This window comes from Niabella aurantiaca DSM 17617, from assembly GCF_000374125.1.
In the GTDB taxonomy this organism is placed as follows: domain Bacteria; phylum Bacteroidota; class Bacteroidia; order Chitinophagales; family Chitinophagaceae; genus Niabella; species Niabella aurantiaca.
In genome coordinates, this window is record NZ_KB893648.1 from 115,343 (window position 1) to 173,013 (window position 57,671).

The window sequence follows — 57,671 nt, forward strand, 5'->3', positions numbered from 1 at the left end:
CCTGGCTCCGGTGGTCCTGGGCGCAGGCCTATGACGGTATCCGGCAGGCTTCGGTAATGCTCGCCAGCATGGGCGATGGCAGTACCTTCACAGAAAAAGAGGTGGCAGACTATAAAGCACAGGCGCGGTTCATACGGGCCTACCTGTACTGGCTCCTGCTGCGCAAATACGGCCCTGTACCCATTATGCCCGATAAAGGGGTAGACTATGATGCCGACTATGACGAGCTGTCCTACCCCCGTAACACCTACGATGAGGTGGCAACCTTTATCGCGGATGAAATGGCCCTTGCGGCAAAGGACCTCCCGCTAAAACGGGATAACCGCAACGTTGCCCGTCCTACGCGCGGTGCGGCACTGGCCACGCGCGCCAAAGCGCTGCTGTTTGCCGCCAGTCCGCTGGCAAACGGCAATACGGAAATGGCCGATTTTACCGATGATGAAGGCAGGGCTCTGATTGATCAGCAGTATAAGGAGGAAAAATGGGCAAAAGCGGCGGCCGCAGCGAAGGATGTTATGGACCTGAATGTGTACCGGCTGTACATCGCTGCCCCCAAGTTTAAAGGAACGGTTGACTATCCGGCCACTATCTTCCCTCCGTATAATCCCGAATACTCCGACAAGGACTTCCCGGATGGCTGGGCCAATGTGGATCCCTTTGAATCTTACCGGGCATTATTCAACGGAGACCTTTACGCTTCCGAAAACCCCGAAATGATTTTTACCCGGGGCGAGAACCAGACCGACGAAGATCATGGCGTCATTTCCCTGGCGAGGCACCAGATGCCTCAGATAGGGGGCGGCTACAACTGCCACGGCATTACCCTGAAGCAATGCGATGCCTATGCTATGAACGATGGCACGCCGTTTAACCGGCAGGAGATACGGAACAAATACGGCGCTGATATGTTCGTGCAGCCCGGCGAAGTGGACGATTTTAAACCGCTGCTGCCAAATGTATGGAAGGAATTCGCCAACCGCGAGCCGCGTTTTTATGCTTCGGTAGCATTTAGTGGTGCGCTCTGGACCATGTCCAGCGCCGTGAACAACGCCGAGTCGGTTACCAACCAGCAGATCTTTTATTATCGCGGCGAAAATGAAGGTATGATCAATGGGGACCGCTGGCTGCCCACCGGCATCGGCATGATGAAATACGTAAACCCCAAGGACAATGCCACCGGTAATGGCGGCAAAATTTTTCCCAAGGTGGAAATCACTATACGCTATGCAGACATCCTGCTCATGTATGCCGAGGCGCTCAACGAACTGGGTAGCGCTTACAGCATCCCCTCCTGGGATGGCAGCAGCACCCACGCCATATCCCGGAACATCGATGAAATGAAAAAAGCCGTTGGACAGGTGCGCATCCGTGCAGGCGTGCCCAACCATGATATGTCTGTGTACGGCAGCAAAGAAGAGCTGCGTAAAAAGATAAAACGTGAGCGCCAGATAGAGCTGCTGGGCGAAAACCAGCGTTACTATGACCTGCGGCGCTGGAAGGACGCTCCTGTAGAGGAGGCGGAGCAGATATACGGCTACAACGTGTTCATGACCCGGGACCGGGCCGCAGATTTTTATACACCGGTACGGGTGCCGCTTTTGCAGACCACATTTTCCAGAAAAATGTATTTCTGGCCCATTGACTGGGACGAACTGCAAAAAAACAGGCGCATGACCCAGGCGCCGGGCTGGCCTTCTTTTGATTAATTATAAAATGTTTGATTTATTATGAAAAGTTTACGCATATATGTCGCAATGGTAGCGCTGGGACTTGTTTTCAGCGCCTGCAACAATGAATGGGAAGGCGAGTTGTACACCCAGATGGTTTCGTTTAAAGCCCGGCTTGGCAGTGAGGGGGTTTCCGAGGTGTACCTCCGGTATAATAAGAACGGGGAAGTCGTATACAACCTGCCCCTTATAGTAAGCGGATCGCAACCCAGCCAGCAGGATCTGAATGTTAAAATAGAAGTGGACGATGATACGCTGAATATTTTTAACCGGGAAAAATATCAGTACCGCACCGATCTGTATTTTAAGCAGCTGCCCGGCCAGTTTTTTGAGTTGCCTTCACCTACCTGTTATATTCCCAGAGGCGCGCATACCGAAAACTATAAAATAAAGTTCAAGTTCAACAACCTGGACCTGGTAGAGCGCTGGGTGTTGCCCCTTACTATAAAGGACGATCCGGGATATATTTCCAATTACCGTAAAGGCTGGCGCAAAGCCTTGCTTTATGTAAAACCGTTCAACGATTATTCCGGCAATTACTCCTCCACCGCAATGAACGTATATCTTGACGGTGAGAACAAAAATCCGCTCGTGGCAAGTACGAGAACGGCATCGGTGGTAGATGAAAAATCCGTTTTTTTCTATGCGGGTGTATTTGAGGAAAAATCGGAAGCGAGGGGGGATTATAAAATTGTTATGGAGTTCCAGGAACCCACTACGGAGCCCAACGGCAATAAGGTTGGGGCATTGAATGTGTATGCACCCAACAGCGCCATCAATTTTGAAATGCTGGGTCAGCCTACCTATCAGATCCGGGAGGTGGTAGATGCCACCAAGAAATACCTGGTGACGCAATATTGCACGGTATATCTCAAATATAAATATGACGATATCAGCACCGTGCCCGGTACACCGATCCGGTACAGGGCCGAAGGCTCCATGACCATGGCGCGGCTGAAGAACACGCTGATACCGGATGAAGACCAGGCAATACAATGGTAATGTGCAGGGTCCCTTTGAAATAAAAATCAATAAAAACATACAAATGAAACGATCCATAGTAACTGTATGTATGCTCGGTTGTATATTACTAACAGGTGCCTGCAGGAAATCGCAGGAAGCGCCTTATTATGATCCGATACCCCAGAAGCCGGAAGAGCCCGAAGTGCCTAAAGATGAATGGTCGGATTTTACCCTGGATAGTACATTTAGCAATCCCGTTATGCCGGGTGGCCCGGACCCTTGGGTGGTGCAGAAAAACGGCATCTATTACTATACCTATACACAGGGCAGCAGGTTGGTGATCCTGGAAACTAAAAATTTATCCGAGCTGGCATCGGCGCGCAGGCATGATGTATGGACACCTCCTGCAGGGATGCCTTACTCCAAAAATATCTGGGCGCCCGAACTGCATGAGATCGATGGCAAATGGTATTTTTATTTTGCCGGTGACAACGGGCAAAACGCCAATCACCGCATGTACGTGCTGGAAAATACGTCGCCGACTCCCGTTGAAGGTACCTGGGAGTTTAAAGGAAAACTGGCAGACCCCACAGATATGTGGGCTATAGACGGTACCATACTCACGTACAACGGTCAGCGGTATATGATCTGGTCGGGAGGTAATGCCGGTGCGGCGCCGCAAAGTATTTATATTGCGGCAATGAGCAATCCCTGGACCATCTCCGGTGAGAAGGTAATGATCTCAACACCCAATTTCGCATGGGAAAAAAATGGCAACGCCATCAATGAGGGGCCGCAAGTGCTCATTAACCCACAGGGCCGCGTATACCTTTTATATTCGGGCAGCGGCTACTGGTCAGACGGCTATTGCCTTGGGATGCTGACGCTGCGGGATGGCGGCGACCCCATGAACCCGGGTGACTGGTCGAAGAAAGTGCACCCGGTTTTTTCTATGCGGTCGGAAAGCGGCGTGTTCGGACCCGGGCATAACGGCTTCTTCAAATCGCCCGACGGTAAAGAAGACTGGATCATCTATCATGCGCGCTCCGTTGCCAACCAGGGCGCTTCCGGAGGTCGCAGCCCGCGCATACAGCGTTTTACCTGGAACCCGGACGGGTCGCCAAATTTTGGCCTTCCTACAAGTATGACAACACCGCAAAAGCGGCCATCCGGCGAGCCTTGGCGGTATATCCATTCCAAGACGAAGTGGTCCATCGCCGGCGTCAGCTCGGAGGAGCCCGTTAACGGCCGCCTGGCGTCCGGAATTATTGACGACAACCTGGGTACCATCTGGATCACACGCTACTCCACACAGGCAACAGATTACCCCGATCACTGGGTTACGGTGGATATGGGAGCAACGGCTACTGTGGACGGATTTATCATTTCCCAGAAAGACGGGGACCGTAAAATAAAAGAACTGGAGATCTTCGTTAGCAATGATAATGCTACCTGGGAAAGCATGGGACTGTTCACGTTGAATGATGTCAACCTGCTGCGGCAATTCATCGATCTGCCGCAACGCAAGCAGTTCCGCTATTTTAAACTGGTGCCTAAGTCCGGCTATGACAGCCAGCGGCAGCCCGGGTTGGCGGAGGTATCTGTGTTCAGACTTAAGGATGAGTGATTGGAAGACGGAGACATATGAAAAGAAGAACTTTTTTAAAAGGCGCAGGATTGTTAGCGGGCGGTACCCTCATCGGTGACTCGGGTGTTTTTGGGGGCAATAGGAAGTCCGTTATAAAAGTGGGGATCATCGGTTGCGGCGACAGAGGCAGGGGAATGATGCACGTGATCCGGGAACTGAAGGATCAGTTCAGCATCACGGCAATATGTGATACACTTGATTTTCGATTGGAGAGCGCCCGTAAAATGCTAGGGACCGGTACTTTCCGTGCGTATAAAGATTACCGGAAACTGCTGGACGACAGCAATGTGGATGCGGTTGTGATCGCCGTGCCGCTTTATTTGCATTATCCGGTTGCTGCAGACAGCTTGCAGGCGGGCAAGCACCTGTACCTCGAAAAAACGATGACCTTTGATATACCACAGGCATTAAAGCTGGTGAAATTATCTGAACAGCGGCGGGGACAGGTGCTGCAGGTCGGGCACCAGTACCGCTATTCACCACTGTATTACAAGGTAAAGGAATTCATAGATAAAGGCTGGCTGGGCAAGGTAAACCAGGTAGACTGCCGGTGGGACCGGAACGGGAACTGGCGGCGGCCGGTGCCGGACCCGTCCCTGGAGCGCCGGATCAACTGGCGGATGTATAAAGCGTATTCAGGAGGATTGGTGGCCGAACTGCTGTCACACCAGATCGATTTTATCAATTGGATCTTCGATGCACACCCGACAGCCATTCAGGCAACGGGCGGTATTGATATTTTTAAAGACGGTCGCGAAACCTTTGACAATGTGCAGGTCATGTTCCGCTACCCGGAAGAAGGCATCATCGGTAATTTTGGAGCCACCTGCGGCAATGCTCATGACGGATACCTGTTTAAGATAAAGGGTACCAAAGGCACGATTTCCCTGTTGACTGACCGGGGTGTTTTTTTACCGGAGAAAAATACGGCTCCCGAAAATGAACTGATCGATGGGGTAACGGGGGCGTCAAAAATTGTATGGAGTAAAGAAGGGGGCGCTCCGATCCTGCCGGAGCCTACAAAGGACGGCACCTGGTATGCATTGATCGATTTTTACAAAGCGGTAAGGTCCGGGCGGCTGCCGGACTCCAATGTTTATACTGGGGCAAAAACAGCCATATGTGTTGATCTGGCGAACCAGGCCCTATACGGTCAGAAAGTAATGCATTGGAGCAAAGAAGCCAATGCGGTGTTGGCGGCACCCGTAAATCAGCAGAAATAAAAGCGTTTTTGCCGGAGCAATACAGTTTGATTCTTTCTTTATTGCTTTTATACAGATTTCGTTGTGAGAAACAGCGGTGGATGATTTGGAACGATTCGGCAAAAGGTTGAATAACGTATTTAGAAAATATTCTGTTGCTTTAGACCCCGGAAAGGCGGGCACCGGCAGCGGATCTGTAAGGCCCGCTGATGAACCGGCCACTTGCAATCACCTTACCCGCTGCTCCGGGTTCATTAAAATTTAAACAGGATTCATAAAAAACAGTATCATGTATAAAAAGCTATTTGTATCGCTGCTGGCGGTTTGCTCTTTTCAGTTTTTGTTCGCCCAGCAAAATCACCTGGCCGGCTTTCCAAAAAAGTTTGCGCCAAAAGAAGTGGGCAAACGCCTGGCCTATCATTTCGTGGACGGCAGGCATGAGCTCTATGCCGGAAAGTATATTCATTATGCGGAAGTCTGCTCCTGGAACGGAGCTCTGGACTATGCATTGAAAACAAAAGACCGGAAGCTCATGAGGCTCTTGCAAGACAAGTTCGAACCGTTCTTTACAAGGGAAAAAGTATTATTGCCGCCCATGAATCATGTGGATTACAATATGTTTGGCAGTCTTGCCTTAAAATTGTACCAGATAACTAAAGACGAGCGTTACCGGAAGATCGGCTTGGCCTACGCGGATGCACAGTGGACATTACCCGGCAATGCAAAGCGCCAGGAAAAAGACTGGGCGGATAAGGGGTACTCCTGGCAAACACGTATGTGGATCGACGATATGTATATGATCACTGTGGTGCAGAACGAAGCATATAAAGTAACCGGCGACCGTAAATATGTGGACCGGGCTGCAAAGGAAATGGTGCTTTATTTGGACGAATTGCAACGCCCCAACGGCCTTTTCTATCACGCTCCGGATGTGCCCTACTACTGGGGCAGGGGCGATGGCTGGATGGCTGTGGGCATGGCGGACCTGCTGCGCGACCTTCCGCAAGACCATCCAAACCGGCCGCGCATTATGGAAGGGTACCTGGCGATGATGAAAAGTCTGAAAAACTATCAGCGGCCCAATGGTATGTGGAACCAGCTGATCGATGAAGCGGATTTCTGGCCGGAAACCTCCGGAACAGCAATGTTCACCTACGCATTTATCAGGGGCGTTCAGCAGGGGTGGTTAGATGCTGCTGCATACGCTCCAGCAGCGCGGAAAGCATGGATGGCCATGGTTTCGTATATTGATGAACGGAATAACGTAACCGAGGTTTGCATCGGTACCGGCAAAAAGAATGACAAGCAGCATTATCATAACCGTCCGCGCAACGCAGGCGATCTTCACGGACAGGCGCCTTACCTGTGGTGTGCGGCCGCGCTTATGGATAAATAACCGAACCTAAAGGGGGATTTGCCAATGACATCAAAAGGATCATCATGAGGCGGTATGCTCATTATTGCTTTTTTTGAGATTTTATTGTCTCCGGTGTGTTCATGTGATGAAATGGAAAGATAGAAAAAGCCGCCGCAAGATTTTTAGAATAGAAGGGGCATTATCAAACGTTTTTTAGAAGATCTTTTCAACCCTTGATTCGCATAACTTGCAACGCGGGGGCTTTCCAACGGAGCTGTTTTAGCGGTTGAATGCCATTGGAAGATTGCAGCGGAAACTTTTAAAACGGTATGAAATATATTTTTATTTATTTGGCGCTCATCATCCCTGCATGGGTGCGGGCCAATCGTATTGATGTGGACATCTGCGTGTATGGTGGTACTTCGGCAGGTGTGATTGCTGCTTACACAGCGGCGCTTCATAAAAAAACAGTAGTGCTCATTGAGCCCGGACATCGGCTGGGAGGCTTGTCGTCCGGGGGACTGGGTTTTACGGACATCGGCAATAAATATGTGGTTACCGGCCTGGCCAGGGATTTTTACCGGCGCATCGGGAAACACTATGGAAGATTTGAGCAGTGGATATTTGAGCCCAAAGTGGCGCATGCTGTTTTTCTGGGCTACATAAAAAGAGCCGGGTGCCGGGTATTATACGGCAAACGGTTAAACCGCGTTGATAAAGCGGGAACGGTGATCCGGTCGGTCTTGCTGGAAAACTCCGATGGCTCTGCAGGCTCATTGCAGGTAAACGCCAGACAGTTTATTGATTGTTCTTATGAAGGAGACCTGATGGCGGGGGCCGGTGTAAGTTATACTACCGGGCGGGAATCCAATGACCGATATAAAGAAACGGTTAATGGCGTGCAGCTGAAAGAGAAGCACCAGTTCCCCGATGGGGTGGATCCCTATAAGATCCCGGGCAGGCCGGAGAGCGGGCTGCTATGGGGCATCAGCAATGAACCGTTGAAGGAAGCCGGCTCGGGAGACAAAAAGATACAGGCGTACAATTTCAGGATCTGCCTGAGTAACGACCCTGAAAACCGGCTGCCCATCGGGCGTCCTGTAAATTACGATTCGGCAAAATACGGGTTACTGCTGCGTTATCTTTCGGTGCGGCCGGTAAAGCAGCTTGGGCAGATCCTGAAGATGGACCGGATGCCGAACCGTAAAACCGATATCAACAACCAGGGCCCTTTTTCCACGGATATGATCGGGATGAATTACGATTACCCGGATGGCGATTATGCCACAAGGGAGCGCATCTTTCAAAAGCATGTCGGTTATACGAAGGGACTGCTGTATTTTATCGGCAATGATCCGCGCATGCCATTGCATTTGAGAAAACAAATGTTGCAGTGGGGATATCCAAAAGATGAATACCCGGAAACACAGCACTGGACCCCGCAATTGTATGTGCGTGAGGCAAGAAGAATGGAGGGCGCTTATGTAATGACGCAAGCCAATTGCCAGGCGAAAGAAGTGGTGGAAGACGGGATCGGGATGGCCGCTTATACCATGGATTCGCACAACACAGAAAGGATCGTAGTCAACGGCATGGTAAAGAACGAAGGCGATGTACAGCTAAAGGGTGTACAGCCATATCCTGTTTCTTACCGGGCGATCACGCCCAATAAGAAAGAGTGTACGAATCTGCTGGTTCCGGTTTGCCTGTCGGCCAGCCATATCGCCTATGGCTCCATACGTATGGAACCGGTGTTTATGGTGCTGGCGCAGTCGGCAGCAACGGCCGCTTCCATGGCAATTGACGAAAAAAGAAGTGTGCAGATCGTAAATGTCGGGGCGCTGCAGCAACAACTGCGAGCGGATCCGTTGGCTGATGGAAGCACTGCTGAGATCCTTATAGATGATGTGGATGCGCAGATCATTACCGGGCAATGGGAAAGAAAAGGTGCCGGAGGATATGGACCTTCTTTTCTATTGAATCGTACCGCACCGGCCGCCCGTGTCCGTTTTGAGCCGGACATCAAAAAGCCCGGCAGCTACGAGATCTATTTTTATTATCCGGGACTGCGCAATGCGTCGGATGTACTGCAAATTAAAGTATATGATGGAAAGCGTCCGGTATTGAAGACCATCCGGAGTGCAGAAGTAAAAGCAGCCGGCCAAACCTCAGGCGAATGGGTCGCGCTTGGGGAATATATATTGAATAAAGGGCGGAAAGCCTATGTTGAGCTGTCGAACCAAAATACGCACGGTGCTATTGCAGCAGATGCGGTATTGTTTGTGCCGGTGGACCAACGACAATAAATTTGTAGCAATGGATCATTCAAGAAGGTACTTTCTGGAAAAAGGGGTTGCCTGTGTTACCGGGCTTGTCGCCGGAACCTCCCTGGCGAAGGCAGGGCCACCGGAAGTAAAGAAGCTGGCAACAATCTGGCCGGCAAAGCTGCCTGCGCTCAACAGGGGTATCGGCGGAAACAATACCATGGCGCTTTCGGTATTTGATTGTATACGCTGCAATGGCCTTCCCACAGAACAGATCGTGTGCTTTGGAGACAGTATCACCAGGGGCGACGGATCGAATGACCGGGAAAGCTATCCCGGGTATCTGAATAAATTATTAACCACAGGCTGAGGTATCTGTGATCATTGCATTTATGATGTTTCAGCGTGTATCTGTTTTTATGTTAAGATCCAATCGGTTATTCTTTACGGTAATTGTTGCCCTGCAATGGCTGCAGGCAACTGCGCAGCAGGCCGGGCATGAAATGAACCCCTCTGCGGTGCGGTCCGTTTTTTTAAGTTCGGGACCTGCCTGGTATATGCAAAAAGCGAGTCAGGCTGCTTCCGGGGAAGTGGTCTCTTCTGTAGCGTATCAGCCGGATGGCTGGCTGCCGGCGATCGTGCCCGGAACGGTTTTGAACAGTTTGGTTCATAACAACGTATATCCGGACCCTTACTATGGAGATAATAACCGCCGCTCACGCCGCCTGATCCCGGATCTGCAGGAGGCCGGCAGGGAGTTTTATCATTACTGGTTCAGGACAACCTTTCGAGTTCCTCCTTCACTAAAGGGTAAGCGGTTATGGCTAAAGCTGCATGGAATCAACTACCGGGCGGCCATTTGGCTGAACGGGCAAAAGCTGGGCACGATGGCCGGCATGTTTGAGGCTGGGAATTTTGATATTACCAGTGTTGTAAACAGGACCGGCAACAACGTTTTGGCGGTGGATGTATTGCCGGTTGATGTTCCGGGCGACGTATATCGAAATAGTAAAAAAAGAACCGGGGCCGTCGGTGAAAATAATAATGGCGGCGACGGCACGATCGGTAAAAATGTAACCATGCTGATGTCGGTTGGATGGGATTTTACCGCACCGGACGGCATCCGCGACCGCAATACCGGCATCTGGAGGGATGTGGAGCTATACACTACCGGAAATGTGGTGTTGCAGGATCCTTTTGTACAAACCCGGCTACCTCTGCCGGATACCAGCTTTTCCCTGCAAACTGTGTCGGTGGAGGTGAAAAATACAACAGACACCCGGCAAAAAGGAACACTTACGGGGGTGATTGCGGGTACCAGCATCCGCTTTGGGACCGATGTGGAGCTGCAGTCGGGAGAGACCCGGCAGATCGTTTTTCGCCCGGATAATTATCCCCAGCTTAAAATGAAGCACCCTAAATTATGGTGGCCGCTTTATAAGGGAGATCAGCATCGGTACTCCCTGAAGTTGCAGTTCCGGCAGGGAAGGGAGGTGGCGCATGAGCTGACCACCCGTTTTGGTGTACGCCAGATCCGGACCGACCGGAATACGCCGGACCGGTCCCGCAGGTTTATAGTGAACGGACATCCGGTATTCATCAGGGGCACCAACTGGATACCGGAGGCCATGCTGCGCGGCTCAGCAGAAAGGACAAGGACCGAACTGCGCTATACAAAGCAATCCGGCTTTAACCTGCTGCGTCTCTGGGCCGGTGGAATAGCGGAGTCGGATGCGTTTTACCAGGCTTGTGATGAATTGGGGCTGCTGGTATGGAATGAATTCTGGATTACCGGTGATACCCGTTTTCCCCAGGACACGGCGCTGTATTTTCAAAATCTCCGGGCAACGGTCCGGCGCATCCGTTCGCATCCTTCGGTAGCCTACTATGTTGCCTCCAATGAGTCCAAAGAGCTTCCCGGAACAAAGGCCGTGATCCATGAACTGGATTCAACGATCGGCTACCAGGAGCAATCTGAATGTTGCGGCATACATGATGGCAGTCCCTATAAATATGAGAATCCCATGCAGTATTTTGAAAACACGGCGTCTCAGAGGGGCAGCCGCGTAGACGGGTTCAATCCCGAATACGGTACTCCCTGCCTGCCGCTGGTGGAATCATTGCGTCAAATGATGCCTGGGAAAGACCTTTGGCCCATCAACGATTCTGTATGGAATTACCTGGACGGCAACGGCTTTCACAATATGAATACCAAATACAGGGAAGCCGTGAGCCAGTTTGGAAGATCAGCCTCTATTGAAGAATATGCGCAAAAGGCACAACTGGTTGGGGCAATGAACTACCGGGCCATTTGTGAAGTATGGAATGCCAATAAATTTTACTGGGGCGACCGGTTCGCCTCCGGTTTCCTTTTCTGGTATCACAACAGCCCGTTACCACAAACGGCCAGCCGGATGTACGACTGGTACCTGCGTCCTACCGCCGCGCTTTATTATGCGCAGAACGGATTAGCCCCCTTGCACCCCCAGTTTGATTATTATAAGAATACGGTATCGGTGTATAATGATTACCGGAAGGCTTTTCCCGGTTATACGGTGGAAGCAAAATTATACGACTTTAACTCAACGCTGGTACGGGCCTGGTCAAAGCAAATCAATATTCCGGCCGACGGGTTGGTAAAAGATGCATTGAAGCTGGATTTTAATGACGCCCTCACACAGGTGCATTTTATTAAGCTGGTGCTCCGATCTTCTGCGGGAAAGGAAGTGGCCGAGGCCTTTTACTGGCGGTCGCGGGATACCTACAAAGGCGCCTGGACGATGACCGGTCCCGCTGTATCGGGTTTTTCAGACATAAACCGGCTTCCCCCGGCAACGCTGAGCGGCAAGGCAAAAAAAAGAGTGGTAAACGGGAAAATATTTCTGGATCTTCGTGTAAGAAATACATCCGGTAAGATCGCCTTCTTTACCCAGGTCCGGTTAATGGATAAGGATGGTGCCCTGTTGCCGGCAACGTTCTATTCTGATAATTTCTTTTCGCTGCTGGCGGGTGAAGAGCGGAACATCACAATAGAAGTAACAAAGGAGTTATGGAGCGGAGCAAAACGGTTCACGGTTGCTGCTTTGAACACCGGTGAAACAGAAGTGAAATTTTAGCGCATATGGAATGCCTGCGATGGGCGCTGATACGGGAGCATGTATGGGCATTCCATCCGGCAAATAAGGACCGCGCCGCTGAGGCGGACAAAACAAAGAACACACAAATGAATGGTATCGTTTTAAGGTTGCTGTTGGTTATCGTTGCGCTTCCCGTTGCCTTTTTTGCAACAGCGCAGCACCCGCTCCCGGATTGGGCCCTGGGTCCGTTTATACGGCCGGCCCATGTAAATCCTGTCCTTTCCCCGGATACGCAAAGCGTATTCCTCGATCCGATGAGTAAAAAAAAGCTGGCCTGGGAGGCCGGGGACGTGTTCAACCCGGCAGCGGCCGTAAAGAACGGGAAACTGTATGTGCTGTATCGTGCGGAAGACCAATCCGGGAAGGGGATCGGCAAGCGGACTTCCCGCCTGGGGATCGCAGAAAGCAGGGATGGTATTAAAATGAAGAGAGGGCCGGAACCGGTCTTTTATCCCGATGAAGATGCACAAAAGGAATATGAATGGCCGGGCGGCTGCGAGGATCCGCGCATTGCGGTTACGGAAGAGGGGCTGTATGTGCTATTCTATACGCAATGGAACCGCAAAGTAGCGCGCCTGGCAGTGGCCACTTCAAAAGATCTGAAAAACTGGACGAAACACGGCCCGGCGTTCCTGAAAGCGTATAACGGCCGGTTTAAAGACCTGTTCTGCAAATCGGCTTCCATCGTTACAAAAATAGAAAATGGCAAACAGGTAATTGTTAAGATAAAAGGAAAGTATATGATGTACTGGGGCGAACGGTTTATGAATATCGCCACCTCGGACGACCTGGTGAACTGGAAGCCCGCCGTGGATGAAAGCGGCAAACTGGAACTCGTAGTAAGGCCCCGGCGCGGGTATTTTGACAGTGACCTGACGGAGTGCGGACCTCCTGCAATTGTTACGGATAAAGGCATCCTGGTTTTGTACAATGGAAAAAATAAAGGAGGCGCCGGCAGGGATACCAACTACACGGCCAATACGTATGCGGCAGGGCAGGTATTGTTTGACCTGGATGACCCTGCCAGGGTCATCGGCCGCCTGGATCAACCTTTTTTTGTCCCTACCGAGCCTTTTGAAAAAAGCGGCCAGTACCCGGCGGGCACCGTCTTTATCGAAGGACTCGTTTATTTCAAAAGCAAATGGTTCCTGTACTACGGCTGCGCCGACAGCAGGGTGGGCGTAGCCATTTATGATCCCCGGGTTGATCAGTGACGCAATGCGAAAGGAGCTTATGCTTTTGGAAGAGAGTTGAAATATTCCGTAGGCGACATTTTAAAATGCTTCTGAAAGTTGCGGCTGAAAAGACTTTGTGAGCTATAGCCGACCATTTTTGAGATCTCGTATAACAGGAATTCTTTTTCAGCGATCAGGCTGGCTGCCTTTTTCAGACGGGTGATATCAATGAGTTCTTTGGGAGACAATGATGAAAGTGATTTGATCTTGCGATAAAGGGTGGTACGGCTCATGAACATATGCTCGGCAAGCATGTCGATGTCAATATTGGGCTCTTTAATATTGCTTTGGATGTATTCGTCCAGTTTTTTCAAAAAAGCCTCATCCGTCTTTGAATGTGCCATTACCCGTACATCCTCAAAGGGGGAGCTGGCAAAATGATCTTTTATTTTTCTCCGGTTCCTGAGCAGGTTGACGATCTGCACCTGCAATAATTCTGATGAAAAGGGCTTTTGAATATAGGCATCGGCTCCCACCTCCAGCCCCTCGATATGTGCCTTATATGTGTTTTTCGACGTTAGCAAAATGATGGGGATGTGACAGTATTCGACATTTGACTTAATAAGGCTGCAAAGCTCAAATCCATCGATGCCGGGCATCATGATATCTGAAATGATCAGGTGAATGATCTCTTTGTCTAAAATAGTCTGCGCAATTTCCCCGTTGGCTGCAAGATGCAGCTTGTAAGTGTCGCCTAAAATTACAGATAAGAACTCCAGGATATCTTCATTGTCATCAATAATAAGAATGCTTTCTGTCATGCTATTTTATCTTTTTCCAACTGCTTAATTGAAATTCAATTTCCTGATGTATGGGCAGCCGCAGCTCAAAAATAATTAAATCCTGCTCACCGGAGACCAGTTGCAACGTTCCATTGTGCAGCTCAGTAAGCGATTTTGCAAGCGATAGCCCGATGCCGGTTCCCGGTTTATTGTTGGCACGCACCCTGAAAAAGGGCTCAAAGAGCTGCCCCCTGAATTCTTCGGGAATGCCTTTGCCGTCATTGTCAAAACAGATCGTGAAGTATGCATCGGCATCTGTTACCGTTCCGATACGCACGGTGGCCCGGGTGTCGGCATATTTAACGGCGTTCGATACCAGGTTGGTACATATTTTAATAAAGGCTTCCCTGTCTACAAAGGCCATAAAGGGGCTTTCCGGCAATTCCACATTCAGCCGGATCCTGTTGCCCGTGGCCTGCTCTTTAAAACCGGCTACCAGGTCAGCGATCAGCGCAACAATATCTGTTTTTACAAAATTTAAACTGAACTGGTTGGCCTCGGTCTTCCGGAAGTCGAGCAGCTGGCTGGTTAATGCCACCAGGCGCCGGGTGTTTTTTTCTGCGATCGTCAGGCTTTTCCTTATGCCGGGGTCCTTATCAAATTTTTTGCTCAGCCACTCAATGGGCCCGGCAATCAGCGTAAGCGGGGTCTGTATCTCATGGGTGATATTGGTAAAGAATTCGATCTTCGCCTGGTAGATCTCTTTTTCCTTTTCGTGTTCAAAAAGTTGCAGCTTCCGGAGGTTTTTCCGTTCCAGGTATTGACGGTATAAGCGGGTGGCGGTAAAGACTCCTGTAGCCAGCAGCAACAGGTAGCACAGGTATGCTGCGTTGCTTTTCCAGAAGGGGGGAAGGATCCGGATATAGAGCCGGCGTTGCCTGCCTGTCCAGCTTCCGGTATTGCTTTCGGCCTGTACGATAAATTCATACTTTCCTGGTGCCAGATCGGTAAAATAGGCGTTGCGATTGGTGTTGAGATAGGTCCACGATTGATCGATGCCTTTCATCTGGTACTTGTACCGGGTTGCTTCGGGGGCAGAAAAGTTCAATGCCGCAAACTCAATACTGAAATTGTTTTGATCGTATTTCAACAGAACGGTGTCGGTGTATAAAATGGACCTGGAAAGTGGGCTGTGATCTCCATTGGGCTCCACTTCTTTATTATTGATCTGGAAACCGGTAATGTAGGTTGGCGGGCTGGGCTCCTTTTGATCAAACAGAGCCGGATCAAAAGCGATCATTCCTTTAACGGAGCCGAAATACATTTTGCCATCGGTATGTTTATAAGCAGAATTATAATTGAACTGGTCCGTCATCAGTCCGTTGGCCCGGGTGTAAACTTCAATCTTTTCTGTAGCGATGTTTAAACGGATAAGACCCTTGAGCGAGCTGATCCATAAATTTTTGGAGCCGTCCTCCAGGATGCTGTATACTACATTGCTGGGCAAACCGTTTACGGTCGTGTACCGTTTCATGGTCTTCCGGTCGGCGCTTAGTTTTATAAGCCCGCAGCCGATCGTGGCAAACCATAAAGCATGATTGCTGTCCTCAAAAATATTGTACACGGGAAATTCGTTGATCGTCCGGCCTTTGGTGGTATCGCCAAACTGTAAATTACCATGCTGGCCGGTTTTGGGGTTGTAGTAAAAGGCGCCCTCCTTTACACTGCCCGTCCAGATATTCCCCTCCGAATCTTCGAAAATATCATAAACATAGGTATTAAAAGGGATCTGGTGAATCCGTCTGAATGTTTTTTGTCTGGTATTGTACTCAAATAGCCCGCCGTTGCGATACGCGGTGCCTACCAGCAGCTTGTTGTCTTTTGTCCGGTAGATCGAAATTACAAAATCACTTACCGGTCCGTTTTGATCACGGATGAGCTTGAACCGGTCGGTAATCGAACCGGTGCGCATATCCATGATCTCCATGCCCTGTAGAAAGGGACCGATGAATAATTCGTTTCCCCATGCCAGCAGGCCATGTATATTGGGATAGGAAATGCTTCCTTTTTTTTCGGTAGCCGTATAGTTTGTAAAGACCCCGGTTTCCAAATTCAGTTTACTGATGCCTGCATCTTCGGTACCGATCCATAAATGGCCCCGGTTATCAGAGCAGATCTCCCGCACCGCATTTCCTGAAATGGAATTGACACCGGACAACGGATAGTATTTTTCAAACCGGGCATTGTCTTTTGAGTAATAATTCAACCCTCCGAAAAAAGTGCCGGCCCACATGCCCCCCTGCCTGTCCCTGCATATCGCATAGACGGCATTATCCGCCAGGGCATAGGGGTCGCCCGTACGTTTCCTAAGGTTGATGGCTGTATTGGCGGCCAAGTTGTAAATATAAATCCCCGATTCGGTAGCGATCCAGTATTGCCCGTTGTTGCCCATGGCGATGTCCCGGACAAATATGTCGCTATTTTCATGCGTATCCAGGGGTAAAGATCGGACGATGCCGGTTCTTGTATCATAGCTTTTTAACCCCTGCTTAAAGCAGCCTATCAGCAGCTGGTTATTATGGATGGGATATATTTTGCTGATGGACCGGGCATTTGCGGGCAGGTTCTTATTAACGATTCTTATCCGGGTGCCGGTCTTTTTCTGAGGATCGTAAATATGAATATTGCCATCGTCGTCTCCCATCCACAGGTTCCTGTTTGCATCCAGGGCAATGCAGGACGCCGGTGTTTTTAGATCCTCAACTCTGTTCTCCGCCTGTATGTATTTGTACAGGGAAAATTGCGTAAGAAACCACAGGTTATTGTCATTGTCGATAACAAGGTTGTTGGTATATTCTTTCGGGGCGGCCTCCAGTTGGATCAGCACTTCTTTATATGGGTCATATTTAAAAAGGCCTTTTCCGGTGCCGATCCAGATCATCCGGTTCTTATCTTCAACGATGCTGTTGATCACATCGTTTCCCAGGCTGCCGAATTTGTCTTTATTGTTTTTATAGGTTTTGAAGGAGTACCCGTCAAAGCGGTTCAGGCCGCCACGGGTCCCGATCCATATCAACCCTTTACTATCCTGTATAACGGCGGTTACCGCATTATGGACCAACCCGTCATCTACCTGGTAATGTTTAAAATAATATTGCCCGGAGCATATTGAAGCGGCAAGCTGCAGCAGCAGGCATAATGGAACACGGTAGGAAAAGTTCATGATTCGTTGGTTCAAATATAGATATAAAATGGCGTGTATAAACAGGGTGTAGGCATAACATTTTTATTCCCGGGTTGGCGCGTAAATGCGAACTACGGCGGGGTGCCCTGATCCGGGGCTTTACGGATCAGAAAAGCGGTGCAGCTGGAACAGAATAGCATACTGATCCCGGTGGAAGCATTTTTGGGATGTGGTCCCGCCGGATTCGGTCCGGAGGCCTGTTCAGGCGTTTCTCTTAAAGCAGGATGCCGTTACTGGTCTTCATATGCTTCAAATACATAGCAGGGCCAGGTAACATTGTTTTCGTACAGGCCTTTGAGGCCCCAGGGACGGAAGGTGGCGGTTAAGTATAGGCTTATGCCGGGGTATTTTCCAGAAATATACTGTTGTTGCTTGCTTTTCAGGCCAAGATAATAGCCTTCGCCGGCCAGTTGAAAGCCAAAGCTTTTAAACTCGTCCAACAGGCGTTCGCCCTGCTCTTTTGTATGAACGGTGTGCGCCGCCCGCCAGCTGGCCTGCGGGTTGGTATCTACATAAAAAGTGGATGCCGGCAGGGTCAGTTCGTTGCCGGATGTGTCTGCAATGGTGATACGCTGCTGTGCCGCCCATTCGCCTTTTCTAAGATAAATAAAATCGGGTGAAAGATTTTTCATGTACTGTTCAATACAATTCAGATCTTTACAGCCAGCCAGTGCTATCAGTTCTCCGGCCCTGAGTGTATTCCGCTTCGCGGTGGCGGCTGCTAATTCTTTGTTGTGCTGTGCTTGTACACTGTCCAATGCCTCCGGATCGATACCTTTTTTTGAAGTGGGGTTGCCACAGGCGATCATTCCGGTTAAAGCGAGAAAGCACAGGGACTGGGTCAGTTGCTGCATATGGACTGTTTTTATTGATTCAATCTGAAAAATGTATATCCCGTTGTATCCGCTTTTCCATTCACCGATAACTCCATGCGGTCGGTTTTGTCTGTTTTAGAATCGTAGGGTGTAATGTAGGCAACAAAATAGTTGAAGATCGTATCTCCGCTGGCATCACGGGCAATGATACGCGGATAGTCGTTGATGCTGCGGGCATCCCTCAGCGGCAGCCATTCGTATTGCCCGGTGGTGATGACCGTATCTTTTTGGGAAGCTTCCTTTATCCTGAATGTGAATGCACCGTTCCGGTGTAAACGGAAAATGATGAAGGCGGCGTCTGACCGGTTGCCCCAGGTGCCAAGGTACTCTTCGCCCTCACGAACAATTTCAGTATCCTGCTCCCTTTCTGTTCGCCGGTCTGCCCATTTGCGGATGCCCAGGTAACTGCCTGCGATCATAAACAATAGTAGAGCGCCCCGTATATACGGTGATGCAAGGAGGCGTGCAATAACGGCAAGAATGAGTTTGGGCATTTAAGGACGGATTATTTTAAGAATAATAAAAACGAAGGCGATCAGGACCGGTATGCCGATCAGCAATATCAGGAACAGGCCTAAGGTTTTCTTTGCAGAGGCTGCCCCGATCTGTTCGAGGGCTTGTTCGGGTGGAAGATGGAGCAGGCTGGCATCAGGCCGTTTTCTTTCCAGCTCGTTGAGCACCTCGGCAAAAGAAACGTCCCGGCTGTTTACAAAGACCCGTTTGTTTTTTATTTTCTGACCCTCCCGGTACGAGAAAATAAATTCCGAATCATAAGAGTAGTCGCCCGCATTGCGAAAATTACTTAGGTTTTGGGCTTTGACAGTTGCCACAAGGCAAAAGTGCCCGAGGTTTGATAAAAGGATATCAATATGCCTGGGCTTATCCAAAGCGCCCTTTCCCTGTGTTTCGACAATGAACTGCCCATCGGTTACGGTTAAACTGACTTTTGCGGTGGCATGGTCCAAGAAATAATGAATAGATTCCTGCATTTGTTTAAAATTTAAAATGGTCCTGATTCGATTTTAAGTGGCAGATTGCCTGAACCCGATCCTGTTGGGGCGCCTGTCTTCGCCCCATCGATCCGGTTCATTGATGTCAAACTCTTTTACATCGTCCAAAATAATAGTGCTCAGCATTTCGGCAGTGCGGCTTTCTTTAGGTATTACTGCCAATCGCAGGTTTTGATTTTTTACACATTCAGCTGCGATGTTCCTTACAGTTCGCGCATTGCCGAAATTTTCGTCCCTGTTCTCAAACAACCACTTCAAATAATTTTTCAGGTGCAGCGATGCGGCTTCATCCGGCGATACTTTTTCGCTGTCAAACATTAATCGGGCAATGCTCCACAGTTCTTCAGGAGTGTAATCCATAAATGGAAAGTATTTATCAAAGCGGCTGCGCAAGCCGGGATTGCTTTCTATAAACGCCTGCATGTTGTGTGGGTATCCGGCTACTATGATCCCGATTTTGCCACGGTTGTCTTCCATGTATTTCAGAATGGTAGCAATGGCTTCGCTGCCAAAATCATTATCTGAAAGCTCTGTTCCGGCCAGTGAATAGGCCTCATCGATAAATAAAATACCGCCCAGCGCTTCGTCTAATTTCGCTTTTGTTTTAATAGCCGTTTGTCCGATAAAGCCTGCCACAAGCGTTTCCCGGTCCACTTCTACAAGGTGTCCTTTTTCTAAAATGCCCAGCGCATTGTAAATGCTTGCAAGCAGCCTTGCCACCGTGGTTTTGCCCGTGCCCGGATTGCCGGTAAACACGGAGTGCAACGAAAATTTATTGAGAAAGTCCCTGCCGGTTTCCCGGTAAAATTTTACCAGTGTTACTATCTCATTTACATCGATTTTAATATTTGCGAGACCGGTCAGTGCATTGAGCTCGGCAAGGCGCTCCTGTAAAATGGTTTGCGGCTCCTGAAATGTGCCATCGCTTTGTATTGCCGGCGGCGGCTTTGCAGCCCCGGCGCCTGGTTGACCGGAATCGGTTTCATTCCATTCCACCCATTGCTCACCCATCTGAAATGCCCGGCTGGCTAACCGCGTTTCCATAAAATAAACTTCCAGGCTGTATTCGTGACTGTTCCACATACCGGGCGTATTGTTGCCCCATCCGCTGGTAACGGTGTAGGGTTGGCCTGGTGTGCCCGGCTTTACATAAACCAGCTCTGATGATTTGCCTTTGAGGAGCCCGGCATTATCCAGGTAATGAAAGAACAGCTCGGCATAAAACCCTTTTTCGCTCCGGTTCCGGAATATCACTTCTGCGCATACATAGCGGGTTTCGGCTCTTTTAAATACCTTGTAATTTTTTCTTCCGGCACCTTCTTTTATGTCGGCTTCGCTTTCAAATAACTTTACAGATTCAACCGCCAGGTATGCATTCCGGGCCAGCGCGTCCGGTCCCAGGTCTTCTACATGAAAAACAGTTTCGGCCGCCACCGTATTATCGATGATCACATCCCAGCGAAAATCGCCCATCTTCCAAAAATCACCGGGCACGGGACTACCCCAGCTTTCGCGGATATAAACAATGTTTTCTGTTTTGCTCACTTTGCGGGTTTGCGGCAGGCTGCACAGCTTAATGGGGTTGGTGGTTTTTACAGTACATTCCAGGGTAAGGTTTATTTCCCAGTCTTCTTCGTCAAACAGCTTGTTGAAAAAAGAGAACTCCACATAAATAAAACGAAGTTCATAGCGGTCAAATACACGCCGGTATTTTTTAGTGCCATCGGCCATCCATTCATCGCTGCAGTGCACTTTCAGATCTCGTACTACCAATTTTGATTGCGTTGCTTTTTCCATTATAACAGATAATTGCGATCGTTTAGTTACTAAAATTTATTTTTCTTTTTAAGGCTTGCTCCATTTGTCGATTATAGCCGCCCGGCAGCGGGGGGATAGCATAGGGCCCCGGGACGATGCCCGAAACAGCAGGTTAATCGTACACCCATAACTTTTTAATTGTTCTTGTCCCTCCGGTAAAAAAGATCCGTATTTTTTTCCCGGGCCGCAATAAATACCCGCGCTTTAGCCGGGGGATATTTCCCATGTTGCATCAGCGCATTCAAGCGCCAGCATTTGATAATTTATGCGAAACCCTTTGTAGCGCTTCTTCTCTACGATGATTAACACACCCTCATATTTGCGGTTCCAGGTGAAGATGTCTTTAATGATCTTTACCAGGTGCCTGACGCTGTCGCAGGCCAGCCAGCCGGCGACCAGGAGGGAAAACAGCTGAAAGGCCGTATTCGCAAAGGCACCCTCTTTGGCCGTGTTCCAGGCGGGCAGCGGTAAACCGCGAACCCCTGATATGGATGCGATCGCCATTAATAAACAACCTACAAATAGAATGGCGAAACAGGTCATCCCGATGGTTTCTAAAACGCCCATACACCTGCCCCCCCAAGCCACGCTTATAAACGAGCACCCATCGATCTGTTAAAGTTCTGTTCTCCATACCCGCTCATTTTGTTCCTGTAAATGTTTGATCACTATGCGTTGTTGGAACAGCAGGTTTCACGGTTTGGGATTTTTTGTTCTGCATTACAATGAGGTGTTTTAATGTGCGGTTCTTATATTGTTTTTTTCTATTTTCCCTTCTGGCAGATCGTTGCAATCAATTTTATAGCATTTACTGATCCCGCCGGGAACCTGAATACATGCAAAGCATTCTGCAGCTTTTGTAGTATACGTTACGGGAATTTTATGTCCCTTTGTATCCATAGCATAATAACCTGTTATCCTCCTGTTTTTATAGGATGCGTAAAGGGTGTATTTACCAGGCTCAGTACGCAGCCTGGCGTTGCCGGTAATTGTTTTTGTACGTTTTAGTGACCCCGATAAATCATGCCAGGTGGTATCGGTGCCTCCTTTTAAATAATCTTTGCTTCTTTTTAATTGTGCATGAACGATTGCAAAGAGAAATACGGCGATTGCCGTCAGCATTATTTTTTTCATAATTGATAATTTTAAAAGTGGTTACGTAGTATATCATTTTGCAGGTAGGGCGACCTCGGTAACCCGTTTCCTGATAATTTCTGTTTTTAAACTCGGTTCCTTCGGGGAGTTTGGTGGTAGCAGCATATACTACTTCCTGGTTCGCATATTTATCGTGCGTATCCCGTACAACTGATCTGTGCGGCGACTGCGCGTTGGTCGCGGCGGAAATGGTTATTGCGAACATAAATAGTATTACTTTTTTCATATTGCTTTTTTTGGGAGTGAATAAAGCGGTTGGGTTTGAAGGTCCTGATTCCGGGACTCAGGCGTTTGCTTTCATAACCCGCCGCGCACAGTAACCTGAGCCTTTACGACGTGGGTTCAGGGCGTTAACTCTATAGCGGCACCGAAGTTGTCACGTTTATATAATGTCCAGTTCTTGGCATTGGCAGCGCCTATTTCGGATGCAGCGGGCATCGTATTGCCGTTGATGACCAGATCTTCGAAAATGTAGGCTGTAGCACCGGTGGTGCTTACCGGCAGGCTGGTGATGAGTGCTGTCATCTGCGTATTTTTAATTTGATTGCCGGAACAGTCAAGAGTGGCCAAAGCTGTGTTTTGGGAAACATCAAGACTACTGAGCTTATTGGTGTAACAATATAGTGTCGTTAAAGCGATATTTTTTGAAACATCGAGGCCGGTAAGCTGATTGCCCGCGCAAGACAGGTGGGTTAAAGCGGTATTTTGAGAAACATTGAGGTTGCTGAGTTGATTGTAGGAGCAGCCGAGCAGGGTTAACGCCGTGTTTTTTGAAACGTCGAGATTGCCGAGGGGATTGGTGGAGCAATCAAGCAGGATCAATGCTGTATTCTTGGAAACATCAAGGCTGCCGAGGTGATTGGCGTAGCAGTACAGGTAATCTAAAGCGATATTCTTGGAAACATCGAGGCTGGTGAGCTGATTGCCTATGCAGGACAGTTTGGTCAGGGCGTTGTTTTGGGAAACATCCAGATGGCTGAGCTTGTTGGCGTCGCAAACCAGGCGGGTGATTTTTCCATAAATTGTAATGGTTTGTGTAACATTCAGTGGATAATGTTCTATAAAGTCTCCACCGAACTCATTTATTTTTTCCCCGGGATCCTGCTTTTCATCATTGTTCAGGTCGATCCATACGCCCGAACGGTCGGCCGGCGCTGCATCTACGAGGATATTTAATGATTCGCTTAACGATTTTGTTGTAACCAGCACTATTTTATAAAGTCCGGGGGAAGCGGCACTTTTTGGAAAAGTATAGCTGACGCCCATATAGGTAATTGCAATTGCTTCGTCCGTTTCGATGATGGTAAAACCGGACACGCCTTCGGGGCCTTGCGGGCCTGTGGCACCGGGCTGTCCTTCAGGGCCCTGTGGACCTGTGGCCGGAACAGGGGTGCCATTACTGTCTTTTACTGTATTCCAGTTAATGCCCTGATCATAGCTGATCATCCATTGGTTGGTACCGGTATCTACCTGCAGCAGCGGTGTGACGCCATCGGTTCCATCAGTGCCGTTGGTGCCGTCCATACCCATGGTCGGAAGTTTTTGCCCGTTTTGCAGTAACCAGTTGCCGCCCAGTGTCCAGTAATACCGGCCATCGGTATCCTGCTTTGCGCCTATTTGCGGGGCATTGGCGCCGTCCCTGCCATCCTTACCGTCCCTGCCATTCGTGCCGTTTGTGCCATTGACGCCATTTTTCAGCTCAATGCTGCAGCCGTCGCTCATGGTGAGCAGGTAGCCGGTGGAAGTAGCCGTGTAGTTTTTTACGCTGATATTCTTTTGCAATGCAGCTGTAAGCAACTGCAGGGCTTTTACGTCGGCATTCAGAGTGCCCGAAAGGGCTTCCAATTGGGCAATGCGGTCTTTTTGCTCATCCAGATCGCGGCGTAGTGCATCCAGATCTTTTTTCTGGCAGGCAAATAACGATGTCAGGATAAATAGCGAAAAGAGTAATTTAAGCTTCATAGTGGTTGTTTTTAGTTGTGTGAAACAAAGGAACTGAGGTCCTCTTTGCCTAAATGCCGTTTCCACGTTCCCTGCCCGGCGCCCTTCTGCGAAATCATTCCGGCGGAGATGGAATAAATTCCGGTAACGGCACCAGGCTCCCGGAATAAAACTCCACAGGAAGCGGCCCACGGACCATCCTCCGTTCAAAACGCTTTTTTATTTTACCAGGATGTCCCGGAAATAGCTTTCCGTATTTAAGGAATACAAAAGGCTGCCGTTTTTCCAGCATCTTGCCATTGCTTCCACGCTTGTTCCTGCTTCGCCACCTACGACGTACACGTCATTTCCCTGCACGGCAATTGCGCCGGCGGAAGTGGTCTTTTGAGCGCCGGAAACCGGATTGTCAATCCCGTTTTTCCAGTATCGGACATTATTGGCCGTACTGGGATTGCGTTCGGAACCGGCTATGTAAATTGTATTGTTGCGGATCACAATACCGTTTGCATAACCATTGTATTGCTGGTTGGTAAGGGAAACAGGCGTTCCGTTCTTCCAATACCTGGCCACATATACTCCGGAGGTAAGCCCTTGTTCATAACCGGTAACATAAATATCATTACCATCTACAACCAGGTCGGTGGTATAGGCATCCCTGTTACCATCAGTAAGTACAATTTCGGCTCCGTTCTTCCAGTATTTGGCGACGCTTTTGCCGGTAATGTTGCTTTTTTCGTTACCCGCTACATAAACGGTTCCGTTTGCGATTTTGATGGCATTGGCATAAGCATTGTTCTGGCCATTGGTAAGGGCTACCGGCGTTCCGTTCTTCCAGTATTTTGCAATATAAGCGCCGTTAACACTGTTTTGCTCATGGCCTGCCACATATACATCCCGGCCGTCGGTCACCACACCATACGCATACGCATTTCTGTTGCCCTCGTTCAATGAAACGGACGTTCCATTCTTCCAGTATTTGGCCACAGAATGGGTATTGTCGAATTCGTATCCTGCTACGTAAATATCGCCTGCGTCCGATATGCCAATAGCAGTGGCAAAGGCATTGTAGGAACCGTTCGTCAGGGCTGTTGCTTTGCCGTCTTTCCAGTACTTGGCAATATAGGTATCGGTGGCGCTGTTCAGCTCATTGCCTGCTATATAAACGCCGGAGGCGGTATTGTTATCTGCTGTATCAGCATGCTTTTTTTTACATGCGCATACTGCGGAAAGCAGGATGAGTAGCAGTATGTACTTTTTTATCATAAGAACGTTTTTATCATTACATGCGATCAGCCGCATTGGTATTCGTAATGCCATGTTTTACTGCTGTTGCCGGTTGTTTTTGTCATGGAAATAATTTTTCCATCTTTATCAAACTGGTAACTGATCGTTATGATGCCGTTCTCAGACCGGATGCTTTTAAGCAGATTTTTATTCCGGTACAGTTTATCTCCCCTGCCCAAAGTGGGCAATAGATTGATATACCAGTAGTCTCCGGGTTGCACCAGCTTGTCAGTATAGTATTCATAGCGGTAGCCGTTGTCCAGTTCCCTTTTCACGTCATTCGATGTTTCAGAAATAAAATTGCCGTTGTTCCAGGTAAGTGTAGCCTGTATGGGCGCTGCGCCGGATGAAAGAACGGTCGTGATCCCCGTCAATGCCGTTCCGCTGAACGTATAGGATCTGAACGCCCAGCTGGTGATCCCTCCGTGCCAGGTTTCCTCAAACAGGTTACTCATCATTCCGTTGCATCCCAATGTCATTACACGTTTATACAAAAGAGAGTCATTTCTGGTTTCCGTTGCAACGATCGTATTGCTGCAGTAATCGAAGCGGGTAAAATATCCATTCCGCCCGGTGATGCGTTGTACCCTGCCTTTGGCATCATATAAAAAGCGAAGGGTGTCTTCCGCATCGCTGGTCATCCCGGTGATCCGGCATCCCGGTAAAGGGGCAGGAGTCGTTGCAGGACCGGAGAGTCCAGCGATAAAAGCAAGAACGGGCAGAAAGTATGCGGATGTCATGTTAACGGGATTTAATTGCAATGGTATTCGTAAGTATAAGTAGATGGATTGCTGTTGTTTTGATCGGTTACGGTCATGGAAATAATTTTTCCATTGCTGTCAAAAGCGTAATTATAGTTGCTGATCTCCGTTTCCGGAACGCCGGGAGTGGAACTTCCGGGATTGTTGTCAATATATATGCTGGTTCGTTTCTTTACCAGGTTTTTATTGCGGATCGTTTCTACACCGTTTTCTAATAGATCCCACGAGAAATAATCACCCGGGCTGTAAGGTTTGCCGGTATCATATTCATACGATGTGCTTTGGCTGTAGTCGGCCCCCTGTATCTGCTCCGTGATCATATTGCCATTGCTCCAGGTGTATGTCCGTATATTATTTCCGGAGTATTTGTTAACGGTTGATCGTTTCAGTTTTGTTCCATCATATTCGTAGGTTCTTTTTTCCCACTGCGTGCCGCTGTTGTTGTATTCCCTTCTTTCAAAGGCCAGCAGGCCATTGCTGTTGAGGGCATATACGGATTTCCAGGTGCCTTCTTTTATGATCGAGTCGCCAACGTATCGGAAGCTTGTAGCCCAACTGCCGTAGTCCACAGTCAGTATTCTTCCTTTTGCATCGTAACTGAATACTTCGGTATTGCTCAATGGCTCAGTGATTTTTATAATGCGGCAGTCGGGCTTATTGCCGGAATCGTCTTTTTTACAACCGGTGAAACTGAAGATGCAGAAGGTTGCCGCAAGAAAAATACAGAATTTCATGTCAGTAGATTTATCTTTTTTTGTTTAATTGGTGCCGTTTCCGCCGGGTGCGTCCGTACTGCTGTAGAACTTGTTTTTCCACAAAAACACAGCCGTTGCAGTTTCCGTTATGGCAAAAAATTTTACAGGCCAGTTATAGTCCCATCCACTTAATGGAGCCAACACCAGAAACAGCAATGCGCCCACAGCCGCTATTTCCATCATCAGGTACCGGGCAGCCCGGCCTTCCAGCCCCTTTGCAATGCGCTCCATTCCCGAACCAAAGCAGCAGACTGCCGAGAACACGCCTGCCACGGCAAAGGAAACAATCGTAAGGGCGCGGGAAGAAGACCGGAACATCAATGCGGATAGTAGAATATCCAGGACTGCTGCGGCTGCCAGCAACAGCAGGTTGATCCCCAGGCAACGCAGCAAAACCCCTATATTCCTTTTTAAACTCATTGGTTGCTGTGCTTAAATCGTACTTCTTTTTCCATGCATGGCTTTATTAAATTAAAGATGGAATCTCTTCTTTCCGCATTGTTTTGGTAACTGTCCTCCATATTGTGCTCAAACATTGTTTTGGCGGCTACAATTGTCTTCAACTCGTCGTCCGTTCCGTTTTTTGCGGCGGCAATAACCTGATCGGTCAATGCGCAATAGGTCTTTGCAACGGTAGCGGCATCACTGTATGCCAACGGCAACATGGCCGGCAAATCGCTTTCGCCGGCTGCGGCTTTTGCAGGTGTTGCGGTTTCCATGCTGTTGGAAGGCGCTTCATCGCATTTTTTCATTCCGTCCATAATGAGTTGATAGGTTTTGTTGTCTTTAAAATATTTGCTGTCCACTTCTTTCTCATAGGCTTTCTTTTCCGCTGATGCCGCCTCTTTTTCAGCGCCGCCGGCGGCGTTGTGCTCTTTTGTATTCAGTTCGCAATATTTGTCAATCACTTTTTGCACATCGTTATCCTTACTGCCGCATGATGCGCTGAATACAAATATGGATATGGTGATTGTTTTTAAGATGATGTTGTACTTTTTCATGCGCTGTTTTATTTATATATTTTTAAACCCTGTTACACTATTTTATAGCACTGCACTCAATAAACGTATCGTTCCACAATCCTTTTAGATAAGGGGAACCGTAAGTGCCTCCGCCGGCGTAGCTTTCATCAATGGTAACTGAAGCAATATGACAGGTGCCATCTTTTTCTTTATATAACAGGTAGATCTCCGCATTTGACCTGCGCGATACCGGGAAACCGGTTTGACTGTCTGTATAAATTGTCCACCCGGTGGCGCTGTAAGGATAAATTTTGTGGCTGATGTAGGTAAGCCCCCACTGGCTGATATAAGATTTGATCATTGGGGTAAGCCTTGCGGAGCTCAGCATGGCGTCGCCGGAAGTAAAGGGCTTGTTCCACCAGTCCGGAAGCCTGTTCAGCTTTGCTTTCATCATTTCTTTCATCTCAAGCGCTTCATAGCGCTTTTTTGTATTGCCCATAAGTGTGGCACCGTCTTTTGCACTGAATTGATAATCCAGCGTACCCAGCGCTATTATATTCTTTTCGCTTTCCAGCGGTTTTCCCCAATCGTCAAAGGAATAATTCCATAGCACCAGCTGCACAGCATAGGTTCCGTTGGCGGGAAAATATTGCCTAATATTGATCTCACTGGTATAGTTATCCATCCCCGCCGCAAATTTGAGCTCGCTGATTTTCTCCGGCAGCTCCGTGGTTCCCTGTAGCGTGGATATTTTGGAGGGCTCCGGCAGTACATCGAAATTGAACGCCGTATTTTTTTCTTCCCCCTCCCTTATTAAAATCGGGCGGCTTCTGTTATAAACGGTGTATTTGATCGTCTGATCGTAATTGAGCTGGTCTGGGCTTTTCCCTTTCGGTGTGATCAGTATGCCATAATTCAGATAGTGAAAACCCTTGGCCGGCTGTGCGTCTAATTTGAATGCCTCGGAAAGGGTTTTGTCGCTAAGTTCTAATCTTCCGTAAATAAAATCCCCGGAGGTAAAGCTTGTTTTTGCCCCGGCATTGCTGTTGGTAAACGGTTGGGTGGAAAAGTAAAACTTTACATCCGGTAATACGATAAAGGGATATTCCATTTTGGTGTTGTTTGATGTGGATGAAGAGGCCGTGGCTCCGGCGTTATTGGATGTCGGCACGGGCGCTGTTGAGCTGCCGGATCCGGTTGCAGTGGCGGCGGATCCCGAGCTCTGTGGATTTGAAGTTGTCGCTTTATTAACGGCCGATGCGGCTTTTTGCTTTAGCTTATTTAATAGCTGGGCATAACCGGGCATTGAAAAAGCAACGCTTAAAAAGAGAAGGAATGAAACGGTTTTCATATCAAATATTTTTAGATAACGGAAATGTGCTGGCTAGTCGTTTTGAATGGCGGCCACTAATTTGTCAATACTCATCACCCCATAATTGAACGTGTGCACAGATTGATCCGACATGGTTACCAGCACTTTTTTTGAAAGAAAGTTCTTTTGGGTATTCACCTCTCGTATCTCCATTTTATTAAATGTCAGCAGACCCTCGCGGTTGTAAACGGATAAAGAAAATGAGTGGTCGTCATGTTGTGGCAGGAACAGCAACCGTTGATTGGTGACCGTGAGTTTGCCTGCCACCGGTTTGCCATTCGGTGGAATGTAGTAAATGGCCCAGGTATCAGTGATTGCTTCTGCGGGTTGGAGTGCTATCTTCATACATTTATTTTTTAAGTTTTTTAATTGGATCAGTTGCATTTGTATTGATACATGCATGTACGGGTATCCCAGTCCTCTGCCTCCTTCATGCCTGTTATTTTTCCCTTGCTGTCAAAGACATAGCTGATCCGTGTTGTTTCTGGCCCGCTGATGCTTTTCAGCAGGTTTTTGGGTTGCAGGGATCTCATGCCTGTTAACAAAGCGGTTTCGCTCCAGTAATCGCCCGGGCGCGACGCCTGATCTTCGTAATATTGAAAGGTGTTTACCCCATCCGGTTTTTTACGGGCGTCATAGTAGGCGATCTTTACGGGGTTGCCGTTACGCCATGTATATACTTCGTAGGAGGTATATGCGGCACCCAGATAGTCGGTATGGGTAACCTTACGGAGTTGCATGCCATCGTACTCGAAAATGCGGATATGCCAGGTACTGCCGTCTGTTTTTCCTTCTCTTGCCCAGGTTACCAGCCCGTTCCGGTTGATCACGTAGATCGTTTTTTCATCTGCGAGCCCGTCAATGAAGCTTTCTGCTATCACAGTATCTCCCCGGTATAGGAACCGGTTGATGAAATTTCCCTGCAACCGGGTTACAGTCTCCAGTCTTCCAATCGTATCGTAGTCCAGCCGGTACGCATCGCCGAAGGAATAGCGCAGATTGACAATACAGCAGGCAGGCTGGCGGGATGAAGTATGTTGCTTCCATCCTGAAGGGAGCACAAACCATAGTAAAAAAGTATACAGGAAGCTCATTCTATTTCATTTTTTAAGCAATATTAGAGATGCCACCGGCGCAGGTCAACCGGCGTTTTGTTTCTGGCGGGTTTGGTTTCACGGGTGGCGGTGTTTCCCGAACGTTGATTCATCCGGATTGTGCTAATTTTATACTGAAGTTGTCTGATCTTTTCAGCAGGTCGCCCCGGTGGGCCAGCCCGGTAAGGGCATTATACCGGTAAGATGGATCAACGGAACAGCATATGGCCCCATCGGAGAGACCTGGTTGCTGCAATCCGAAAAGCTTAAACAACTCTGTAGTTAAACGGCGAAAAATAAATATGCGGTCAGGATTTTTTTAGTGGCGGGCGGGAAACCATTAACGGCGGGTGCCCGTTTGCAGATGGCCGGGATCAATCGGCCCTGATGTTTCAGCTGTTCTTTTTAAGCGTTCACCAGCTAACTTTATAGTAATTATGCGTGCTGTACTGCTACTGATATTATTGGGTAAGGTTGCTATGGCCTGCAGCCAACCGCTATTGTTTGAAAATTATTCGTCCAGACACGGGCTTTCGCAAAACAGCTGTTTCAGCATTGCGCAGGATGCCGATGGCTATATGTGGTTTGGCACACAGGACGGGCTGAACCGGTACGATGGAAGAGAGTTTAAAGTATATCTGCCACAAACATCCGAAGGTGAAAAGCTTCCATCCAATTATATTTCTTCCTTATTTTTCAGCGAAAGCGAAAATTTGTTATGGATCGCCACTATGGGAGGGGTCTGTCTTTATGTGCCTGCCGGTGATTCACTGGCCGCCATAGACGAGTTATTTCCATTTGCGAAGCCTTTAAAAACGGTCGCGGTAAAAAAAATAACGTCCTTTACTCCTGATGAGTATTGGGTAGTGACCTTCAATAAAGGACTGATTTATCTGAATGTGAAGACCAGGACACTGCGCACATATTTTGCCCAGAATTCTTACAGGCATCAGGTGAGCAGCGTTGTCTCCCACCGGGGTAAAATCATTGCTGCCACGCAGCATACGCTTTTTGAGCTTCGGCGGGCCGGTGACGATTTTCAACCGGAACCACTACTGCCCGCTTATCATTTTCCGGAAATAAAAGATCTGTATTCTTTTAATAGTTCGTTATGGGTCGGAACGTTAACGGGAGGCTGCTATTATATCGAAGCGCCTATGGCGCAAGTGTCCAATATCAAACATTTTGAAACGGGGGCCGGGGGTATCGGTTGTTTTGCCGCAGATGCCGAAGGCAATTTGTGGATCGGTTCCCGCGGCTTTGGCATTATGCGCTATTCGCCGGCCGCTGGCCGGCTTATTAAAGCCGTACATAATCCGTATGATAACCGGTCGCCGGGCAAAAACTTTGTTTTGTCGCTTTATAAAGGCAGGGAAGGAATCATATGGTGCGGGCTTAGTGGTTCCGGACTGGCTAAGTACGACCCGCTCAAGTACCAGATCCACACGATCCAGAACGAGGCGAAGGAGCCTGCCTCGCTTCCGGATAATATGGTATTTGATATTTTTAAAAGCAGCGGCGGCGTTTACTATGCCGGTACGCAGAATAAAGGAATTGTGCAGTGGGACAGGAAAAAAGGGACGTTCTCTCAATTCCCGGGTACTTCCGTATTTGGAACATCTGCAAATACCATTTACGACATTACTGAAGATAAGCAAAAAAGCTTATGGATCGCGAGCTGGGCCGGATTGATGGAACTCAATCCAAAAACGCGGAAAATTGTTTATCACACCGGCGATAAAAACCTGCCTTCGGAAAAATTTTACGCCGTGGCGAAGCTTAGAAATGCAGACAGTTTGTTTTTAACCGGTGAGGATGGTGCGGTATTTTTTTCGTTGAAAAACCATCGCTGGTTACCCTGCCCCGGTCAGATTTTCCAGAATAATTTATTCATTGGCCGGTATATCTATGAAGACAGCGCCAACGTACTGTGGATATGCACTACGGGTGCCGGACTTATTAAATATGATATCAATGCGCAGTCTTTTGAGATAGCAGAGCCTGTACGGCAGATATCGGTGAATGCGCGTCATCTGTTACCGGATGGCGGGCTTTTCTGGATAGCGACAGATAATGGCGTGGTTGTTTATGACAGGGAACATAAAAAAGCGGTTGCCCACATCCTCCCCGGCAGTAAAAATTCCTCCAAAGTTTGCTATGCTGTACAAAAAGATAAGAACGGAGCAGTTTGGGTGAGTGCCAATACGGGGCTGTACAGGATCAATCCCTATACTTTTCGCGTAGAAAAAAATTACAACCTCGGTAACGGGCTTAGCTTTCTTGAATACAATACCGCCTGCGCCGTTACCGGGGAGGATGGAATGCTTCTTTTTGGCGGTATCGGTGGCATCACTGAGTTTAACCCATTATTATTAAAAGAAAATACGTTTAGCCCGGCACCGATTATTACCGGCATTAAAATAAATGAGATGCCCCTGCATGCCCTAAAATCAAGTATAGATCCGGGGTTGGTGCTTAAGTACAATGAAAACTTCATAACCATTAGTTTTGCTGCCACTAACTTCTCCAACGAAGCAAACAATCTTTTTTCCTGGCGCCTGGAAGGTCTGAATGATAATTGGAGCACCCCTGCACCCACCAATTACGCTACGTTTTCCAGCCTGCCTTCTGGTGACTACAGGTTTGAACTCCGTTCTGCGAACAGTGATGGTAAATGGGCCGCTGCGGTTACATCCATACCCATAACCATACATCCGCCATGGTGGCAAACCTGGGCTTTCAGGATAGCGGTGGCTGTGCTGTGTGCCGGCTTTATATTTTTCCTTGTTAACAGGAGGGCCAGGGTCATCCGCAGGGATGCGGCATTGAAGCAGCAGTTGGCAGAGCTGGAAATGAAAGGGCTTCATGCGCAGATGAACCCGCATTTTATCTTCAATTCGCTCAACAGTATTAAAGAAATGATATGGAATGATGATAAGACAAGCGCCAGCCGTTACCTCAGCAAATTTGCCCAGCTGATCCGCACGAGCCTGGAGCACTCGCGACAGACGTTTATTACGGTGGAACAATGTGTAGAGCACCTGCAGCAATACCTTGAGATGGAAAAACTACGATTTGACGAATTTTCCTATTCTATCAGCGTAGATGAAAAACTGGATGCGAATGAAGCGAAGATAGCGCCCATGCTTGTGCAGCCGCTGGTAGAAAATGCTATCTGGCACGGTTTGCGCGGAAAAGAGGGCGACCGGTTGCTTTTTATTCGTTTTTTTGGCAATAGCCATAAGCTCGTCTGCGAAATTGAAGACAACGGGATCGGCATCAAACAGGCAATGAAACGGCGGCAGCATACTATCCGGTCTCATCGATCGCTGGGTATTATCAATATTAAAGAAAGACTGGAGGTACTGAACGAAAAGTATAACATGAAGTGCACGTTAACGATATCGGACAAATCGGAGCTTACGGATGAGAACCGTAACGGAACGCTTGCCGTTTTTCAATTAATCAATTAAACAGGATAGAAAGTGATACGTACCATATTAATAGACGACGAACCGAGAGGTCTTAGTGCCTTAAGCAGTATGTTACAGGCGTATTGTCCGGAGCTGGAGATCATTGCAGCCTGCTCGGAGGTTACCGATGCAAAAGAAAAAACGAAAACACTTGATCCCCAGCTGGTGTTTCTTGATATTTCTTTGCGGGACAAAACCGGCTTTGACCTGCTGGCGGAACTGGATCCTGTTAACTTCGAAATCATCTTTGTTACCGCTCATAATCAATATACGTTGCGGGCTTTTCAGTACAGCGCTACCGATTATCTTTTAAAACCCATTGATGAAGATTTGCTGGTAAAGGCCGTGAAGAGGGCGGTGAAGCGTATTGAAGCCAGTGCATCCAACAATGTTTCCACGCTTCTTTATAACCTGAACAGGCTACACGCACAAAAAGAAATGAAGTTGTGCGTGCCTTCGCTGAAAGGGTTTGATGTGATAGATATTCAGGATATACTTTATTGTGAAGCGGGTGGCGTTTATACAAATATTCATTTCGCAAACCGTGCACAGATCTGCTCCTCAAAAGGACTTTCCGAATACGAAAAGCTGCTCACCGACTCCGGTTTTGTAAGGCCGCACAATTCATTCCTTGTTAACCTGCTCCATATTAAGCAATATATAAAAGGTGAAGGGGGTTCCCTTATCCTGTCTAACAATAAGGAAATCGTGGTAAGCCGGCGGCGTAAAGAAAGCATTATTAAAAGCATGAAGGAGATTTATAAATTTTAAGACCGATTTTACCGATATCCCGCATGAACGGTAATGGAGCCGTTGCAAAGCCGGCAGCGTTGCGTCAAAAATACTGCAGCCCGGTTACCGTTGCAGGAGACCTGTCTTCGATAGAAAAGAGTTTTCCTAAAAAAGTACGCGCGGCCATTGAGCAAGACCTGGTCAACGACCGGCTGAGCACAGACCTGCCGGGGCAGAAAATTGGCCTGAGCCGCACACAGCTTCACCGGAAGGTACCTGATCGGGTAAATCCCGGTGAGTCGATCAGGAGCATCCGCATGCAGCGTGCCATGACCTGCTGCAGCAACGTGTGTCCACGGTGGCCGAAGCGCCAGGTGGGATATACCAGTCCTGCTAACTTTTCCATGATCTTTTTCAAATATTTTGGCTACCCACCCGGTGCGGCTCCGGAGTGAAAAACCGGCTCCTGGGGATAGCGGCGCTCGCGATCGTGTTATGTGCTGGTCCGCGGCGGGTAAAAGTCCGGTAAATACCGTTGTTTGCGGCACTTGTTGCTCAATGGCGGTAAAGCGGATCAGTTCTTTTTTAAAAACCCTTTTTCCACGCTGTCATTGATCAGGTGCTCTGCAAAATGCCACAGGGCATCAGATCCTTTTTGGATGATCTTTTTCTTCTCATACACTTTATGGTAGTCCACCCCGTATTCCTTCCAGGTGCCCCCGTGGTTGGAGGCGTTCTGAAGCAAGGGCTCCAGCCGGTCCATGGCCCTTGCAAATTTGGCCTCCTCCGTTTCCCCGGCTTCAAATTCTTCCCAAAGAGCCACCAGGTCTTCTGCCTGCTGCTGGGGCAAGATTCCAAAGATCCGTTGCGCGGCCAGCCGTTCTTCCGTTGTATTGGAATGATCTTTTTGGGTGTCGTAGATGAATGTATCGCCGGCATCAATTTCGACAATATCGTGTATCAAAAGCATTTTAACGACTTTCAGAAGATCGATAGGCGCATTTGCATGTTCTGCTAAAACAACGGCCATCAACGCTAAGTGCCAGCTGTGCTCTGCATCGTTCTCGTTCCTGTTGCTATTGAATAACTTTGTTTTTCTGACGATATACTTAACCTTGTCGATCTCCTTTATAAATTCGATTTGTTTAAGTAGCTGCTCTGAAGACATTTCTATTGCGGTAGTGGATGAGAAAATGTTGTTAACCCGAAAACGCCGGATGCCGGTGCAGGACATTCAGCACAGGCATGACCGGCGGATCCTTACCGGCAAACATAGTAAAAAAAGCGTCCCGGATTGTTGACGGTAGGGTGCGCCCTGGCAAACGCATGTAAAATTGTAGAACCGGCGGTATAGCCACGATATTACCTGATAAGCGGTTGTTCGGAAAAATACCCTCCCCGGCTATATAATATGGATCATTCCCTAAGGTCCCCTGCGGAAGACCTTGGGGGAAGGCGAACCTGCGACGATCGGTTCTCCGGCAGGTGATCGATTATTATGATGACCCGGACGGAGCCCGGTAAACAGGGACACACTGTTGGCGAGCCCCCTGAACCTGTCGGAACAGGACAAGCAGGATTTTGAAATTTTCTTTGCTTCCTTACCAGCGTATTGCTTGTAAAAGCGGCCGGAGGATCAAAAATACCCTGAAGTGGGTATTTTTTGGAAGTCGCAGATAGGATTACTTTGTGTCTGGAAAGCAGCACTAAGCTGGTGTTTTTCGGCGGGTCTGCCCACCCCGTCGACGGTTCCGGAAAATTTTCCCCATCATATTTCCCTTGATGCATTTATTTGCATAAATACCAAAACCCGGGTATCCCAGGGATACCCCCGGCTTTATACCGCAGTTGAACGGTGTGAAAACGATTGCACGAAAGGACCGGATATTTTCAGAAAATCTTGTATTATATTTGGAGAGAACAGATTGTAGAGCGGCTCCCTTCTGCCCTGAAACAACATGTGGATGTTTGGGCAACGGGAATGATGCTGTATGAAGATAAAGGTTTCCGGAGAAGGTCTTCCTGTTCGTTTATTTAAACCAGTGTGCTTTATGTCGCAGCAGCAGGACACTTTATTGGTATTGAGATTAAAGGAGAATGACATTGCTGCATTTGATGAATTGTACCTGAAATATTTTAAGGTTCTGTGCGCGAATGCTTTTTTCTTTTTAAGGAATGAAAGCGAGGCCAAGGACCTTGTGCAGACATTGTTCCTGGATATATGGGAGAAAAAGATATACGAACATTTTCATAAAGATGTAAAGGGTTATCTTTTTTTGGCCGTGAAGAACCGCTGTTTGAATAGTATCAAAAGTAGCAAGGTAAAGGATGCCCGGGTGGAGCAGTTCAGCCGGTATTATGGCGATCAGATGCAGGGACAACAAGATACTGGTGATCTTCCGGATTACCAGGACCGGCTCGAAGCCTTGCTTTCTGATATGAAAGGACAGAAAAAGGCGGCCCTCAATATGGTTTACTTTAAGGATAAGAAATACAGTGAGGCCGCCCGGGAACTGGGCATTGGTGTGAACTCGCTGAAAACACATCTAAAAAGCGCGTTAAAAACATTAAGATTAGGGATGAACGGTAAAAAATAATTAACCCGGTTTGGGTTTTTGTTGTATTTATTGAAAATGACTCTTGATTACGATAAGATATTTGTGCTTTATCTGGAAAGCCTGACGGGGACCATTAGTCCCGAAGACGCAGTCCTGCTCCGTCAGCAACTCCGTACGGACGGATCTGTACGAAAGATATGGGAGCAATTGGAGCGGGAGGGGCAAACACCGGAGATGCAGCAGTTCCTGGACCGGCTGGATCCCGAAGCGGAACTTCGCCGGCTAAAAGAAAAAATACAACTGGCTAACAACAAGGCTCCGCTTCGGATAGGGCGCATGATCGCGGTGGCGGCAGCGGTCCTGGCACTTGTTTTTGCCGGTTATTTCCTGTTTAAAGAACGGAAGATCACCGATACAGGGGCTATCGCCGCGCGGATCCGGGAAAATAAAGGATCCATCCATCTCCGGTTGGCCTCCGGTGAATCGATTGACCTGAACCGCTCGAACGAACAGCTGACCTTGGGCCATACCACCCTGAACCTGGATTCCAGCGGCCTGGATTTCAGCTCTTCCGACACGGCCTCCAACCTGCTGTCCATTCCCAGGGGGGAGACCTATACGCTCACTTTGTCAGACGGGACCGTGGTTACCCTGAATGCAGACTCAAAGCTCCGCTTCCCTTTCCGCTTTGGCAGTCATACCCGCGATGTATATCTTGAAGGAGAGGCCTATTTCAAAGTGGCAAAGGACAGCCGGCATCCGTTCATAGTACGCACGCCGCTCACAGAGATCGAAGTGGTGGGTACCGAGTTCAATGTGAATACCTATAAAACCGGAACCGTTTCTACGGCACTGATAGAAGGAAAAGTGCTTACCGGTGTTCCTGGTGGAGCAGACCAGCCGCTGCAGCCCGGTTATGCGGCCATATACAACACTTCGGGGGGATTTAAGATCGAAGAAGTCGATACGGATGATATTGTGGCCTGGGTAAAAGGGGTCTATTATTTTCATAACCTGCCCTTTCATGACCTGGTAACGATGATGGAGCGGTCTTACGGTGTTGCCATTACAACGGACAGTCCCGCGCTTGCCAACAAAACGGTATCGGGCCTGATGGATAAGAATAACCTCCCCGAACTACTGGAAGATCTTAAGACAACGCTTGGGATCAAATATCATTATTCTGGGCACACATTGCATATTTATTAGGAGGTGTTTTTGGATCTTGTCATCTGAAATTTTAAAATTGTATTTGAAAAATTCACCCGGTTTTTAAAAAAGTTGTTGCCTGGTAGGAGCGATATGTCTTCCATATGAATCTTACAAAATGCAACGAGTAAAAAAAACGAGCGGATTGTTATTGATCCTGCTGACGATCGTTTGGACAGCCTGCGGTAAGCCTGCTTACCAGGATATAGTAAAAACAAAAGAACCGCTGGGGCATACCTATTATGTTGCCACGAACGGCAATGATGCTGCCGGCGGAAGTTTGAAAGCACCTTGGCAAAGCATCAACAATGCGCTGGCAAAGGCAATGGCGGGAGATACGATTCTGGTGCGGGCGGGGGTGTATTATGAAAAGATCAGCTTTACGCGTTCTGGGATACCGGGAAAGCCGATCGTACTAAAGGCATTTGAGGGCGAACGGCCGGTTATCGATGGCAGCAGGATCAGCGTAACCGGATGGGAAGCCCTGGTAACAATGACCAATGTGCAATACATCGTTCTGGATGGCTTTGATATCCGCAACCTGACCACTCCGGTCAAAGGTGCGGACCCGGAAGGGATCGTTGTCAATGGAAATGCCCGTCAGATCACCATTCAGCATTGCAATATCTATAATATAAAGAATACGGCTACACTGGAAAATGGGCGCAGCGGTCACGCCATCCTGGTGGTGGGTAACGGAACCCAGCCCATCACTGGTGTCGAAATTATGGGTTGTACGGTGCACAATACGCAAACCGGCACCAGCGAGAATATTACCCTGGCAGGTAATGTAGACGGATTTAAGATCACACACAATAAAGTATACGATACGGAAAATATCGGCATCATTATAGCGGATGGAGGCGGGCTGAACCCCGGAGGAAGCACGGCGACCAATTTTGCCCGCAATGGTGTGGTCAGCGATAACGAGCTGTACAACGTAAGTATGGCAAATAGCACCGATATATGGGGTATTAACAACTATGGCGCCATCGCAATTTATATATGCGGCGGAACAAACACGGTTGTGGAGCGGAACCGCGTGTACAACTGCGACCGGGGCATTGGGCTGGTGAGCGAAAACAATGCCTACCCGACCAAAAATGTGATCGTCCGGAATAATTTTGTGTACGACAACTGGCGTACAGGCATTTATATGGGCGACTACCTGAACTTTACCACAGCGGGCACTTATGACAGCTATGTGGTGAACAATACCCTTTACCGGAACAACAGGACCACGGGCGCCTTTGGTGAGATCGAAGGCGAGATCCGGCTTACGGAGCGTTGTTTTAATAATGTGATCCGCAATAATATCATTTATGCCGGGCCGGAAGATGTGTTCATTCATAAGTACACAACCACGGGAGCGGGTAATATAATCGACAATAACCTGTATTACACCCGTGGAACGCCGCAGTGGATCTGGAACAGCGTTGATGGTGCTTCGCTGAAAACTATGGATGACTGGAAAGCCGCCAGTGGCAGTGATGCGCAGTCTGTTTATGGGGTGGATCCGCTGCTGCTGGATCTTACGGTACCGGATCTGCATCTGCAGGCCGGTTCGCCGGCACGGAATGCGGGCGTTGTGATCGATGCGTCAATCCACGGGCTTACGGATATTGATGGTAAGCCGCGCATCGTCGATAACCGCATCAGCAAAGGAGCGCAGCAGTAAATAATTTGTAGCGAATAAAATTTTATTTTCTTTCCTTCACCCGGTTCGCCTGGCTTGTTGTATTAAACAAAGAGGAATGCTTGTCCACCTCTTTTCTTAAATCGAGATAAACTATTTTATGGGTAAAAAATGTATTAAAGATCGCTTTGTCCGGATGTCTTTTCTGAGATTGCTGCTATGCTGTTATGGCTGCTTCCATATCGGTGCCGGTATTCATGCGCAAAAAGGAACCCTGCAGTCGACGGTTACCATCCGGCAGCAGAACGGCTCCCTCTACCAGCTATTCCGGTCGATAAAAAAACAAACAGGGTTTGTGTTCTTTTACAGTAACCAGGTATTGAATGACCGGGAAAAAGTGAGCCTGAATGTACAGAACGCCCGGCTGGAGAAGGTGCTGGACGATCTGTTCCGGAACCGGGATGTCTCTTACCAGGTGCGGGGACAGAAGATCCTGCTGAGCGAAAAAAAGAAAGAGCCTGAAAAGATCATCGAAAAGCCGGCAAAGACCGTTCGCCGTGATAACGACAGTACATGGGTGAAGGGTACGGTGATGGATGCAGACGGGGCACCCATGGCTGGCGCATCGGTAATGCCCCGGGGAGTAGAAGGCAGAGGGGTTGTTACCAATGAAATGGGCATTTTTACTATTGATGCCCGGCCCGGGGATGTGCTGGATGTGTCCATGGTGGGCATGACACCCCAGGAAGTGATCGTGCCCAATAAAGGCATAATGAAGGTGACGCTTACAGTAAAGACCGATGCGATGAAAGATGTGGTGGTGGTAGGTTATGGAAAACAAACAAAGATCACGGTTACGGGCTCCGTGGCTTCGGTGAACATGGACGATATGCGCACGCCTGTTCCCAATCTTACCAACGCGCTGGCTGGGAAAGTAGCCGGGATCATTTCCGTACAGTCGAGCGGGGAGCCGGGCTATGATAATTCGACCTTTACGATCAGGGGGGTGGGGAGCTTTACGGGTAATACTTCCCCGCTGATCATTGTGGATGGAGTGCAGCGCGATGATGTAAACAGTACTTACGGTGGAGCGTTTAATAATATCGATCCGGAAGATGTAGCCAGTATTACGCTGCTGAAAGATGCATCATCCACAGCGATGTATGGTGCCAAAGGTGCCAACGGGGTGCTGATCATTACTACCAAAAGAGGGGTGGCCGGCAAGCCCAGGATCTCGCTGAAAGCAGAAACGGGCCTTACGGGTTTTACCAGGCGGCCGGAGATGCTGGATGGTATCAGCTATATGGAGCTTTACAACGAAGCCCGCACCAATATGGGGCTGGATGTGTTTTACAGCCAGGATCGGATCGACAAAACGGCCAGTGGACTGGATCCCTACCTGTATCCCAATGTGAGCTGGATGGACGCAGTGTATAAAAAATATGCTTCGCTCACCAATGTAAACCTGAATGTATCCGGTGGCGGTGAAACCGTAAGGTATTTTGTATCCGGTTCTTTTTATAACCAGGTGGGGCCTTACAAGGTGCAAAAGCTTAATGATTTTAATCCCAATCTTTCATTTAAGCGGTACGACTTCCGGACCAACCTGGATGTAAACCTTACCCCCTCTACCATATTGCAGATGAACCTGGGTGCTATGCTGGTGAATGCGCGGTATCCCGGCATTTCTGCAGGCGCTCTGTGGTACCAGACCTATGCCACTACGCCCGTTGCCTTTCCTACCCGGTACCCGGACGGGAAATGGGCCGGCCCTACCAGTAACGGCGGCAGCAACCCGCTCAACGAAGTGCAGAACAACGGGTATTCCACCGAGTTCCGGCCTACCGTACAATCGGTTTTCACGCTTACACAAAAGCTGGATGCCATTACCAAAGGGCTTTCGGCCTATGGCCGTTTTTCTTTCGACAGCTACGGGGAGTTTGACAACCGGCGTAAGGGCCTCAATGACCTGTACCTGGCAACGGGCAGGGATGATAACGGGGAACTGGTATATGTACAGAACCGCATCGGTCAGCAATTCCTGGGTTACGAGCGATCGGCAACCGGTGAGCGCACCATGTACCTGGAAGGGAACCTGAACTACGACCGGCACTTTGGAGCACACCGTATCGGCGCTATGGTATTGTTCAATATGCGCAACCGGCTTGTAAGTACGGCCGGCGATGTGATCGGTTCCATTCCTTACCGCAACCAGAGCCTGGCCGGGAGGATCAACTATGGTTACCTGGACCGGTACCTGCTGGAATTGAATGCCGGTTATACCGGTTCGGAGAATTTTGAAAAAAGAAAGAAATTCGGCTTTTTCCCTTCCGTTTCTGCGGGTTGGGTGGTTTCAAAAGAAAAATTCTTTGAAGGACTGAGCGATGCCATTTCGCTTTTAAAATTCCGGGCATCTTATGGCATCGTAGGCAATGATAATATACTGGGTTCCCGCTTTCCCTACCTGACCCAATTGGGAGAGGGTGGTGCAACCGGCTTTGGGCTGAATGGCGGATGGGCAGGCGGCATCACCGAAAAGATCATCGGGGTGGAGAACCTGACCTGGGAGCGCTCTTATAAGACCAATCTGGGCATCGAGATCGGGCTGTTTAGAAAACTGAACATTACGGCCGACTATTTTGTGGACAACCGGAAAAATATCCTCGTACAAAGAGGAACGGTATCTTCAATTGCGGGATACAATACCGGCAACACACAAATATTTGCCAACCTGGGTGAGGGGCGTAACGCAGGCATTGATGGAAATATTGAATATAATGACCAGGTGGGCAAGGTAGGACTGCGCATCTTTGGCAATGTTACCTATGCCGTTAATAAAATAAAGTTCCGGGACGAGCCGGCACGGCAATATGCCTACCAGCGAGCCACAGGCCACATGTTTGGCGAGTTTACCGGGTATATAGCAGATGGATTGTTTATCGATCCGGATGATATCAGCAGCCGGCCGGTGCAGCAGTTTGGTGTAGTGGCGCCTGGGGATGTGCGTTATGCAGACCTGAATGACGATAAGGTGATCAATGCGGGCGACTGGACCTTCCTGGGAAAGTCCTGGTTCCCGAAATGGCTTTATGGAACAGGTTTTACCGTCAGCTATCACAATTTTGACCTGTCTGCACTGTTCCAGGGTATTGCCGATGTAGGCATTATGGCCAATGGAACGGAGATCCGCGGCAATGGTGCCGGCGTGGATGGGGTAGGAGTGATCCCCTTCTCCGGGCTGGGTCAGTATCCCAATAACGCAATGAGCATTGTAAAAGATCGCTGGACGGCGGAAGATCCCCGGCAGGACGCTTATTACCCGCGCCTTACCGTGGCCGGAGTAACGGATAACAATTATATGAACAGCTCCCGGTGGTTGAAGGATGGCTCTTATCTGCGGTTGAAGCAGGCCTCAATGGGGTACAATATCGCTTCCGAAAAAATGAAGCGCTATGGCTTCAATTCCCTGTATGTCTACCTGTCTGGTCAAAACCTGCTGACCTTTTCCAAATTTAAATTATGGGATCCGGAGCTAGGATCCAATGGCGCTAAATACCCCATTACAAAGATGTACACATTCGGGATCAGGGCCCAGTTTTAAATCACTACTAATTTAATTTTAAGATGCATAAAGTTTTTACATACAGTCTTTCTCTCTGCTGCGCGGCGCTTTTCTTCAGCAGTTGTTCAAAGTACCTCGACAAGAAGCCGGATAACCTGCTTACCTCCGAGATCGTTTGGCAAAAGCGGTCTACGGCGGAGTCCTATCTGAACCAGGTATACAGCCATATACAGGTCACTACCGATGATTATAAGGGGCTGGGGGCCAGTGACGAAACTTCCTGCAGTATTGCCGGAGTACCGGTGCGCAAAATGATCACGGGCAACTGGAGCCCGCAAAGCGACTACTGGTACCACTGGCCCATTTATTATGAAGGCATCCGGCAGTCGCTCGTTTTTGAACAGAATATTGATAAAGTGCCACCCGGGGAAATGGGAGCGGAGCTGAAGGTGCAATACAAAAGCGAGGCCCGTTTTTTAAGGGGCTGGTTCTACTGGAACGTCCTGCGGCAGTATGGCCCCTTTGTATTGCTCCGGAACACCCTCGGGTTGAATGAGGACTTTAGCCAGTATACCCGTGCGCCTTTCGATTCCTGTGTGGCAGAGATCGGCCGGTTAATGGACGAGGCTGCGGCCGGGCTGCCCCGGACATGGGACCGGTCTTCTGATTACGGAAGACCTACAAAGGGAACCTGCCTGGCGGTAAAAGCGCAGGTTGCATTGCTGGCTGCAAGCCCGCTGTGGAATGGCAATACCGCGTTCAACGGCTTTAAGAATGCCGATGGCACGGTGCTGGCACCCCAGGTTTATGATGCCAATAAGTGGAAGATCGCAGCGGATGCAGCAAAGGCGGTCATTGATCTGAATGCGTACAAGCTTTATGTAAATACCGATGATGGCGATGCGGTATTTGATCCCCTGATATCTTACCGGAATGTGTTCATCTCCAACTGGAACAAGGAAATTATCTTCTCCTCCAATCTTGCAGGCGCCTATTGGTACTGGGCGCATGAAAAGCGCTGTGCGCCGGGCCCGGGCGGCATCAATATGCAGAATGCCACCCAGAACATCGTAGATGCGTTTTATATGCGGAACGGCCGTACCATCGACGATCCCGGTTCGGGCTATGTGGAAGAGGGTTTTGCACAGCAGGATGACCCGGCGCAATGGGGACTGGCAAAAGATGGCATCAACCGGGGCTACATAAAGGGCAACAGCAATATGTATGTAAACCGGGAAGCCCGTTTTTATGCAGCGGTTTCCTATAACGGAAAGCCGGTATTGTCTGCCCCGACCATGGACGACCGGAACTTTTTTTCTTCGGATCAGAACAAAGATGGCCGGGGCCGGACTGAGTTTTACTACTCCGGAAAATCCGGCTCCGTGGCAGTAAACAGCAGGGATATTACCGGCTATAATGTACAGAAATCGGTGAGCCCGGCTACCAATATCCGGAACGATCAGGCGGCTTATCGCCCGTTTATCCACATCCGTTATGCGGAGATCCTGCTGGACTATGTGGAAGCGCTGAATGAAATCGATCCCGGCAACCCGGATATTCTTCAGTACTTAAACGCCATAAGGATCCGGGCGGGCCTCCCGGGGCTGGAGACGGTATATCCCGCGGTAGTAGCCGATAAGGATGAGATGCGGAAGGCCATCCTCCGCGAACGGCAGATTGAGCTTTGTTTTGAAGGCGACCGTTATCTGACCCTGGTTCGCCGCCTGATGATGAACGATCCTAAAGTGCTCAATATTTACCGGATGAATGTGAACGCTAACGACAATAACCAGGGCTTCGGATTTGCCGGCTTTTACGACCGGAATCTTTTGGAGACCCGGTTCTGGGCCAACCGGATGTACCTGTTCCCGATCTACCAGGATGACCTGGATAAAACCAGCGGAATGGTGCAGAACCCCGGCTGGTAATGGACTTCAAACCAATTGATGATTGCTTTAAATAAATATACAATGCAAAAAAGACTTTTCTTTTCCATCCTATCGGGATGTCTGCTGACGGTTGTTTTGCTGGTGGCCTGTAAAAAAGATTCCGGTGACGTGGAGACCTCCGGCGCGCCCGCCATTGAAAGTTTTACACCCACGCGGGGAGCAGGCAGAACGGAGATCCTTATCAACGGAAAAAATTTCTCAGGGGATACTTCTGAGATATCCGTATCGATCAACGGAAAACCGCTGAAGATCATCGGCGCCAATGCCCGCCAGATCATGGCCCTGGTTCCGAAAAAAACCGGCTCCGGCCCGCTGACGGTCACCATCGGCGGACAAACTGCCACCAGTGCGGATCTCTTTACGTATCAGTTTATGCGCACCGTAACCACTTTTGCCGGAGGGGGGGTGCCCGGTTATTATAACGGCAAGGGTACCGATGCGCAGTTTCACTTTTCGGATCCCGTAAATAACTGGTACCGGAGTATGGGGATCGTTGTGGATAAAGACCTGAACATTTATGTTGCCGATCCGGGTAATCATTGCATCCGGAAGATCGACCCCGAAGGAAATGTGACGCTCTTTGCGGGCGCCCCCGGTGTATCGGGTTATGCAGACGGAAAAGGCGCCGAAGCCCGGTTCAGCCTGCCTTACGGCCTGGCGATCGATGCGGATGATAATGTTTATTGTGTGGACCCCGGCAACTGGGATATCCGGAAGATCAGCCCGGACGGAACAGCCACCACGCTGGGATTTGCGCCCGGCAGTCCCTGGGGGATCGCGGTAAATAAAGTCACGGGGATTCTTTATTATACCTGCACGGATGCAGGGAGTATCTATAGCATTCCGGTAGCCGGTGGCTCCAGCACCAAAGTTGCAGAAGGATTGTCGTACCCCGCGGGTATTGCCGTAGATGAGAGCGGAAACCTGTATGCGGCTATCAGCGGAGAGCAGGTGATCCGGAAATTTACCGCCGGCAGCTGGGCCTCTGCCGTCATTGCAGGAACCCCCAATGTGGCGGGATATGCCAACGGGGCAGGGGATAAAGCAATGTTTGCCTATCCCTGGGGGCTGGCTATTGATGAGGGTGGAAATCTTTATGTAGGCACCAATGGTACCTGGAATGGAGATCCCTCTGTTGGCGATCAGTCGGTGCGAATGATCCGGGCCAATACGTGGGAGGTAGATCCCTTTGCCGGAAGCGATGTTTCCGGGTATGCTGATGCGATCGGCACCAACGCAAAATTCTCGGCACCCATTGGCGTGACGGCAGATAAGAACGGGACCGTGTATGTGATGGACAAGAATAACAATGCGGTGCGGAAGATTGTTTCGGAATAACCGTGCTCCTTAGCGTTCCCTTGCTCCTTGCGGTTTAATGGTTACTCGACGTGCGCGGAGGTTCACAAAGATCAAATTGCATTCTCTTAGGTTCCCTGCATAAAAAAGGCTGGCAAGCGCCAGCCTTTTTGTTCCCGTTGGGGAAAAATTATCGCATGAACAGCAGTTCCCTGTATTTAGGCAGGTACCATTCTTTATCGTCTACCAAAAGTTCCAGCTTATCTACATGATAACGGATCTGGTCGAAGAACGCTGCTTTTACCTGGCTTTCATATGCGATGGCCTTGGTACGCGTGTCTTCGATCGCATTGCATATTTTACGTGCTTCGATCATTTGCTCAACCAGGTCGCTGGCCTTGTTAATGTGCTCAGAGATCTTATCCAGGATCTGTTTCTGATTGGCGTAAGCTTCCTCCGGAAGACCCGCATCTTTCAGACCGCGGATATTATTGGCCAGGAGCGTCTGGTAGCGGATCGACGGCGGCAGGATAACGCTGGTAGCCATTTCGCCCATGATACGGCCTTCGATCTGTACTTTCTTGATGTATTTTTCCAGCTCGATCTCGTGTCTTGCTTCTAATTCAGACAGGGAATAGATGCCGTTGTCTACAAACAGTTTTTTGTTCTTGTCGGTAACCATAGCATCCAGTGCCAGCGGGGTTGTTTTCAGGTTGGGCAACCCTCTTTTTTCCGCTTCTTTTTCCCATGCCTCGCTGTAGCCGTCGCCTTCGAAATGAACTTTTTCGCTGGCCACAATGTATTCGCGGATCACCTGCATGATGGCGATCTCTTTTTTCTCGCCTTTTTCGATCAGGGTATCTACTTCCTTTTTAAACTGTTTCAGGGTTTGCGCCATGATGGTATTCAATACAGTCATGGGGTTGGCACAGTTTGCAGTAGAACCTACGGCACGGAACTCGAATTTATTACCGGTAAAGGCAAAGGGAGAGGTCCGGTTCCGGTCGGTATTGTCCATAAACAATTCCGGGATGGTTTTGTGAATGTCCAGTTTCAGCATGCTCTCATCCTGCTCGTCCATTTTTTCAGAAACGCGCTCTTTTACCTCTTCCAGCACGCGCGACAGGTATTTCCCGATAAATACGGAGATGATCGCGGGAGGCGCTTCATTGGCACCCAAACGGTGGTCGTTGGGAGCAGAAGCAATAGAGGCCCTTAAGATATCTGCATAGTCGTGCACCGCCTTAATGGTATTCACAAAGAAGGTGAGGAACATTAAATTGGTCTTGGGGGTCTTGCCCGGGGCCAGCAGGTTGATGCCGGTGTCTGTGGCAAGGCTCCAGTTGTTGTGCTTACCGCTTCCGTTGATACCGGCAAATGGTTTTTCGTGGAACAGGACCTTCAGCCCATGCCGGGGTGCGATCCGGCTCATGGTATCCATTAACAAAGTATTGTGGTCTACCGCCAGGTTGATCTCTTCGTAGATCGGTGCGCACTCGAACTGTGCAGGTGCTACCTCATTGTGACGGGTGCGCAGCGGAATGCCCAGTTTGTAGCACTCATTTTCAAAATCGCGCATAAAGGCATACACACGTTCTGGTATGGCTCCAAAATAATGGTCTTCCAGCTGCTGGTTCTTGGCAGAGTTATGACCATAAACGGTGCGACCGGTCATCACCAGGTCCGGACGTGCGTTGAACAACCCCTCATCCACCACAAAATATTCCTGTTCCCAGCCCAGGGTGCCGGTTACTTTCTGAACATTGCGGTCGAAATAATTACAAACATCAACTGCCGCTTTATTTAAGGCTTCGATGGACTTCAGCAGGGGTGCTTTATAATCCAGTGATTCACCGGTATAGGAAATAAAAATGGTAGGGATGCACAGGGTTCTGCCATAGCCGATCTCCACGATAAAGGGAGGGGAAGAAGGATCCCAGGCCGTATAACCTCTTGCTTCAAAAGTAGCCCTCAATCCGCCATTGGGGAAGGAGGAAGCATCCGGCTCCTGTTGGATCAGGGCGGCGCTGTCAAATTCTTCAATGGGTGTGCCATCACCTTTAAGGGTAAAAAACGAATCATGTTTTTCCGCAGTGGTTCCGGTCAAAGGCTGAAACCAGTGGGTATAGTGCGTAACGCCCTTGGTTTCTGCCCACGCTCTCATACCTGTTGCGATCTGGCTGGCTACATTGCGGTCGATCTTCTGACCGGCATTGATAGACGCTTTCAGGCTTTTATACGCCTCATCGCTTAAAAACTTTCTTGCAGTGGCTAAGTTAAACACATGCGATCCAAAAACCTCAGTGATCTTTGGAGTGATCTTGCCTACATCCGTATTGTAGGTATGTAGCTCGGAAATTGCGTTGAATCTTAATGACATTGAAAAATAATTTTTGCAAAAATAAAAGGAAAAAATGGTTTATATGCTAAAATTTTTCTATTTTTTAAATAAATTTCTATTCTTTTTTTGTTTTATGCCTAATAAAAAGATGCTTTTGTATTGAAAATAAAATATTAATAAATTTTATTATTTATTTTTTGAACAGTTGCTTCCAGCAGATCCCCATAAGAACGGGGGGAAGCAACAGGGGAAAAAGAATGGACCGGTAGCGGACAATGGCGCCCAGGTTGTTGACCGTATATCCGATCATCAGTGCCACACTCATAGTGAATGCCAGCAAGAACAGGCTGAAGGGACGGAATGCAGGTTTCCGTTTGGGAAAGAGAAAGAAGAGCAATATGCAGATCCAGACAAGCACTACCTCCAGGAACGCGGGAAAGATGATGGCTTTTTTTACATCAGATGCAAGAGGGCGGAAGAGCACGAGGCCGGCAGACTGGGGCAACTGTTGTACAAAACCGGTAATATCCGGTCGCAGCCGGTGCACGGGTACGGTGGAGCTGCCGCCTTCGATATGGAGAAACGCTTCCTGTTTGCTGGCAACGATCGCCGGGAAATCCAGCGACGGGTGCAGGTATTTGGCGGTAAAGAAGAAAAGGATGGCCAGGCCATAGATGCCGGCAAAAAGTCCTGCCCGGTGCAACGGGAAGCGCCGCGCCAGGATCCAGCAAACCAGGGCGGGCAGGAGCACCAGCAGCACATGGTTCCGGAGAACAAACAGCAGCAGTAGTGCCGCAGACAGCAGCAGATAACCTGCAACGGGTTTGCTCGCCGTTTTCCGGAAATAAATAATATAGATCACCGTACCCAGGGCCAGGAAGGTAAGTCCGTCCTTATGAAGCCCGCTGGTCCAGTATAAGAAAGAAGGCGCCAGGAAACAGGCAATGATCAGGAGCAGGCTGTTTCCTTCAAGGTGCCGGCGCATGACCCGGTAAAGGGCAACCACGCCAAAATAAGTAAGGAACACATAAAAAATGATGTTGATGAAATAGCTGCCAAAGCTGAAACAGTTAAAGACCGATTCGATGCGGATATAGCTTTCGTTTTTCAGGTTGTTCCAGTAGGACGCGCTGGAAGCAAAAAAGCTTCCAAAACTGTTGGTGTACGGGTTGTAAAAAAAACTGGTGATGTAACTTACGGGACTGGTAAGCAGGATCTTTGTTTCTTTCAGGCTTTCGGCATGGAGCGTCCAGGTATCTGTTTTCCCCGGGCCCAGATCCGAGTACCAGTTGATCCAGCCATAGGCGATGCCCATGCCCACCTTCAAAAGAAAAAGGGCCACCAGCTGAAACCGGGAGAGCCCGCTGTTCCGGAAAAAACGGATCTGCGTGATGCACCAGGAAAACAGCAGCAGGTAAATACTAAAAAGAAAAACTTCCATTCTTAACAGGTACAATGATAATTCAATAATTGCAGAATTTGCCATGGATACCGTTGATTTGAAAATTTGAAAATGTGGGAATACCGGAATGCGGAAACGGGTATCTGGCCCCAAGCCGGTTCTCTAACATTGAACTTTAAACGAACGCAGGCAGCAGGAACACTGAATTGTGTCCGGTGTTTCGGCGTTCCGGACCTTCCGGACCATGTCAAATCCGCAGCCTGCCATCTGACCAGGGGAAGGTTTCTCCTTTAGAATGACGGTAGTTTTGTAATTTCGCTGCGATTTTTAGATGCTACAATTTAAATCAGCTATAATTATATAATGGAAATTACGGTAAAGACCGCAGAGCAGCTGCGTTTGACAAAAGAAGAATTTGAACTGATCAAAGAAAAACTGGGCCGTACGCCCAATTTTAATGAATTATGCGCCTTTTCCGCCATGTGGAGCGAGCATTGCAGTTATAAGAATTCCATTAAATGGCTAAAAACACTTCCGCGCGATGGTGGCCGCATGCTGGTGGCCGCCGGCGAGGAAAATGCAGGGTTAATGGATATTGGCGATGGGCTGGGTGTGGTGTTTAAGATCGAATCCCACAATCACCCTTCCGCGCTGGAGCCCTTCCAGGGAGCAGCAACCGGTGTAGGAGGCATCCACCGCGATATATTTACCATGGGGGCACGCCCCATTGCGGCGTTGAACTCACTGCGTTTTGGAAAGCTGAACGAGGCAAAGACCCAACACCTGTTAGCCGGTGTGGTACACGGCATCGGCCATTACGGCAACTGTTTTGGGGTACCGACCGTAGGTGGTGAAATTTATTTTGATCCCTGTTATCATACCAACCCGCTGGTAAATGCCATGAGCGTGGGTATTGTAAAGGCCGGTGAAACGGTATCGGCAACAGCGGAGGGTACCGGCAATCCTGTGATCTTTGTAGGCAGCGCTACCGGTAAGGACGGCATCGGCGGTGCTTCTTTTGCATCGGCGGATATTACATCGGAGAGTGTGCAGGAACTGCCCGCCGTACAGGTAGGCGATCCGTTCCAGGAGAAGAAGCTGCTGGAAGCCTGCCTGGAAGTGATCCAGACCGGTGCGGTAGTGGGGATGCAGGATATGGGCGCTGCGGGGATCATCTGTTCTACAGCAGAGATGAGCGCCAAAGGCGGGGTCGGCATGCGCATCGACCTGGAAAAAGTGCCTACCCGTCAGAAAGATATGAAAGTATGGGAGCTCCTGCTGAGCGAAAGCCAGGAGCGGATGCTGCTGGTGGCACAGAAAGGCCGGGAAGCAGAAGTTATTGCAGTATTTGAAAAATGGGATCTGCCGGCGGCCGTGATCGGCGAGGTAACCGATGACGGGTTGCTTGATTTTTATATGCATGGCCAGCTGGAAGCCTCGGTACCTGCTGAAGAGCTGGTATTGGGTGGCGGTGCACCGCAATACGACCGGGAATATAAGGAGCCGGCATACCTGCAGGCATTGAATGCATTTGACAGCGGCACCATTGCGGTACCTGCTGATCTGAAAGCAGTGGCCGAACAGATCATAACATTGCCCTCCATTGCTTCCAAACGCTGGATCTATAACCAGTACGACAGTATGGTGGGAACCGTAAATACCTCCACTAATGCACCTTCTGATGCTGCGGTGGTGACCATTAAAGGAACAAAGAAAGGATTGGGTGTTACCACGGATTGCAACAGCCGCTATGTATATGCAGATCCCTGTAGGGGAGCGATGATCGCGGTAAGTGAGGCTGCCCGCAACCTGGTTTGCAGCGGGGCATTGCCGCTGGGAGTGACCAACTGTCTGAACTTTGGCAACCCTTACGATCCTGAAGTATATTACCAGTTTGTAAACGCCATCAAAGGGATGGGCGATGCCTGCCGTAAGTTTGATACACCGGTTACCGGTGGTAACGTTAGCTTTTACAATCAGAACCCCGATGGGCCTGTAAATCCTACGCCAACCATCGGTATGGTGGGCCTGCTGGAGGATATTGATCAGAAAATGACCCTCGACTTTAAACAGGAAGGGGATGCGATCTACCTGCTGGGAAAACAGCCGGATGACCTGGGAAGCTCGGAGTACCTGTACCATGTTCATGGCGTTACCCATTCGCCGGCTCCTTATTTTGAGCTGGAGGAAGAATTTGCCCTGCAGCAGGCACTGGCAAAACTGATCAGCAATAAAACCATTTCTGCGGCGCATGATGTAAGTGAAGGTGGATTGTTTGTAACGTTGGCGGAGAGCGGCTTTAACCGGGATCTTGGTTTTAATGTGCAAACCCATGCGGCGCTCCGTAAGGATGCGGCCTTGTTTGGCGAAGCGCAGAGCCGCGTGGTAGTGACCGTTGCGGCGGAAAAAGCGGCCGCATTTGAACAGGAGACGGATGTGCCTTTTGAAAAAATAGGAACGGTAACCTCCGGCGCAGTGGTGGTCAATGGTGAAGACTGGGGGGGGATCGGCTACTGGAAAGATCAATACGATACAGCTATAGAAGTATATCTGGCAAAGGAGTCTGCAGCGGAAGCTATGGGCGGACTATAAAATCAAATCTGAAATCTCAAGTCACAAAAAAGCAAAATGAACATAGCAATCATAGGTGGGGGCAACCTGGGTACCGCCATTGCCGAAGGACTGATCAAAAGTAAATTCTGTAAGCCCGAGGCCATCACCATTACAAAACGCAATCCCTCTACTTTAAAGGAGCTGGAGAAGAAGGGGGTAAAAGTAAGTGCGGATAATGCGGCTGCGGTAAAGCAGTGCGAGCTGGTGATCCTGGCTGTAAAGCCGTTCCAGGTGGCTGCTGTGATCGAGGGCCTCAAAAAACAACTGACCGCAAAACATACGGTAGTATCGGTGATCACCGGTGTTTCGCTGGCCGATCTGCAGGAGATGCTTAAAAAGCAGATCCCGGTTTTCCGGGCCATGCCCAATACCGCCATCGCCATCCAGGAAAGCATTACCTGTATCAGTTATGTTCATGCTACCGAAAAGCAGGCGGCTTATGTGGTGGACATGTTCAATACCCTGGGCAAAGTAGCGCTGATCGATGAAAAACTGATGGATGCAGCTACCGTGCTGGGAGCCTGTGGAACAGCTTTTGCATTGCGCTATATCCGCGCCAATATACAGGCAGGTATCGAGATCGGATTTGACGCCAAAACAGCGAACCTGATCGCTGCGCAAACAGCAAAGGGCGCCGCGGAGCTGCTGCTCAAGAACGGCAGTCACCCGGAGCAAGAGATCGACAAGGTAACCACACCTAAAGGCTGTACCATTGTAGGACTGAATGAAATGGAGCACCGTGGATTCAGCTCTTCACTGATCCGGGGAGTGATCGCCAGCTATAAGAAGATCGCAAAAGACTGATTTTTGATCCCGCACCATTCCTCGCAATGTCTCCTGCAGGGACGTTGCGGAATAGTCTACATTATATAGCCGGAGCAGTCGTTTTCCCGGATCCTTTTCAGGAGACCCGGGAAAGAAAGGGGACCAGCGCAGAAGGAAATATTAATCCGGCAAAGGAGACGGGTTTTTCGGATGATTTATTATCTTTGCATGACCTTTCAAAGTTTTTCACTGGATTTTATGGGTCATAACGGGCTGATTTTATTTTTTCAGAGATAATGCAGGCTGGATTTTGTTGAAACAGGTTGAGTTTTTTGTGAAAATGATTCTTGTTAAGGAGTAATTTATTGAATTTAATATACCATTATGGCTAAGTATGTATTTGTAACCGGTGGAGTGTCTTCCTCCTTGGGAAAGGGAATTATTGCAGCATCGCTGGCAAAACTGCTACAGGCGAGGGGGCTGAGGGTTACGATACAAAAATTCGACCCGTATATCAATATTGACCCGGGCACGTTGAATCCCTATGAGCACGGGGAATGTTATGTGACCGAGGATGGCGCGGAAACAGATCTGGATCTGGGGCATTATGAACGCTTCCTGAATATTTTTACCTCCCAGGCAAACAATGTAACCACCGGCCGTATTTATCAGACGGTGATCAATAAAGAGCGGGAGGGTGCATACCTTGGAAAAACCGTTCAGGTGGTACCCCATATCACCAACGAGATCAAACGCCGGATGATGGAACTGGGCACTACCGGTGAGTATGATGTGGTGATCACCGAGATCGGCGGTACCATTGGTGATATTGAGAGCCTGCCGTTTGTAGAAGCCATCCGCCAGCTGCAATGGGAGCTGCCGGATGAAGACACCGTGGTCATTCACCTGACCCTGATCCCTTATCTGAAAGCCGCAAAGGAATTAAAAACAAAACCAACCCAGCACAGCGTACGGATGCTGAGCCAGGAGGGCGTACGCCCGGATATCATTGTATGCCGGACAGAAAAGCCACTTACACCTGAGCTGCGCCGGAAAATAGCCCAGTTCTGTAATGTGCGTCAGGATGCGGTGATCGAATCTGCAGACCAGTCTACCATTTACGAGGTACCCATGGCGATGCTGCGCGAGAAGCTGGATCTGACTGTTTTGAAGATCATGGGAGTAACTGCGTATAAAGAGCCGGAACTGGCAAGGTGGCGCGCTTTCCTGGATAAATTAAAATACCCTAAATCGGTTGTGCGGATCGGTTTGATCGGCAAATACCTGGAGCTGCAGGATGCCTATAAATCGATCCTGGAGGCCTTTGTACATTCCGGTGCGGTAAACGAATGCCAGGTGCAGATCGTAAACGTGCACAGCGAATACATTACGCCGGAGAATGTAGGGGAAAAACTAAGCGGATTGGAAGGGCTGCTGGTGGCTCCCGGTTTTGGGCTCAGGGGCGTGGAAGGAAAAATAACAGCAGTGCAGTATGCCCGCGAGAACGGGCTGCCTTTCTTTGGGATCTGCCTGGGGATGCAGATGGCCGCCATCGAATTTGCCCGGAATGTACTGGGACTCAAAGGAGCCAATTCCACCGAAATGGATAAAAATGCCGCCGATCCGGTCATCGACCTTATGGAAAGTCAGAAGAATATAACAGAAAAGGGTGGAACCATGCGCCTGGGCTCTTATGCCTGTGAGCTGAAAGAGGGAAGCCTGGCCGCTGCCATATACGAAACACAGCAAATCACGGAGCGGCACCGCCACCGCTGGGAATTCAATAACCGCTACCTGGATGCCTTTGAGCAGGCCGGTATGGTGGCCAGCGGCAAAAACCCGGAAAGCGGCCTGGTGGAAGTGATCGAGTTGCCGTCGCACCCCTTCTTTGTAGGAGTTCAGTTTCACCCCGAACTGAAAAGCACCGTGGAAAACCCGCATCCCATTTTTGTAAAGTTTGTGGAAGCCGCCGTGGAGCATGCTATGGCCAATAGCATCCCGGAAAAGAAACCGGATACGGTAAATGTTGATTTATAGGCAGTTAAAAAATATAATGCAGATGGGTCGCCCGGTTTCCGGGCGACTTTTTTTTAATGAAATCCTAAAAGGCAAATCCCCCGCTTTGTCTTATCTTTGCCCGCTCAAAAATAAACGTAACGAATGAATTTTGACCGGAATACGATCATTGGGTTTGGACTCTTGGCGGTGCTGTTTTTCTTCTACTTTTATTACAATAACCTGCAGCAGGGAGAACATCAGAAACAACAGGCCCGGAAGGACTCCATCGCCAATGCGTTAAAGCCAAAACTGGATACGGCAGCCATGCGGATCGACTCGCTCCGGGCCGACTCTCAGCGGCAGGCAACCAGCGCCGGCATGTTCCTGAACGCTGCAAAAGGCACGGAACAGCTGGTAACTGTGGAAAATGAAGTGTTCAGGATCGCCTTTACCAACAAAGGCGGACAGCCAAAATTTGTGGAGCTGAAGAAGTTTAAAAATGCGCTGGACAGCCACCATGTGCGGCTGGCGGCAACAGATTTTAACAAGATCAGTTACGCGATCAATACCGCAGCCAATCAAAGCGCACAAACCGGAGACCTCTATTTCAGCAATGGTCGTGTAACACCGGGGCCTGATGGCTCCCAGGTAGTGACATTTGAGTTAAAGGAGGGCGACAGCGCTTCCGCAACCAGTTCCGTCACCCACCAGTTTATCATTCATCCGAACGAGTATAAGATCGATTTCAACATCAACCTGTCGCAGCCTGGCAGCCTGCTGTCTCAAGGTACCATGAACATGATCTGGCAGTATGATGCGGCCCAGCAGGAGTCCGACATCGAATTTGAAAAGCAGAATACACAGGTCGGCTATATGGAAAATGGCAACTTCGACTACCACACCATTGGCAGAAAAGATCATGTCAACTTTGAAAAGAGTGTAAACTGGATCGGTGTACGTCAGCGCTTCTTCAATACCTTCCTGGTGGCAAAAGATAATTTTACCGGAGGAAAGATCTCCTGGACCATTCCGCCCGATGCCAGCAAGGAAGTGGTAAAGAGCACGGCCAATATGCAGCTGAAAGTTCCGGCAGGCAATGCGGCCACGGTGCCGTTGAGCATTTACTACGGTCCGGCAGATTACAATATTTTAAAAAAGTACGACAACGGGTTCAGCAAGCTGGTGAACCTGGGCCAGGGAATGTACGCATTTGTACGTCCGCTGAATCAATATGTGATCGTTCCCGTATTTGATTTCTTTAAAAGCATTGTGAGCAATTTTGGATTGGTGATCGCACTGCTGACGTTGGTGATCCGGTTGCTCATATCCCCGCTTACCTATAAAAGTTATTTGAGTGGTGCGAAGATGAAGGCGCTGCGCCCGGAGATCGCCACCCTTAAAGAAAAATTCGGCGGTGATCAGCAGGCAATGAGCATGGAGCAGATGAAGCTGTTCCGGGAAGCGGGTGTAAACCCGCTGGGAGGCTGTATTCCGGCGTTGTTCCAGATCCCGATCTTCTTTGCCCTGTATAGCTTCTTTAATGCCAGTGTAGACCTGCGGGGTGCAGATTTTCTTTGGGCCAGTGACCTCTCTGCCTTTGATGACCCCATT

43 protein-coding genes (2 of these 43 running past the window's edge) are annotated in these 57,671 nt (G+C 49.1%); 23 read left to right on the top strand and 20 right to left on the bottom strand.

Going from position 1 to position 57,671, the window contains the following annotated elements:
• The 9 genes from B160_RS0126330 to B160_RS0126370 all read left to right on the top strand — a co-directional run.
• Nucleotides 1–1,706, top strand: the 3' portion of a protein-coding gene (locus B160_RS0126330; protein ID WP_018630967.1) for a RagB/SusD family nutrient uptake outer membrane protein. 310 nt of this gene lie to the left of the window's left edge; the window shows 1,706 of its 2,016 coding nt (coding positions 311–2,016); its start codon lies beyond the left edge, outside the window; it ends in the stop codon at nucleotides 1,704–1,706.
• Nucleotides 1,707–1,727: 21 nt separating this feature from the next.
• Complete coding sequence (locus B160_RS0126335) at nucleotides 1,728–2,729, top strand: DUF4973 domain-containing protein (RefSeq protein ID WP_026310047.1); 1,002 nt, start codon at nucleotides 1,728–1,730, stop codon at nucleotides 2,727–2,729.
• Nucleotides 2,730–2,772: 43 nt separating this feature from the next.
• Nucleotides 2,773–4,317 (top strand): family 43 glycosylhydrolase, encoded by a 1,545-nt coding sequence (locus B160_RS0126340; protein ID WP_026310048.1) that lies wholly within the window; start codon nucleotides 2,773–2,775, stop codon nucleotides 4,315–4,317.
• A gap of 17 nt (nucleotides 4,318–4,334) precedes the next feature.
• Nucleotides 4,335–5,561 (top strand): Gfo/Idh/MocA family protein, encoded by a 1,227-nt coding sequence (locus B160_RS30200; protein ID WP_040680526.1) that lies wholly within the window; start codon nucleotides 4,335–4,337, stop codon nucleotides 5,559–5,561.
• A gap of 268 nt (nucleotides 5,562–5,829) precedes the next feature.
• Complete coding sequence (locus tag B160_RS0126350; RefSeq protein ID WP_018630971.1) at nucleotides 5,830–6,936, top strand: glycoside hydrolase family 88/105 protein; 1,107 nt, start codon at nucleotides 5,830–5,832, stop codon at nucleotides 6,934–6,936.
• Nucleotides 6,937–7,226: 290 nt separating this feature from the next.
• Nucleotides 7,227–9,203, top strand: coding sequence for an FAD-dependent oxidoreductase (locus tag B160_RS0126355; RefSeq protein WP_018630972.1), 1,977 nt, complete (start codon nucleotides 7,227–7,229; stop codon nucleotides 9,201–9,203).
• A gap of 10 nt (nucleotides 9,204–9,213) precedes the next feature.
• On the top strand, nucleotides 9,214–9,531 hold the full coding sequence (locus B160_RS0126360) for an SGNH/GDSL hydrolase family protein (RefSeq protein WP_018630973.1): 318 nt from the start codon (nucleotides 9,214–9,216) through the stop codon (nucleotides 9,529–9,531).
• A gap of 49 nt (nucleotides 9,532–9,580) precedes the next feature.
• A complete protein-coding gene (locus B160_RS0126365) occupies nucleotides 9,581–12,277 on the top strand; it encodes a beta-mannosidase (protein WP_157558242.1) in 2,697 nt (898 codons plus the stop codon).
• A 5-nt stretch (nucleotides 12,278–12,282) separates the two neighbouring features.
• Entirely contained in the window at nucleotides 12,283–13,512 is a 1,230-nt protein-coding gene (locus tag B160_RS0126370) for a glycoside hydrolase family 130 protein (protein ID WP_018630975.1), read from the top strand.
• A 17-nt stretch (nucleotides 13,513–13,529) separates the two neighbouring features.
• On the opposite strand, the gene B160_RS0126375 is transcribed toward B160_RS0126370, so the two are convergent.
• The 15 genes from B160_RS0126375 to B160_RS0126450 form a co-directional block, all read right to left on the bottom strand.
• Entirely contained in the window at nucleotides 13,530–14,294 is a 765-nt protein-coding gene (locus tag B160_RS0126375) for a response regulator transcription factor (protein ID WP_018630976.1), read from the bottom strand.
• Between the two features lies 1 nt (nucleotide 14,295).
• Nucleotides 14,296–17,478: a ligand-binding sensor domain-containing protein gene (locus tag B160_RS0126380; RefSeq protein WP_018630977.1), complete on the bottom strand. Its 3,183-nt coding sequence runs from the start codon at nucleotides 17,476–17,478 to the stop codon at nucleotides 14,296–14,298.
• Nucleotides 17,479–17,729: 251 nt separating this feature from the next.
• The gene (locus B160_RS0126385; protein WP_018630978.1) at nucleotides 17,730–18,353 is read right to left on the bottom strand and encodes a hypothetical protein; all 624 of its coding nucleotides are present in this window, start codon (nucleotides 18,351–18,353) and stop codon (nucleotides 17,730–17,732) included.
• A gap of 11 nt (nucleotides 18,354–18,364) precedes the next feature.
• The gene (locus B160_RS0126390; protein WP_018630979.1) at nucleotides 18,365–18,868 is read right to left on the bottom strand and encodes a hypothetical protein; all 504 of its coding nucleotides are present in this window, start codon (nucleotides 18,866–18,868) and stop codon (nucleotides 18,365–18,367) included.
• Entirely contained in the window at nucleotides 18,869–19,363 is a 495-nt protein-coding gene (locus B160_RS0126395) for a hypothetical protein (RefSeq protein ID WP_018630980.1), read from the bottom strand. It abuts the gene before it with no gap.
• A 33-nt stretch (nucleotides 19,364–19,396) separates the two neighbouring features.
• Nucleotides 19,397–21,181: an AAA family ATPase gene (locus B160_RS30930; protein ID WP_018630981.1), complete on the bottom strand. Its 1,785-nt coding sequence runs from the start codon at nucleotides 21,179–21,181 to the stop codon at nucleotides 19,397–19,399.
• Between the two features lie 225 nt (nucleotides 21,182–21,406).
• Nucleotides 21,407–21,745, bottom strand: a complete 339-nt coding sequence (locus B160_RS0126410) for a hypothetical protein (protein WP_018630983.1) — start codon at nucleotides 21,743–21,745, stop codon at nucleotides 21,407–21,409.
• A gap of 192 nt (nucleotides 21,746–21,937) precedes the next feature.
• On the bottom strand, nucleotides 21,938–22,336 hold the full coding sequence (locus B160_RS0126415; protein WP_018630984.1) for a hypothetical protein: 399 nt from the start codon (nucleotides 22,334–22,336) through the stop codon (nucleotides 21,938–21,940).
• A 363-nt stretch (nucleotides 22,337–22,699) separates the two neighbouring features.
• Entirely contained in the window at nucleotides 22,700–24,319 is a 1,620-nt protein-coding gene (locus B160_RS30935; protein WP_018630985.1) for a PL29 family lyase N-terminal domain-containing protein, read from the bottom strand.
• A 198-nt stretch (nucleotides 24,320–24,517) separates the two neighbouring features.
• Nucleotides 24,518–25,561, bottom strand: coding sequence for a hypothetical protein (locus B160_RS0126425; protein ID WP_157558244.1), 1,044 nt, complete (start codon nucleotides 25,559–25,561; stop codon nucleotides 24,518–24,520).
• A 26-nt stretch (nucleotides 25,562–25,587) separates the two neighbouring features.
• Nucleotides 25,588–26,322 carry a DUF4595 domain-containing protein gene (locus tag B160_RS0126430; protein ID WP_018630987.1) on the bottom strand — a complete coding sequence of 245 codons (735 nt, stop codon included), beginning with the start codon at nucleotides 26,320–26,322 and terminating at the stop codon, nucleotides 25,588–25,590.
• Nucleotides 26,323–26,333: 11 nt separating this feature from the next.
• Nucleotides 26,334–27,077 carry a hypothetical protein gene (locus B160_RS0126435; protein ID WP_018630988.1) on the bottom strand — a complete coding sequence of 248 codons (744 nt, stop codon included), beginning with the start codon at nucleotides 27,075–27,077 and terminating at the stop codon, nucleotides 26,334–26,336.
• Between the two features lie 24 nt (nucleotides 27,078–27,101).
• Entirely contained in the window at nucleotides 27,102–27,518 is a 417-nt protein-coding gene (locus B160_RS0126440; protein ID WP_018630989.1) for a hypothetical protein, read from the bottom strand.
• Nucleotides 27,515–28,099 carry a hypothetical protein gene (locus B160_RS0126445; RefSeq protein ID WP_018630990.1) on the bottom strand — a complete coding sequence of 195 codons (585 nt, stop codon included), beginning with the start codon at nucleotides 28,097–28,099 and terminating at the stop codon, nucleotides 27,515–27,517. The genes B160_RS0126440 and B160_RS0126445 overlap by 4 nt, the downstream gene beginning before the upstream one ends.
• Before the next feature lie 37 nt (nucleotides 28,100–28,136).
• Nucleotides 28,137–29,171 (bottom strand): hypothetical protein, encoded by a 1,035-nt coding sequence (locus tag B160_RS0126450; protein ID WP_040680531.1) that lies wholly within the window; start codon nucleotides 29,169–29,171, stop codon nucleotides 28,137–28,139.
• A 1-nt stretch (nucleotide 29,172) separates the two neighbouring features.
• Between B160_RS0126450 and B160_RS30225 the strand changes: the two genes are divergently transcribed.
• Nucleotides 29,173–29,358 (top strand): hypothetical protein, encoded by a 186-nt coding sequence (locus B160_RS30225; protein ID WP_040680532.1) that lies wholly within the window; start codon nucleotides 29,173–29,175, stop codon nucleotides 29,356–29,358.
• 86 nt (nucleotides 29,359–29,444) lie between these two features.
• Here B160_RS30225 and B160_RS0126455 read toward each other — a convergent pair whose 3' ends face one another.
• Nucleotides 29,445–29,777: a PH domain-containing protein gene (locus tag B160_RS0126455; RefSeq protein WP_018630992.1), complete on the bottom strand. Its 333-nt coding sequence runs from the start codon at nucleotides 29,775–29,777 to the stop codon at nucleotides 29,445–29,447.
• 29 nt (nucleotides 29,778–29,806) lie between these two features.
• Nucleotides 29,807–30,526, bottom strand: a complete 720-nt coding sequence (locus B160_RS0126460) for a DUF4595 domain-containing protein (RefSeq protein WP_018630993.1) — start codon at nucleotides 30,524–30,526, stop codon at nucleotides 29,807–29,809.
• A gap of 437 nt (nucleotides 30,527–30,963) precedes the next feature.
• Between B160_RS0126460 and B160_RS0126480 the strand changes: the two genes are divergently transcribed.
• Genes B160_RS0126480 through B160_RS0126490 form a run of 3 tightly spaced genes read left to right on the top strand, consistent with a single transcriptional unit; the run spans nucleotide 30,964 to nucleotide 35,186 of the window.
• Nucleotides 30,964–33,999: a ligand-binding sensor domain-containing protein gene (locus tag B160_RS0126480; protein ID WP_018630997.1), complete on the top strand. Its 3,036-nt coding sequence runs from the start codon at nucleotides 30,964–30,966 to the stop codon at nucleotides 33,997–33,999.
• A gap of 12 nt (nucleotides 34,000–34,011) precedes the next feature.
• A complete protein-coding gene (locus B160_RS0126485; RefSeq protein WP_157558246.1) occupies nucleotides 34,012–34,770 on the top strand; it encodes a LytR/AlgR family response regulator transcription factor in 759 nt (252 codons plus the stop codon).
• A gap of 23 nt (nucleotides 34,771–34,793) precedes the next feature.
• Entirely contained in the window at nucleotides 34,794–35,186 is a 393-nt protein-coding gene (locus tag B160_RS0126490; protein WP_018630999.1) for a helix-turn-helix domain-containing protein, read from the top strand.
• Nucleotides 35,187–35,305: 119 nt separating this feature from the next.
• On the opposite strand, the gene B160_RS0126495 is transcribed toward B160_RS0126490, so the two are convergent.
• Nucleotides 35,306–35,899 (bottom strand): HD domain-containing protein, encoded by a 594-nt coding sequence (locus B160_RS0126495; protein ID WP_018631000.1) that lies wholly within the window; start codon nucleotides 35,897–35,899, stop codon nucleotides 35,306–35,308.
• Nucleotides 35,900–36,782: 883 nt separating this feature from the next.
• Between B160_RS0126495 and B160_RS0126510 the strand changes: the two genes are divergently transcribed.
• From B160_RS0126510 to B160_RS0126540, 6 genes are all read left to right on the top strand, one after another.
• Nucleotides 36,783–37,328 (top strand): sigma-70 family RNA polymerase sigma factor, encoded by a 546-nt coding sequence (locus B160_RS0126510; protein WP_018631002.1) that lies wholly within the window; start codon nucleotides 36,783–36,785, stop codon nucleotides 37,326–37,328.
• 36 nt (nucleotides 37,329–37,364) lie between these two features.
• Nucleotides 37,365–38,498, top strand: a complete 1,134-nt coding sequence (locus tag B160_RS30940; RefSeq protein ID WP_018631003.1) for a FecR family protein — start codon at nucleotides 37,365–37,367, stop codon at nucleotides 38,496–38,498.
• 118 nt (nucleotides 38,499–38,616) lie between these two features.
• The gene (locus tag B160_RS0126525) at nucleotides 38,617–40,176 is read left to right on the top strand and encodes a right-handed parallel beta-helix repeat-containing protein (RefSeq protein WP_018631005.1); all 1,560 of its coding nucleotides are present in this window, start codon (nucleotides 38,617–38,619) and stop codon (nucleotides 40,174–40,176) included.
• Between the two features lie 154 nt (nucleotides 40,177–40,330).
• Complete coding sequence (locus B160_RS0126530; RefSeq protein WP_211218115.1) at nucleotides 40,331–43,735, top strand: TonB-dependent receptor; 3,405 nt, start codon at nucleotides 40,331–40,333, stop codon at nucleotides 43,733–43,735.
• Between the two features lie 23 nt (nucleotides 43,736–43,758).
• Nucleotides 43,759–45,624, top strand: coding sequence for a RagB/SusD family nutrient uptake outer membrane protein (locus B160_RS0126535; RefSeq protein ID WP_018631007.1), 1,866 nt, complete (start codon nucleotides 43,759–43,761; stop codon nucleotides 45,622–45,624).
• Nucleotides 45,625–45,666: 42 nt separating this feature from the next.
• On the top strand, nucleotides 45,667–46,983 hold the full coding sequence (locus tag B160_RS0126540) for an IPT/TIG domain-containing protein (protein WP_157558247.1): 1,317 nt from the start codon (nucleotides 45,667–45,669) through the stop codon (nucleotides 46,981–46,983).
• Between the two features lie 148 nt (nucleotides 46,984–47,131).
• Here B160_RS0126540 and B160_RS0126545 read toward each other — a convergent pair whose 3' ends face one another.
• Both B160_RS0126545 and B160_RS0126555 read right to left on the bottom strand, forming a co-directional pair.
• Nucleotides 47,132–49,321 carry a glutamine synthetase III family protein gene (locus B160_RS0126545; protein WP_018631009.1) on the bottom strand — a complete coding sequence of 730 codons (2,190 nt, stop codon included), beginning with the start codon at nucleotides 49,319–49,321 and terminating at the stop codon, nucleotides 47,132–47,134.
• A 151-nt stretch (nucleotides 49,322–49,472) separates the two neighbouring features.
• Nucleotides 49,473–50,768, bottom strand: a complete 1,296-nt coding sequence (locus tag B160_RS0126555) for a hypothetical protein (protein WP_018631011.1) — start codon at nucleotides 50,766–50,768, stop codon at nucleotides 49,473–49,475.
• 279 nt (nucleotides 50,769–51,047) lie between these two features.
• On the opposite strand from B160_RS0126555, the gene purL reads away from it, so the two are divergent.
• The 4 genes from purL to yidC all read left to right on the top strand — a co-directional run.
• Nucleotides 51,048–53,276: a phosphoribosylformylglycinamidine synthase subunit PurL gene (gene purL / locus B160_RS0126565; RefSeq protein ID WP_018631013.1), complete on the top strand. Its 2,229-nt coding sequence runs from the start codon at nucleotides 51,048–51,050 to the stop codon at nucleotides 53,274–53,276.
• 36 nt (nucleotides 53,277–53,312) lie between these two features.
• Complete coding sequence (proC, locus tag B160_RS0126570; protein ID WP_018631014.1) at nucleotides 53,313–54,101, top strand: pyrroline-5-carboxylate reductase; 789 nt, start codon at nucleotides 53,313–53,315, stop codon at nucleotides 54,099–54,101.
• Nucleotides 54,102–54,446: 345 nt separating this feature from the next.
• Complete coding sequence (locus tag B160_RS0126580; RefSeq protein WP_018631016.1) at nucleotides 54,447–56,099, top strand: CTP synthase; 1,653 nt, start codon at nucleotides 54,447–54,449, stop codon at nucleotides 56,097–56,099.
• Nucleotides 56,100–56,222: 123 nt separating this feature from the next.
• Nucleotides 56,223–57,671, top strand: the 5' portion of a protein-coding gene (gene yidC, locus B160_RS0126590) for a membrane protein insertase YidC (protein WP_018631018.1). The gene runs 396 nt beyond the window's last position; the window shows 1,449 of its 1,845 coding nt (coding positions 1–1,449); the start codon lies at nucleotides 56,223–56,225; the stop codon falls past the right edge of the window.

What these genes read in the sequence shown, in the direction of transcription:
- B160_RS0126335 (WP_026310047.1), top strand. Translation starts at nt 1,728, where the DNA reads ATGAAAAGTTTACGCATATATGTCGCAATGGTAGCGCTGGGACTTGTT.
- B160_RS0126340 (WP_026310048.1), top strand. Translation starts at nt 2,773, where the DNA reads ATGAAACGATCCATAGTAACTGTATGTATGCTCGGTTGTATATTACTA.
- B160_RS30200 (WP_040680526.1), top strand. Translation starts at nt 4,335, where the DNA reads ATGAAAAGAAGAACTTTTTTAAAAGGCGCAGGATTGTTAGCGGGCGGT.
- B160_RS0126350 (WP_018630971.1), top strand. Translation starts at nt 5,830, where the DNA reads ATGTATAAAAAGCTATTTGTATCGCTGCTGGCGGTTTGCTCTTTTCAG.
- B160_RS0126355 (WP_018630972.1), top strand. Translation starts at nt 7,227, where the DNA reads ATGAAATATATTTTTATTTATTTGGCGCTCATCATCCCTGCATGGGTG.
- B160_RS0126360 (WP_018630973.1), top strand. Translation starts at nt 9,214, where the DNA reads ATGGATCATTCAAGAAGGTACTTTCTGGAAAAAGGGGTTGCCTGTGTT.
- B160_RS0126365 (WP_157558242.1), top strand. Translation starts at nt 9,581, where the DNA reads ATGTTAAGATCCAATCGGTTATTCTTTACGGTAATTGTTGCCCTGCAA.
- B160_RS0126370 (WP_018630975.1), top strand. Translation starts at nt 12,283, where the DNA reads ATGGAATGCCTGCGATGGGCGCTGATACGGGAGCATGTATGGGCATTC.
- B160_RS0126375 (WP_018630976.1), bottom strand. Translation starts at nt 14,294, where the DNA reads ATGACAGAAAGCATTCTTATTATTGATGACAATGAAGATATCCTGGAG.
- B160_RS0126380 (WP_018630977.1), bottom strand. Translation starts at nt 17,478, where the DNA reads ATGAACTTTTCCTACCGTGTTCCATTATGCCTGCTGCTGCAGCTTGCC.
- B160_RS0126385 (WP_018630978.1), bottom strand. Translation starts at nt 18,353, where the DNA reads ATGCAGCAACTGACCCAGTCCCTGTGCTTTCTCGCTTTAACCGGAATG.
- B160_RS0126390 (WP_018630979.1), bottom strand. Translation starts at nt 18,868, where the DNA reads ATGCCCAAACTCATTCTTGCCGTTATTGCACGCCTCCTTGCATCACCG.
- B160_RS0126395 (WP_018630980.1), bottom strand. Translation starts at nt 19,363, where the DNA reads ATGCAGGAATCTATTCATTATTTCTTGGACCATGCCACCGCAAAAGTC.
- B160_RS30930 (WP_018630981.1), bottom strand. Translation starts at nt 21,181, where the DNA reads ATGGAAAAAGCAACGCAATCAAAATTGGTAGTACGAGATCTGAAAGTG.
- B160_RS0126410 (WP_018630983.1), bottom strand. Translation starts at nt 21,745, where the DNA reads ATGACCTGTTTCGCCATTCTATTTGTAGGTTGTTTATTAATGGCGATC.
- B160_RS0126415 (WP_018630984.1), bottom strand. Translation starts at nt 22,336, where the DNA reads ATGAAAAAAATAATGCTGACGGCAATCGCCGTATTTCTCTTTGCAATC.
- B160_RS30935 (WP_018630985.1), bottom strand. Translation starts at nt 24,319, where the DNA reads ATGAAGCTTAAATTACTCTTTTCGCTATTTATCCTGACATCGTTATTT.
- B160_RS0126425 (WP_157558244.1), bottom strand. Translation starts at nt 25,561, where the DNA reads ATGATAAAAAAGTACATACTGCTACTCATCCTGCTTTCCGCAGTATGC.
- B160_RS0126430 (WP_018630987.1), bottom strand. Translation starts at nt 26,322, where the DNA reads ATGACATCCGCATACTTTCTGCCCGTTCTTGCTTTTATCGCTGGACTC.
- B160_RS0126435 (WP_018630988.1), bottom strand. Translation starts at nt 27,077, where the DNA reads ATGAAATTCTGTATTTTTCTTGCGGCAACCTTCTGCATCTTCAGTTTC.
- B160_RS0126440 (WP_018630989.1), bottom strand. Translation starts at nt 27,518, where the DNA reads ATGAGTTTAAAAAGGAATATAGGGGTTTTGCTGCGTTGCCTGGGGATC.
- B160_RS0126445 (WP_018630990.1), bottom strand. Translation starts at nt 28,099, where the DNA reads ATGAAAAAGTACAACATCATCTTAAAAACAATCACCATATCCATATTT.
- B160_RS0126450 (WP_040680531.1), bottom strand. Translation starts at nt 29,171, where the DNA reads ATGGAATATCCCTTTATCGTATTACCGGATGTAAAGTTTTACTTTTCC.
- B160_RS0126455 (WP_018630992.1), bottom strand. Translation starts at nt 29,777, where the DNA reads ATGAAGATAGCACTCCAACCCGCAGAAGCAATCACTGATACCTGGGCC.
- B160_RS0126460 (WP_018630993.1), bottom strand. Translation starts at nt 30,526, where the DNA reads ATGAGCTTCCTGTATACTTTTTTACTATGGTTTGTGCTCCCTTCAGGA.
- B160_RS0126480 (WP_018630997.1), top strand. Translation starts at nt 30,964, where the DNA reads ATGCGTGCTGTACTGCTACTGATATTATTGGGTAAGGTTGCTATGGCC.
- B160_RS0126490 (WP_018630999.1), top strand. Translation starts at nt 34,794, where the DNA reads ATGAACGGTAATGGAGCCGTTGCAAAGCCGGCAGCGTTGCGTCAAAAA.
- B160_RS0126495 (WP_018631000.1), bottom strand. Translation starts at nt 35,899, where the DNA reads ATGTCTTCAGAGCAGCTACTTAAACAAATCGAATTTATAAAGGAGATC.
- B160_RS0126510 (WP_018631002.1), top strand. Translation starts at nt 36,783, where the DNA reads ATGTCGCAGCAGCAGGACACTTTATTGGTATTGAGATTAAAGGAGAAT.
- B160_RS30940 (WP_018631003.1), top strand. Translation starts at nt 37,365, where the DNA reads ATGACTCTTGATTACGATAAGATATTTGTGCTTTATCTGGAAAGCCTG.
- B160_RS0126525 (WP_018631005.1), top strand. Translation starts at nt 38,617, where the DNA reads ATGCAACGAGTAAAAAAAACGAGCGGATTGTTATTGATCCTGCTGACG.
- B160_RS0126530 (WP_211218115.1), top strand. Translation starts at nt 40,331, where the DNA reads ATGTCTTTTCTGAGATTGCTGCTATGCTGTTATGGCTGCTTCCATATC.
- B160_RS0126535 (WP_018631007.1), top strand. Translation starts at nt 43,759, where the DNA reads ATGCATAAAGTTTTTACATACAGTCTTTCTCTCTGCTGCGCGGCGCTT.
- B160_RS0126540 (WP_157558247.1), top strand. Translation starts at nt 45,667, where the DNA reads ATGCAAAAAAGACTTTTCTTTTCCATCCTATCGGGATGTCTGCTGACG.
- B160_RS0126545 (WP_018631009.1), bottom strand. Translation starts at nt 49,321, where the DNA reads ATGTCATTAAGATTCAACGCAATTTCCGAGCTACATACCTACAATACG.
- B160_RS0126555 (WP_018631011.1), bottom strand. Translation starts at nt 50,768, where the DNA reads ATGGCAAATTCTGCAATTATTGAATTATCATTGTACCTGTTAAGAATG.
- purL (WP_018631013.1), top strand. Translation starts at nt 51,048, where the DNA reads ATGGAAATTACGGTAAAGACCGCAGAGCAGCTGCGTTTGACAAAAGAA.
- proC (WP_018631014.1), top strand. Translation starts at nt 53,313, where the DNA reads ATGAACATAGCAATCATAGGTGGGGGCAACCTGGGTACCGCCATTGCC.
- B160_RS0126580 (WP_018631016.1), top strand. Translation starts at nt 54,447, where the DNA reads ATGGCTAAGTATGTATTTGTAACCGGTGGAGTGTCTTCCTCCTTGGGA.